The organism is Streptomyces sp. NPDC002730, from assembly GCF_042888805.1.
GTDB lineage: Bacteria > Actinomycetota > Actinomycetes > Streptomycetales > Streptomycetaceae > Streptomyces.
In genome coordinates, this window is record NZ_JBIAQG010000008.1 from 398,792 (window position 1) to 442,409 (window position 43,618).

A 43,618-nucleotide genomic window follows, 5' to 3' on the forward strand; every position below is an offset into this window, starting at 1 on the left:
GAACGAGGCGCCCTGCCGCTGCCATTCGAAGAACGGCGGCCACGTATCACGGTAGAGGTCGATGCCCCGTACTCCGTCTTTTGGTGGCGGCACATCAAACATCACGATGTCGTCGGCGTGATCGACGAGGACACCGTCCAAATCCCCGGCGTGCACAGCCTTCGCCCAGCGCTCGATAAGCGCCCGGATCTGCGTCTCATCATCCATGGCTGCGTCCCTTCAAGGATGCCGCCCTTCGGCGACCTTGTTCGAATGCGTGCGAAATGAGGACCGCCTCGACGACCGTGGCTCATCGGTCTCCGTCAACCAGGCCCTACTCCATTCCACTCCGGTGGAGGCCGTTGAGCGATGGAGCGATAATTCAAGTGATAATCATTTCGGTTTCGCTTCGGTTTGGAGGATGCATATGCAGTCCTCAGCCCGCGGCGGTCGATGTCGTCTCGATCATCAGCGACCCGGCACAGGACGGCGTACGAGCAGTACGTCGGCGTTACGGGGGAAGGAGCCGGACAAGGGTGATCCCGACGTGGAGGCGCAGCACGTTGACGCGGCTGAACACGCAAAGCGCCATCAGGCGACGGTGTAGCCCGGTGCGCGGTGCCGGGCGGGCCGGGATGATCCGTTCCGGCCCCGCTGCCGTCGCTCACGGAAGCGCGGCCAGAACCCTTCAGTTGGCCGTTGAGCGTCTCAGTTGGCCGTGCTGGCGCTCAAAACTCAGGCCCCGCATAGGCTTGCCTCATGGTGCAGAGCAAGGCGACAGATGTCGACGGCTACCTCGCCGAAGTCCCTGAGGAACGAAAGGATGCCCTGGTCAAACTGCGCCAGGTGTGTCGAACGGAGCTCAGGGGTTCGCTGAGGTGATGGCGTACGGCATGCCCGTCTATCAGCGCGACGGCACGGCCGAGATCGCCTTCGCCAGCCAGAAGCAGTACATCTCCTTCTACCTCATGCGCACCGACGTCCGCGAAGCGTTCGAGAACCGACTGATCGGACAGGACATGGGCAAGGGCTGTCTGCGGTTCCGCAAGCCGGAAGCCATCGACTTCAACCTGATACGGGACCTGTTGAGGGCTACTGCGACCCGGCCGGGCAAGAGCTGCTGACGATCCGCAGATCGAGCACCCCCCGGCCAACTGGAACGCTCAACGGCCAACTGAAGCCCTCAGCCACAGCGCGGCATCGACGCCGACACGCAGGCCGACTGTGGCGTACTGCCTCCCGGAGTCGTGAAGTACTGACTTCGGGAGTCGTGGATAGGGCCAGACAGTCGAACAGAACCGGGTGGGAATGGCCAACGGGAGCTGGGAGAAAGGCCGCATGATTCACGAGAAGCACTGCGTGACGACTCCCCGTCTCATGCCGGCCCTGGTATGCCAGGTCGGACACCAGGGGGACAACTAACCGGTCGGAAGCCAGGCCGTCCCTGACGCTGAGCCCCTTAGGGCCAACGGGCCCGACCGGAAGCCCAGTCAGCCCGCATGCGCCACCCGCGCAGAATCAGAAGGCTCGCGACCAACCCAACGGATTGCGGCGGATCTCCTTGATCAGCATGCGGAACAGCGACCTGTCGAACAGAATTCCGTAATAGTCCTCGGACACCTGTGTTCCATTGATCACTGCGGTGGGTGTGCCAGAGGATCGAACACGCACGAGAACTCATCGGTGAGCTGCAGGAGCTGTGCACGGCATCCCTGCAAGGAGCCGGTTCCTGTCCTGTGACAGCGAACCTTGACTGATTGCCGCCGAAGGTTGAGCGGACGGAGTTCTGCATCTCACGCCGTGGACAGGACAGTTAGCGTGGCGCGCTGATGTCGGCCTTGAAGGGGCTGCCGTGGCCGGGCACGATCAGGTCCGCGGCGGCCAGCACGCGGAGCCGGGAGGCGCGCAGTACCTCGCGGTCCGGGGCTACGGGGTCGTCCGCGGGGCCGTCCGAGTGCCACCACAGGTCGCCGGCGAACGCCACCACGCCCGTGTCCGTGCCGGCCAGCAGGGTGATGTCCTCGAGGCTGTGTCCCGGTGTGCGGATCAGCCGCAGCGACGGGGTTAGTTCGTAGCCCTCCGCGTCCCGGTTCCTCCACTGGTCGCCCAGGTACTCCACCTTGTGGTCGTGGACCCTGGCCCGTCCGAACAGGCCCACGTTCATGGTGTTGTCCGGGTGGTGGTGGCTGAGCACCACGTCGGTGATGTCGTCGGGGCCGAGCCCCAACTCCGCGAGCGGGCCGAGGATGTGGTCGCGGCTCGCCACCATGCCCGGGTCGAAGATCACATGCCGGTCGCCGTCGGTGACGTAGGAGACGGTGGCGGCGACGCCGGGCCCGGTGGAGCCGACGTAGCCGGTGGTGAGGATCGTGTACACGGCGCTGCGGCCGAGCGGTGCGTCTGTCATGTCCCCCATCGTTCCGGGCAGGCCGGGCCGCTGACGAGTGGCACTTCTGCCATTCATCGCAGGATTCGTGCCACTCGTGCCACACTGCTTCCGTGCCGCCTTTCGTGACCGTTGCCGCGTACGTTCCCCCCGGTGTCGGCATGCTCGCCGTGGGCATCGTCGCCGAGGTGTTCGGCCCTCACGGGGAGGGGCTGCCCGGCTTCGACTTCGTGCTGTGCACCGACCGGCCCGGGCCGGTCCCTACCGACCTCGGCGTGCCGCTCATGGTCGCGCATGGCCTGGACCGGCTGGCTGCCGCTGATCTGGTGATCGCCTTGCCGTGGGCCGGCTTCCGTACGCCACCCGGTCCCGCTGTGCTTGACGCGCTGTCGGCCGCACACGAGAGCGGCTCACTGGTCGCGGCCCACTGTGTCGGCACGTTCGCGCTCGCCGCCGCCGGTCTGCTCGACGGCCGACGGGCCACCACGCACTGGCGGTTCGCCGAACTGCTGGCCCACCGCCACCCGGACGTCGTTGTGGACCCCGACGCCCTGTACATCGACGAAGGGCGGATCACTACGGGTGCGGGAGCCGCCGCGGGCTTCGATCTGTGCCTGCATCTGCTGAGGCGGGAGTACGGGGCCACGATGGCCAACGCCGTCGCCCGCGACATGGTGCTGCCCTCCCACCGGGACGGCGGTCAGGCCCAGTATCTGACCTCCCCCGTCCCTGAGGACTGCCAGGACGAGCGTCTCGTGGAGGTGCTCGCCTGGGCCCGCGAGCACCTCCACGAACCGCTTCCCGTCGCGGAACTGGCCCGACGCGCAGTAATGAGCAAACGGTCCTTCGCCCGCCGCTTCGCCGCCGCGACCGGCACCACCCCGCACGCCTGGCTCCGGAGCCTGCGACTGAGCAGCGCCGAGGAACTCCTGGAAACCACGGACCTGCCGATCGAGGAGATCGCCCACCGGGTCGGATACGGAAGCGCGGCCGTCCTGCGCGAACAGTTCGTGCGCCGCCGGGGTGTGCCGCCCCGTTCCTACCGCCGCTCCTTCACCAACGCGCCGTAGCGAGCCGGGCGAGCCGACGCCGTTCTGAGCAGGCGGCTCTCCCACACCCACAGTCACCTGGCTGCGAGGTGAGCTGCGGATCCCTGTCCAGTCAATCTTGGCTGGCACGAACTGCCCTGTCGTCGGACTTCGGTGGCAATCGGTCAAGGTTCGCTGTCGCAGGACAGTTCCCCCTGATTTGGCCCACTGCTGAGTGTTCATCAACCGATCGATAGTTGAGCGCCATGAACACGAGCCGTGGGTTCGCTAGCACGCGTGGCGCCTTGGCGGTCATGCTCGTGCGCTTGCGCGGTCTTCGGGGTGCTGGCCCCGGCACTACTGGCCGGCATCTGGCTGATGGGGTCGGAGCCGATAGTGTTCGGGGAGAGTGACACGATGTGTGGCTGAGGTGTTGCCGCCGGAGTGGGGGGTGTGGGCCCGCTGCGGTGAACCCACAGGAGAGCTCCCGCCAGCAACGCGGCGCCTCCTATTAGCCAGGGCAGCGGGCCTGCCGGAAGGACGCCAACGATCAAGCCGGTGAGAGCTCCCGCCAGTTGCAGGGCGAGAGACTGGACGGACAGCGCGGTGGCCCGGCCCGAACTTGCGACACGGCGGTGCAGGAGGTCGTTCTCGCTCGGCCCCGCCGCACCGAGCCCGAGGTAGACCAGGCCGTAGCCGGTGGCCGCGAGGACCACGGAGCCCACTCCTGTGGACGCTGCGGTGGCGCCGAGCAGAAGCAGGCCGCTCGCGCTGGCGCCCAGGCTCACCACGACCGCCCGCTCGCCGCTGCCCGCGAGTCGGGCGGTGAGCGGTGCGAAGTGGCTGCCGATAGCTGAGCAGATGAATCCGGCGCAGGCGAGTGCGGCAAAGAGCACCGCCCCCGACTCCGATGCACCGGTGAGCGCCGCGGCACGACCCGGCGTGAGCAGTTCGATCGCGGCCAGGGCGCTGCCGGCGGCCCCAGCGCTGAGGAGCACCCGGCGGACCAGCGCGTCGCTTCCGCCCAGGCGAAGCCCGCCCGCGACGGTGGCCGGGATGCCTCGGAGTACGTTGCGCAGGGTGGCCGTCGGCCGGGGCGGTTCGGGCAGAGCGGTCAAGACGTACAGCACGAAGGCGATTTCGACCGCTGCGCCCAGCAGCAGCGGGAGGGAAAGGGGCAGCACCAGCTCGGAGGTTGCCTCGCTCAGCCGGGCTCCGAGGTTGGGGCCGAGTCCGAGCAGCCAGGGAAGGGCGCCGCCGAGCAGGGTGCCCGTTGCGAGCGCGGCGGATGTCGCGGACGAGCCACGGGCCAGGCCGGCGCGCAGTTCGGCGCCGGGGCCGGAGTACGCGTGGACGGTGTCGACGTACCAGGCTTCGGCCGGTCCGCTGGACAGCGCACGGCCCGCGCCCATCAGGGCCATGCCGAGCCCGAGCAGCAAGGGAGTGGTGCCCAGGCCCACGAGGGTTAAGGCGGCCAGGTTCAGCAGGCCGGCGGCGGCCAGGACAGCGCGGCGTCCGAGGACATCGGACAATCCTCCGGTAGGCAGTTCCAGCACGGCGGCGGTGAGGGAGTGCGCGGCGAAGAAGCCTGCGATGGCCACCGTGGCCATGCCGCGCTCGGTGAACAGCAGGATCAGGGGAGCGATGCTCAGTCCCAGCGGCAGCCAGAACAGAACGCAGACCGTGGCGTAGCGGCGGCGTGCGGTGCGTATGTCCAGCGGCCCGGTCATGACGCGTCCTCGGCATCCGTCTCCGCAGGGGCAGAGGTGTCCGGCTCAGCGCCGGGGTCGTGCGGAGCCAGGGGCAGCCCAGCGGTGAGGAGCACGACCTGCGCTGCGCGCGGATCTTCGGCATCGCGGGTGGTCAGTTCCTCCAGCTTCCGGTCGAGCACCTCCCAGAGTTCGGTGAGCGACTCGGGGGTCAGGCGGGGCATCAGGTCGCCGATCCCGGACGGCTCAACCCACTCCTGGCCTAGCCGCCCGTCGGCGATGTCGGCCTCGTGACGGACGAGAGAAGCCTCCAAGTGCTCGATCTGGGCCCTGCGCGACAAGCTGACCCAGGCGCGGCTGCCCGGCGAGGCTTCCATTGCCTCGTTGCTCCAGGAGGTCACGGAGTGCACCGCCTGCCAGCGGCGCTCCCGCCCGTCACGGTGCTCGGCCTCGGCAACGAACGCGTACTTCGCCAGCACCCGCAGGTGATAGCTGGTGGAAGCGGATGACTCCCCAGTCCTGACCGCGAGTTCGCTCGCGGTTGCTGGGCCGTCCTGCCGCAGCAGCCCGAGCAGCCGGATGCGCAGGGGGTGCGTGAGGGCCTTTAGGGCTGCTGCGTCCCGCTCGGGATCGAGTACGCGTCTCTGTTCTTCGCTGACCATGACGGGAGGCTAAAACTCTCAGAGGGTTTCCAAAAGTATTTTTGCAGAATTTCTTTTGGGTGGCTGGCACTGGACTGGACAGGCTCACGCGTCCGTACGTTCCTCGGCCAGCTCCTCCCGACCTGCCCTACGGGCGCCGGGCACCGTGGGCGCGGCGAGGTTCAGTCGAGCGGCCATGTCGAGGTTGACCTCGCCATAAGTGCGCACGTAAGTCCAGAACAGAGGGGTCAGGCCGCGGCGATCGGCCGTGGTGAGCAGGTCCGCCCGCTCCGGGTTCCTCCAGGACGTCCTGGAGAATGAGGGTGTTCACGTAGACCAAGGCGGATTGCAGGATCCGCAGGCACAACACGGGCGGACTCTTGTCCTTCGAGGGTGCGGCCGCGGATGTACTCGCGTTCCATGCCGGACATGGCGGCGAGCACGGTGAAGACGATGCCAGAGGGGTCGTGGGAGCCCTTCAGCTCCCCGGTGAGGAACTCCAGGCCGACGTCGCTCGCCTTCAGCTCTTCGGCGAGCATGGCGAGTTCGATGCCGCGGCCGAGGCGCTTGTGCTCGTGGACGACAAGGGTGACGGCGACGCCGGAGGAGCGGATTCCGCCGGCGAGCTTGACGGCGGCCTCCAGCTCGAGCCGCCTGGTGACGCGGGTGGAGATCTTCTCCGCGAAGACGCGGGGCACGTTCGCGTCGGCCAGGGCGTCGAGTTGGGCGTCGAGAGACTGTCGGGCGGTGGAGGCGCGGGCGTATCCGATGCGGACGTGCCCGATCGGCTCGGCGTCGGTGTTCGCCGGTCGCGGCAGCTCGGTCCGGACCGCGCCGGGCCCGCGTACGGCGGGGGTCGGGACGTTGAGGGACTTGGCGAGTTGAGGCACGAGGCGGAAGCCGGCGGTGTGGTACTGGATGGCGACCTTGCCCTTGCCTGTGCGGCAGGGTGAGCCCGCTGGGGCGGCGCAGGTGGATATCGGGCAAACGTGCGCTTCTACGCGCTTGAAGTCGTCGCTCACGACCCCGAACTGACTCATGAAGGCGTTTCAACTGTAGACCCGTTTGCAACAACGCATGAAACAAGAAGCCCGCAGCGCGATCAGTAGCCGGGGTGCTGTTTCACGAGTGGTCGCCTATGAAACAGCAGCAGGGTTTCATTCCGTGCCGGGCATGGCTGGGATGTCAAGAAGGGCGAGGAAGGCGGTCGCCGCGGGCGTGCGGCTGACGCGGCTCCAGATGACGTATTCGACGCGGGCTGGCGCGTCAGTGACCTCGATGGTGGTTACGCCGGTGAGCTGAGGCGCGTAGGCGGAGGGGAGCATGGCGATGCCGAGGCCCTCCCTGACCAGTCGAGCCATGATGAAGTCGACGGTGGTCACTTCGAAGGCGACGTCGCGGCTGAGACCAGCGGCTGAGAAGGCTTGGTCGGATTGGACACGTCCGGCTGTCCCGGCCGGAAGGTCCACGAATACCTCGGAGGAAAGCCTGCGAAGGTTGACCGCTGGTTCGTCGGCGAGTGGATGGTCCGGCGCGACCACGGCGACAAGTCGGTCACGGGCGAGTTCGTGGGCCTCGACACCTTGAGGCCGCGCTGTGGTCGGCAGCCCAAGGAAAGCCACCTCGATGGCTCCTTGCTTGATCTGCTCGACGAGGTCCTCGCTCGCGCCCACCCGCAGGCCGATGCGCACGTGCGGGTACTGCTGGCGGAAGTCACGCAGCGCACCCGGGATATCGACCGCGGCGACGGTAGGGATCAGGCCCACGGCGAGCCGTCCGCGTACCTCTCCGACGGCTGCGGCGACCTCGGCGGATGCGCGCTCGGCGGCGTCCAGACACTGACGGGCGGCGGGGAGGAACGCTGCACCGGCCGGTGTCAGCCGCACCCGGCGGCTGGTGCGCTCGAAGAGTCTCGCGCCAAGTTCCCGTTCCAGACGCGCGATTTGGTGGCTGAGGGCGGACTGGACAACCAGACATCGTTCGGCGGCCCGGGTGAAGCTATTCGTCTCGGCAACGGCGACGACGTAGCGCATCTGCTGGAGGTCCATGGATCTATCTTGTATCGCGATCAATGAGGTGACAAACATGTGTTGGACTCATTGATCGCTGCTGGATGAGACTGCGGGCATGACAAGTCCAGCAGCACAAAGGGCTTCCGGCGGAGCCAGCAACGGTGCTCCCCGTGGAAATCTGCCTCGCGCCGCCCTGACGGCGTTCACTCCCATGGTGTGGGGCACGACATATGTCGTCACCACCGAGTTTCTCCCGCAGGGACATCCTCTGTTTGCGGGACTCCTGCGTGCGTTGCCCGCCGGCCTGATCGCGCTGGCGATCACCCGGACCTTGCCGCGCGGAGCGTGGTGGGGGAAAGCCGCAGCACTCGGCGTGCTGAATATCGGCCTGTGCTTTCCCTTGCTGTTCATAGCGGCCGATCGCCTGCCCGGGGGCGTGGCCGCCACCCTGGCGGCGGCCCAGCCGCTCATCGTCGCCGCTCTGGCCGTGCCCGTCCTGCACGAGCGCCCCTCCGCCTGGCGCATCGCCTGGGGAGTAGCCGGCGTGGTCGGCGTCGGCTTGGTAGTGATCGGGCCGAATGCGGCACTCGACATCGTTGGGATCGCGGCGGGCCTTGCGACCGCGGCCTCGATGGCGCTCGGGGTGACGCTCACCAAGCGCTGGGGACGTCCCGCCGAGGCCAGTCCCACCGCTTTTGCCGGCTGGCAGCTCACCGCAGGAGGCCTATTCCTGGTGCCAGTCACATTTCTTACTGAGGGGCCACCTCCGGCCGTCAACCTCACCGCCGCCCTCGGCTACCTCTGGCTAGGTCTGGTTGGCGGTCTGATCGCCTATGTCCTGTGGTTCCGCGGCATCACCACATTGCCCGTCACCTCTGTCGCGGTTCTCGTCCTGCTCTCGCCACTGGTCGCCGCAGTTCTCGGCGCCATCCTGCTCGGCCAGACACTCGGCCCGATCCAACTCCTGGGGTTCGGGCTCTCACTCGCCGCGATCGTCGCAGGACAGCTCCCCGCACCCGCCCGCTCACACGGCCCGGTTTCAACACCCGCACCGGACAGGACACCTCGATGAAGAACGCCGTCACCGGAGCCACAGGCACAGTCGGCTCACGCATCGTCAGCGAGACCGCAAGCCAGGGACATGACCTCATCATGACCACGGCGAGTCCGGACCTGCTGCGCAGCACGGGCAAGACGTTCGCCGAAGCGGTCATGTCGACCCCCACCGGTCGATCGTCACCGGGCGGTCTGCACGTGGGGGCGTCGCAGAGCGGCCCCTGATCGGCTCACCCGGAGCAAGCACCACCCCCGCCGGCCCCCGCGGAACCGGCTTCACCATGACATCGCCGGAAGGATTCTCACAGCGCCTAACAAGAAGACCGTCCTGGTCGCGGGCGCGACTGGCGGCCAGGGCGGCGCCGTTGCCAGCAGGCTGCTCGACAACGGCTGGCCGGTGCGCACCCTTGTCCGTGACCCGGACAAGCAGGGGGCCAAGGACCTCAAGGCGCTCGGCGCGGAACTGGTCACCGGCGACCTCGACGACCCGGAGTCGCTGTGCGCGGCAGCGCAGGGTGTGCACGGCGTCTTCAGCGTGCAGCCCGCCGACTTGGCCGACCCACACCCCGAAGAGGAGGTGCGGCAAGGCAAGAACGTCGCCGACGCGGCCAAAGCCGCGGATGTCGCGCACCTGATTTACAGCTCCGTTGGCGGCGCCGAGCGCAAGTCCGGCGTCGCGCACTTCGAGACGAAGGCGGAGATCGAGGCGCACATCGATGCCATCAGCGCGCCCGCGACGGTGCTGCGGCCGGTGTTCTTCATGGAGAACTGGCCGTACATGGTGCCGGAGGCGGAGAACGGTGAGCGGGTTGGTTTGATCGCGCTGGAGGCGGACACCTCGCTGCAGATGATCGCGCTGGTCGACATCGGCCGGATCGCCGCGGACGCGTTCGACAAAGCCGGCCGAGTTCATCGGCAAGAAGACCGAGATCGCCGGCGACGAGCTGACCGTGCGGCAGATCGCCGAGGCGTTCACCAAGGTCGACGGCATACCGACTCGCATCGAGCGGCAGTCGATCGAGGAGATCGGGGCGGCGTAACGGGCTCCGGGAGTCCACTGACCAGGCCGAGCTCGCCGAGTGGCTGAGCGCCGAGCTGTGCCCGGTGGAGCTTTCGCGTGAGCGTCTGGTGGCCGCGGTGGCCCGCTGCCGCAACGACGACATGGAACCGCCGGCCCCGGGGAAGGCCGATCGCCTGGTGGGCAAGGAGATCAAGGCGTTCGAGGACCGATTCTGCTGGATTTCACTGGAGGGGCTGTGGCGGGCGCCCCGGGAACCGGCAGCCTCCGCATGCCGGGCGCCTGTGCGGACGGGGGTAGCCGGCGGTGATGGTCCTTCACGAGCGTTCACGAAGGACCATCACCTGCAGAATCGGCGTGGATTGCCGATTGGAGCCGGCGGCGGGTCAGGGAGTGGTCGGGCCGGATCAGTTGACGCATCCGGGTAGCGGTGTGGGGCTGCAGTTGGTGGGGCGGTTGTGTACTACACGGCTGGAGATCAGGATCACCGTGTCCACGCGGTCGTCCCCCCCGTTGAAGATCCCGCCGGGAGCCCGCTGGGAGGAGTTGTTTTCGACCGAACTGTCCCGGAGAGTCATGAGGTTGAACGGTTCGACGAAGATGCCGCCGGCTACGCCGTTGGTGCCGGTGGTGGTATTGCCGTGGACACGGCTCCGGTTGAGCCTCGCTGCACTGCGACCGGTCTGGTAGATGCCGCCGGCCGAGACGGCCGCCGTGTTGTCGCTGACGGTCGTGTCGTTGAGGTCCACGCTGGTGAAGGCGCCCTCGTTTTCGGCTACGGTGATGAGCAAGCCGCCTGCCACAACACCGGCGCGATTCCTGGTGATCTTGGTGTCGTTGACGACCACGCTGGGGCCGCCCACGACGAGGCCGCCGCCCTGGCCATCGGCACTGTTGCCGCTGATGGTGCTGTGCGAGTACGTCGCGATGCCGTCCACGTGCCACACTCCGCCACCATCGTGCGCGTGGTTGCCCCTGATGACACTGTTCCGGATGGTGAGCGAAGAGTCCTCCTGTTTGCTGAACAGGGAATAGTGGTTGATGCCTCCGCCGAAGCCGTCGGTCCTGTTGCCGACAACCTTGCATCCGTCGAGCGTGAGCTTGCTGCCGAACACGCTAATGCCGCCGCCGTTACCCGGGTTATCCGTACTGCTTGATACTGAGCGGCCATTGCGGATCGTGACGTCGTGGAGGCTCAGGTCTCCTTGTCGGGGAAACCCGATCTCATCGAGGGCGCCGACCTGGAAGATGCGGAATGCTGTCGTGGAGCTGCGCCTGATGGTGCTTCCGTTGCCGTAGATAGTGATCTTGCTGGTGATGACCGGCAGAGCGTTGCCCTCGTTGTCCGGTGTCGTGATGGTGTAGGTGCAGCGACGGGCGAGGCTCAGCGTGCCGCCACCGGCGTCATTCGCTTTCTTGATCGCGTCCTTGAGGGCCTGCTCGCTGCAGCGGACCCGATCGCCGTGGTCGGCGTCGTCGGCGTGAGCGGTGGCCGGAACGCCGATGACAGCTGCGACCATCACCGCCGCCCCGGCAAAAGCCCTGAATCTCGACATGCACTCGCCCTTCTGAGGATGGACGGGGCACACCAATCCAAATCGGCTCACCGATGCGCCTCGAACATTTTGTGGTCTTTAGGCGCAATTTAGGCGTTACGCATCGCATTCGTGCTGCGGCGTGCTGCTCACTCCTCCATCTGTGGAGGGGCGTGTGAGGTTCGGGGAGGATGTCACCGAGATGTTCGGCTTTGTATGTCACTGATGGGCAGACATGTATGCGCCGATCAGCAGCCGTTTAGTTAGTCGATCACGGTGTCCGTAAGCCGAACATTGTGGTGACATGAGGCCGTATCGGCCAGTGTCGCCTTCGCCGAACCTTCTTCTGTTCAGCTGTCAGGCCGGTGGTGGGGGAGTGGGGAGTGCCGGCACCTATGACCCGCGGGCGTAGGTGGCTCCGGGTGGCTGCCAAGCAACTGCTGTGGGCAGATCACAGACGCGCCGGCGCAGGCGGCATCCGGTTGGGCCTCGCCGGTGTTGCCGATGTACGTCCGCTGAGGTGTCATCTGCCGAGCCCCCATGAGGTCTGTGATTGTTATTGACTGCCTGTACGGGCGATGTGTGCTGATGGCCGTCCCCGGTGGTGTGCCAGTACCGGCGGATACGGCTTGCCGGTCAGGCAGGTGGGCGCCGTCCGGTGATGCCCTCCCATCGGTCACGGGCGGCCTCGAGCTCGGCAAGCGCCTTGGTGAGTTTCTGGTCGTCGTCCTGGCGCGCGCGGACCGCGGCCAGGTCGCGGCGGGCGGCTTCCTGCGGTCCGGTGTCGGCGCGGGCGGATGCCAGTTCTGCCTCCTTCGTGCGGATCGACGCAGTCTGCTGCGCGCGGAAGTGGTTCTCCGCGACGACTGCGTTGTGGATCGCCAGTTCGAAGTGGCGCACATCGTCCTCGGCGTCCTCGGCGATCGGGTACTTCTCGAAGGCCTTTTAGCCCTCGGGCGAGGTCACGTACAGGTAGTGGTGGGTTGTGCCGGTCTCCTGGTGCACTGCCAGGTTGGCCAGCGGAACGTCCTTGCCCAGGAAGACCAGGACGTGTTCGTACAGCGAGACCTCACCGAGTGGCATCTTCAACTCCCGGCGGCCGACAGGCTCGCGCAGCCGCTGCAGTGCCCGTTCCAGGTCGTCGATGCGGCCCTGGTAGACCCGATCGGCCTGGGTGACACGAGTTTGGGCTTCGTTGAGCTCGTGAAGGGCCTTGCTCCGCAGCGACCGGACGGTGTGCCGAGCGTTGTCCAGGTCCTGTCTGTTGAGGCGGTACTCGCCGGAGAACGCGGGCTTCCGGCCGCCCGGATACCGGTACAGCCACCAGCCCAGCCCCACCCCCACCGCGAGGAACAGCACCGGGACCAGCCAGACCACATCCACACGTCCTCCCCACCCAGCCCTTGTCCGTCGCCTGTGCCCAACGCGGCTTCCCCTCTGGCGCCACGGCGAACTCCTCGAATATCAGCGGTAGTTCATGAAGGCGCAACCGGGCTGGATACGGATGAGACCGGGGGGCTGATGGTCGTGCAGCCACGCCCACTCATTTGCGCCGCAGCGCGCGCCATCCCGGCCACCAGCATGCGCACCGCTCCCTCCTGCGAACACGCCGTCGGCCTTCGCCATCCGCTCCGCCTCAGCCACGGCTTCCTCCACCGGGCCGCACTGTCGTCCCCGCGCCCTACGTGGTGTGCATCCGGATGCTCCTTGCCGGCCGTCCGTGGGCGGGCGACAGCGCCGTTGTGGCGTGGGAGAGGGCCCACGTGGCGGTCGGCGCACACGGGCACCGTCATGAACCGAACCCCGGACCTGTCCCGTGCTCAGGCTTCTCGCTGCTTGAGTTCGGCGGCTGCCCAGGGAAGCCCCCAGACTGCATACTGCTTCAGCACTGCTTCGTCGAGTTCTGCACGCCGCTCGCGGGCCTTGTTCAGCCGTGCCAGCAGCCGAACCTCGATGCCGGCGACCGTTGTCTGCCAGTCGCGCCGCACTGTGTGCCGCCCCTGTTCATCCACCAGCGGCCCGATGTCCTTGAGGTAGCGCCGGGCTGTCTCGATCACCGCCTGCGTTCGCTCATCCCGCGAGCGCCGAGGTGCCCGCGTACGCGGCGGCTCGGCAGGCACCGCGCTCCGCCCGGCCAGGCCTGGCGTTGTTCATCCTGGAGTTCCGCCCAGCGCGCCAGTTGCCCGCATAACCAGGCACCGAGGTCCTCCCCGCCGAAGGGACAGGTGCCCGCCATCAACTCCGTGACGGTGCCGCCGTCGGAGGTACAGATCCGTCAGGACCAGGTGCCGCTGCCACGCCGCATCCCACGTCCCCTCGACCCGCCACGGAACCCCCAGCGCGTCGAACTCCTTCGTGCGAGCTGCCCCAGGCCGCCTGGCCTCGGTCATGAGCCAGCCAACGGCCTCCCACAGGGGACGGGAGCCCGCTGCCCGGGCCCCCAGCAGATGGCGGTCGGGCTTCTGTCGGTGTCGGCCGGGTCAGGCCAGGTGGTTGTAGGACTGCCAGTTGTCGAAGAGGACCGGGCTGGCAGAGCGGGCGCGGAAGGGGGCGCTCGCGTTGCCTGTGCTCTCGTAGTAGTACGACGTCGCGTCGGGGCCGAACGCGTACAGGTCGGGTCGGCCGTCGCGGTTGCCGTCGCCGATGCCCACGACGTGGGTGTACGTGTGCCAGCCACCGCCGATCTTCACCCGGGTGCTGAGGGTACCGTCCCCTCTGCCCTGGTAGAGCCAGAGCACCCCCGACGCGTCGCGGGCCACCAGGTCGCCTGCCGAGCTGCCGGCGATGTTGCCGGTCGCGGTGACCTGGTTGTAGATCTGCCAGCCCGCGCCGATCTTCTTACGGGCGGCGAAGGGCGCGTGTGCATCCCCGGTGCCCTTGTAGAGCCACAGGGCTCCCGCGGTGTCGGTGGCCACCAGGTCGGCTTTTCCGTCGCCTGTGAGGTCACCGCCTCCGGCGAGTTGCCTGTAGATCTGCCAGCCGCCGCCGACCTTGGTGCGGGTGGCGAAGGTTCCGTCGCTCTTGCCCAGGTAGAGCCACAGGGTCCCGGACTTGTCGCGGGCGACGAGGTCTCCCACACTCGCGCCGCCGACGTTGCCGACGGCCTCGATCTGGTTGTAGTTCTGCCAGCCGGTGCCGATCAGCTTGCGCGGCACGCCGCTGAAGGACTTGTTGAGGAGGTCGTAGTGGGTGTCCTCACGCCACAGCCGACCCGAGCTGTCGCGGGCCAGCAGGTCCGGCGAGCCGTTGTCGGAGTAGTCGTGCGGCGCGGCCTTGCGGGTGACCTTGAAGGTGCCGGAGGCGGTCAGGGCCGGGCCGATGCCGTTGTACGGCTGGGCGCTGATCTGCCAGGTGTAGTCGCCGTTGTACGCGGCCAGGCTGCGGCCGTTGTTGTCGAGGAGGCCGTCCCAGGTGAGGTTCGCGCGCTGGGGTCCGTTGGAGTCGCCGTTGTTGGGGACGATGTACCGCTTCGCGGTCTGGCCGGTACGGGTGTGGCGCAGCGTGATGGCCACCTCGACGTTGAGCCGGGACAGCCGCCACTCCAACGGTACCTGGCCGCGGTTGCGGTCGAGGTCGATCACGGCGGGGATGCTGTGGCCGAGGAAGGTGACCTTGGTCGGCTCGCCGGTGCTCGCAATCAGCTCGACGACGGGTGCGCCGTCCGCTCCGGCGGAGATCCGGTAGACGCCCTCGCCCTTGTCCAGCGTGCCGCCCATGGCCAGCAGCGCGCCGTCGGGCGTGGGGGTGAGGGAGGTGACGTGGTCCATGAGCCTGCGGGTGGGGCCGCCGTCGATGGGCATGACGGTGAGCGGTATGAGCTGGTTCGACGCGTCGCCCTGGCTCAGGGGTGTGCTGTCTGCGTACGCCACCCAGTCCCCGACCAGGCCGACGCGCGGGCTGTATGCGCCTTCCAGCGGGAAGCGCCGCAGCTCGGTGGAGCCCCGCTTGGCGATGGAGAGCACTGCCTTGCCCAGGAGGTCGGCGTCGATCCACGCTGCGTGGGTGGGGGAGAGCGCGGCCGCGTCCTCGCCGCCCTTTGTGCCGACGGCGTGCGTGTCGGTGACGGCGGCGGTGGCGAGGTCGACGATGGCCAGGTGCCACTCGGGGTGGTCGAGTGGTCTGGTTTGGTACTGGAGCAGCACGCTGCCGGGGGCGGCGGCGGAGGTGTAGATGCTGCGGGCGTCGGCGGGCAGTCCGGTCACCGTGCGGTCGGAAAGCGATCCGCCGGTCTTGGCGACGAGGTGGACTTCCTGCGTGTTGGGGGTGTTGGCGAAGGTGGCGATGACGGTCGAGCCGACGGTGCCCGCATACCGGTAGCCCGTGCCGAACTGGCGCAGGTCGATCTGTACCGGCGTGGCGCCGGAGGCCATGTCGGTCAGGGTCACCACGCGCGAGGCGGACGTGAAGCTGTCGTCGCCCATCGCCACGGTGTCGGACGCCGCGCCGTGGAGCTCAGTCTGCGTGAACTGGCCAAAGTCGTGGCCCAGCAGGGTGGATGAGCCGTCGGAGTAGCGCGTCCAGCGCACGTCGGCCTTGGCGTCGGTGGACAGGAATCCGGTCGAGCCCGCGCTGACGATCTCCGAGCCCGATGCGATCGGCAGCGCGCTGTCCGCCTGGGCCGCTGCCTCCGGTGCCGCCGTGCCCGCCGCCGGAGCGGCGATGGCCGGCCCGGCCAGCGGGCCCGCGGTGACGGCCAGGCCGACGGCGATCGCTGCCGTGAGCCGTGGCCGGGACATGCGTGACTCGATCAAGATCGGTGCCCTCCCCTGATTCGGCCGCGGGCACGAAGGGTGCGGCGCAGCCTGTACGTACGGGGAGCTGTCGGGGGCTTCCCCCTGCCCGGATCCGAATGGCCCCCCGCGTGTCCGATGCACGCGGAGCCTAACAAGGGGGCGCGGCCTGCCTGTCACGGGCATCGAGAAGGTGTGCGCACTGACCGATTCGACCCGGTACGCCGCTGGCACGTAGTCCAACCGCGCTGGTGTGATGGGGACTTGTGACCGCGACGTCGGCTTGGGGTGAGCCGATACCACCAGGATCAGCGTGCAGCCGCTCCGCCCCTTCGCTTCGAGATAGTGGCGTGTGGCTGGAGGCGGGGCTGATGGTGCCCGTTCATCCGTGCGCCATTGGGCACGTTCATGTGTACAGCGGCAGCAGGGCACGTGAGGGTTCCGTATGGTGCGGGTCCCGCCCGTTCGCTTGGCACGAGCCCTTGCCGGCCCCAATTGCCGTCGCGCTGTGCCAGGGAGCACGCGAGCTGATCGACTCCATCGGGAACGGATCTGCAGGACTGCCGTCCGCACGCACCGAGCCTCGCTCCCGTCTGGAGCTAGTTGGCGGGCCTGTTCGCGGCATCGCGGTCCACAAGCACGATGTGCTCACCGGCCGGCAGCGAGTTGAGCGCATGCGCCGCCCGCCGAGGGGCGGCGTGCAGTGCGTGTGCTGCAGGGCCTGCGCTGACCGGCTCGTCCGCCGCTCAGCAGTAACTGGCTGTCATCGGGCCAGGGGTGGGTTTTCGGCGGGCTGGCCCGGGACGAGCCGTTCGTTGAGCTCCTCGGTCGCTGACGTCTCTCGGGGCACTCGCCTCGGCGGCTGGACGCGAGGCGTGTGCAGGTCTGGGTGGGTGTGCTGGTAGTGGTGTGGGCTTCCTCGTGTTGGTCGGCGGCGCTGGATCGTGCAGGCCTCTGACCTGTGTGCTGCTTGTGGCGCGCAGCGCCCAGTCGGCGGCGCGGAGCCGGCTGGCCCGGCCGGGCGCCCGGTCAGGGTCGATCAACTGGGCAGTGACGGCACCGCCGGCGCACTGCGAGAGGAGGCGAGAAGGCATCGGCCTGCTGGGCCCGATCAATCCCCGCGCTCCTGCGTGCAGTTGTGCATCCCGGGCTGGGATGCGCTGGACACGCGGCACTGGGACGAGGCGGGTCGGCTTCCGCCGGCGGAACTCGCCCGGCTGCTGGGCACCTACGCGTCCCGGGTGATGACGCCGCGCGGCTCCACCGCGGTGACAGGCCTGGAGCTGATGACCGCCCTGCATCCGCCGACCCGCGCGAGCGGACCGGACGAGAGGGGCAAGCGGCACAAGGAGTACAACCCCGGATCCCTCGGTGAGGATCCTGTTCCGTGTGCGCCGTGCGAGGCCCCGGACGGGCACCCGCTGCTCGCCGATCTGCCGCGCTTCCATCAGCGCACCGGGGCCGAGATGCTGGTGGAGGAGGCGTACGACTGGGCACGCCCGCTCACCGACGCGGAGCGCCTCAACCGCTACCTGGTGGGCATCGACGTCAACATGGCCTTCGCCGCCGGCGTGAACGGCTGCATCGTCGGCCTCGGCGCGCCGACACGCGTCAAGAACCCCGTGTTCGACCCGAAGCTGCCCGGCTCCTGGCTCCTCAACCTCTCCCGCATCGAACTCGACGAGCGGCTTCCGTCCCCGTTCACGCCGAAGGGCAATCGGCCCGAGGGCCCGGGCTGGTACGCAACGCCGACCGTCGCGTACGGGGTGGAGCTCGGCTACGACGTCGCCCCGACCGAGGCCTACGTCCGCTACGACAACGGCCGCTTCCTGGACGGCTGGTACAACCGGCTGCGCGATGCGTACGTGGCGACGATGGCCGACCAGGGCGTCACCGCCGGCCTCGCCCCGGAAGACTTCCTCCAGGCGATGGCAGAGCACAAGCAGGTGGATCCGCAGCTGGCGATCGTCCTCGCGGCGATCAAGGCGACGGTGAAGGGAGGTATCGGCAAGCTGCGCGAGCGGCCGCGCGGCGGCGGCTGGCGTCCCGCGAGCCGTGGCCGGCCCTGTCCCGCCCGACCTGGCGCCCCGACATCCGCGCCGCCGTCATCTCCCGGACCCGCGTCAACATGCACCGCAAGATGCTCAAGCACGCCGCCGCCACCGGCCAGTACCCGGTCGCGGTCCTCTCCGACTGCGCCGTGTACGCGGCCGACGGCCCGGGCCCGCTCGACTTCCTGCCCTACTCCGGCGGCAAGCCGCTGCCGGGCGGCTTCCGCCTCGGCGTCACCCGGGAATGGTCAAGCACGAGGGCACCCAGACCACCCTGTGGGCCGAGGGCGTGCGCGAGGAGCACGGCCCCGCGCTCAACCTCGCCCGGTACATCAAGGACGGCAACGTCACCCACGCGGACACAGGGGAGTAGAGCGCGATGACCATGTTCGGGGACGGCCTCGACACGGCGGTGCAGCGCGCGTTCACCCGCCCCATCCCGAAGTCGGCCGGGGCCCAGATGCGCTACCTGGTCAGACAGCTCAAAGGCACCAAGGCCGCGGCCGAGGCGCTCGGCATCTCCCAGCGCACCGTCGAACGGTACGTGAAGGGCCAGTTCAAAAAGCCCCGCAAAGACCTCGCCGACCGCCTGGAGAGCGAGGTCAAAAAGCGGTGGCCGCCCCAGATCAAGGAGAAGGCCAAGCAGCGCGCGGCCACCACCGGCGGCATCGTCATCGACACCCGGGCCCGCTTCGGCTACACTGCCGCCCCCGGCACCACCGACGACGCCCGGCTGCGCCACCTCACCGTCGCGCTCCCGCCCACCTACGCCGCCCGTCTCTTCGAGGCCCGGGATCAGGGCGCATCCGACCAGCAGCTGCAGGAGATCGCCGCCGAAGGACTCCAGGAGGTCTACTTCAAGGACGGAGGCCATCTCCTTCTACCTCGTGCGCACCGACGTCCGCGAAGCGTTCGAGAACCGACTGATCGGACAGGACATGGGCAAGGGCTGTCTGCGGTTCCGTAAGCCGGAAGCCATCGACTTCAACCTGATACGGGACCTGCTGAGGGCTACTGCGACCCGGCCAGGCAAGATCTGCTGACAATCCGCAGATCGAACACACCCCGGCCAACTGGAACGCTCACTGGCCAACTGAAGCCCTCAGTCTCACCGCGTCCGATGGTTCCAGCGGCTTGAGCGCCATGCGGGCATCGACCTGCTCGCCGGTCGGCATGCCGCTCCACCACGGGTGGGTGATGACTGCGGCCGACAGCCGCACCAGTCGGCGGCGCAGCCGCGCGTACTGGTCGATCTGCTCCTTGATCCAGCCGGGCGAGGCGGGGAAGGAGGTGATCCGGTCGCCCATCGGGCTGTACGTCTTCGTGGCGGGGCTCGTAACCTCTCGATGTGTCCGCACCCCGAAACATCGACTCCTGGCAGCAGGTGGAGTCCCGCCAGGACTTCACCGCCTACCTTCAAAAGCTGGCGGCCGACCGCGAGAAGGTGTGCAAAGGGCAGGATCCCCGTTCACCCGCAGCGCAGTGCTGGACCAACCAGACCGTCGACAGCTTCCTGTGGGCTTGGGTCCGGCTTCTGGAGAGCCGACTCGACGGCACCGACCTACTGCACGAAGAGGCTCCCGGCAGGCCCGGGTGGCAGGGGCTTGCCTTCCAGCTGGACGCCGTGCGCACCACTCCGCCCGGATTCAACTCGGCTCCCGCCGACTCCGTCACCGAGTGGGACGAGGTGGACAGCGCACACGAGCTGCGGATGTATGTCGCGGCGCTCGCCACCGACTTCGCCCGCGACCAGCGGGACTACCAGGCGAAGATCAGCCGCGGTGAATGGGCCGGCGACGGAGGCAGCTGGGCGCACGGCCTCCTGTACAACGTGCTCGATGCCTGGGCTGCCTGGCTAGTCAGCTCGACACTCCACGCCCAACTCGAACCAGTCACCTGGCGATCAGTTGCCCTGCAACTCTCAGCAGCGCAGATCTATGAGTAGCCCGCGACGGACCAGATCATCTGAGACGACGAGTGAATCGGACCAGATCATCTGAGACCGGACAGGTCGACTGAGACGGGACAGCTGCGATAGTTGGCGGACTGAGCGCAATACCTGGCGGACCTCGCTACCTGAGGTGCTCAAGGGGGGCTTTGACCGGCATCAGTAGGCCGGTGGCGACTACTTGGTCGAGGACTGGTGCCTTCCTTGGCCGCCTCGAAAAATGCCTGGTGCCGGTGCTGCGTCTCGGGCAGGCTCCACAACGATGAGCGACGAATCAGAGGGTGACCGGGCGTACGCGCCGGTGGACTCGGTCAAAGGGCTTCTGCAACGAGGTCGGGGGCTGGGCGCGCTCCGAGCGATGGACGATCCCGTGACAGCCTGCGAGTTGGTGTACGACGAGGTCCGGCATGACTGGCGCTGGGACTCGGTGGACGACCGCTACCTCTATCTGGCTCGCTTGATCCAAGGACTGGGACTGGCACTGGAACCGGTGATCGCCCTGCTGGCCGGTGACGAGGACGACTGCGAGCGGGCCACCCGCGTGCTGGAGCTGATAGCTGTCTCGGGTTCGGCCGAGGCCCGCGAAGCCCTGCGGGCCTACATCCGGGAAGGCGAGCACTGGGTGGATGTCCTTGAATCGGTGGCGGGCATCTGGCCGACGGAGTGGTGGGACGACCTGGCCGGTATCTCGCGTGACCGGCTGAGCGGAGAGGAACCGCTGCTGTGGCGCTCCGAGCCCTGGCTGCGCTGGGGAACGGCGCACGGGGGGTCCGCACGCACACGCTTGCAGGGGATGCACACCATCGAGCTGGGTCCGAGCCGCCGTCAGCTGCTGTCCGTACTTGCCGGCTCCGACATGGACGACGGTGCCAAGGCCCAGGCCCTGCACACCTTGGCCGGCCGTCCGCCGGAGCCGGACCTGATCCCCCTGGTGCCCGAACTCGGGACGGTGGACGGCAAGTGGCCCCTGCCTTGGCTCGGGCGTGCGGTCGAGCGGCTCGGCGCCCTCGCCGTGGCGGAGGCACGCGCATGGGCGACGGACGAGCGAGATTGGTTGTCCTGGACCGGAATCCTGGTTCTGGCCGAACACGGCGAAGCCCAGGACCTGCCCGTGCTGATCCGGGAACTCGCCGGCCATGAGGAGGCGGGCCAGTGGTGCGGGCCCGAGCGGCTGGCCGCCGGCCTGGCCCGCTTCGGGCCAGCGGCCGCGGAGGCCGCGCCGATACTGCGCCGATTCTGGCTGCGCACCCCGCACTCCTACGAACGGCCGGGCTACCTGAAGGCACTGGCGGCCATCGACCCGGCCGGCCTCGACCGGGCGTACACCGAGTCCCTCTGGGACTGCGAACCGGACGCCCGCCTGCTGGGCGTCGCCTCCGCACCCGATCTGCCGCAGGTCAGGCAGCGGCTCACCCAGCTGCGGGACGACCCGATGGAGAAGCCCGAGGTCAGGACCGCCGCAGGGGACCGCCTGGCAGCGGGCCGGCGTTGATTGCCTAAACCAACGGAATGAAGTCGCGGTCGGCCTCCCGCGGCATGACGGCCAGGCGGGCACAGCGAACCCGCTCCGCGGCTACCACCTCATGAGCGCGCTACTTGGCGAATTCCGCCAACTATCGCGCTAAGCCACAGCTGTGTCCTACAGCTCGGCCACCCCCGCTTGCGGGGCCGGTCCCTTGACATCGCGGCGTCTGTTGTGGCTGGTCAGGGCGGTGAAAGGGCCTTTTTGGCCCTCGGTCATAGTGGGCGCCATGGACTATGACGTAGTGGTGGCCGGAGGCGGCCCGGTCGGACTGATGCTGGCCTGCGAGCTCCGGCTCGGAGGCGCGCGGGTGGCCGTCCTGGAGCGCCTCACCGAAGTGGACCCGACGATCAAGGGCGGGGCGATCACCACGCCCAGCGCCGAGGCGCTCTACCGCCGGGGCATGCTGCCCGCGCTGGCCGAGGTGCAGCGGCAGGCGATGGACCGCTTCCAGGCGTTCATGCGCGAGCGGAACGGCGGGGACGGAGGCGGGGCTGCAGGCCAAGGGCTCGGGTTCGTCGGGCACTTCGCCGGGATCATGCTGCGCGCCGACCTGGTCGACCGTACGGAGCCGGGCTTCGGCGACGCCGGACCCGCCGCCGAGATCGGTCTCGTGGCGCAGCAGGACATCGAGCGGCTGCTCGGCGGGCGGGCGGACGAGCTCGGCGTCGACGTGCGCCGGGGAGTGGAGCTGACCGGCTTCGACGCGGACGACGGGGCCGTTACCGTGCGGACGAGCGGCGGGGCGATACGCGCCGGCTGGCTCGTGGGCTGCGACGGCGGCCGCAGCACGGTCCGCAAGCTCGCGGCTTTCGAATTTCCCGGTACGGACCCGGAGATCACCTGTCACCAGGCGGTCGTGGAGATGACCGGTGCCGAGGACCTGAAGGTCGGCTGGACCGCCACGGACACCGGGGTGTACGCCCACGGGCCGATGCCGGGCCGCGTCGTCACCGTGGAGTTCGACGGCCCGCCGGCCGACCGGGACGCGCCGGTCACCACCGAGGACCTCCAGGCGCGGCTGCGCTGCGTATCCGGCGTGGACGTCACGATCACCGGGGTGCGGACCGCTACCCGCTTCACCGACCACGCCCGCCAGGTCACCGAGTACCGTAAGGGCCGGGTGCTGCTGGCGGGCGACGCGGCGCACGTGCACTCCGCGTTCGGGAGCCAGGGGCTGAGCCTGGGTATCGGGGACGCGATGAACCTCGGCTGGAAGCTCGCCGCGGTGATCGGCGGCCGGGCGCCGGAAGGGCTGCTGGACACGTACACCTCCGAGCGGCACCCGGTCGGCGCGTGGGTCCTGGACTGGACCCGGTCCCAGGTCGCGGCCATGCGTCCGGACCCGCAGTCCCGGGCCCTGCGCGAGATCGTCAGCGACCTGGCGGGGTCCGTCGTGGGCACCACGTACCTCACCGCGCGGCTCAACGGTGCCGGGGTGCGGTACGAGCTGCCGGGCGAGCACCCGCTGACCGGCCGCAGCTCCCCGGACCTCGAACTCACCGACGGCGGCCGCCTCGCGGACCACCTCCACGGCGGCCGGGCGCTCCTGCTCGACCTCACCGACGACCCGGAGCTCCGGGCCCTTGCCGCGGGGTACGCCGGCCGCGTCGACACCCTGACGGCCGGCTGCCCGTCCCGCCCGGAACTGGCGGCGGTCCTCGTGCGTCCGGACGGCTTCACGGCCTGGGCGGCCGACGCGGGGGCGCAGGCGCCGACGTCGACGGCCGGGCTGGCGCAGGCGCTGGAGGAGTGGTTCGGAGTGCCGGAGTGCGCGGTGACGCCGGGCTGATCCGCCGCTCCGGGTGGGGAGGGGGCGTGAACTTTGCCCCCTGCCCGCTGTGTTCGTGGTCTTCCACGATGGCCCGGGAATCAGGCCGCCGGGCATCGTGGGAGCCGCGTCGGGCAGCACCGACAAGGCCCCCGCACCGGCCGTGGTGCGAGTGGCGGACCGGCGCCGCCGATCGTCTTGCCCCGCTTGCGGGCGGACTCGTGGCCTTCGAGGGCGCGGTCGCGGACGTACTCGTGTTTGATCGTCCCCAGGCGAATAGCGCAAGGTCGGAATACTGCCTTTTCACCAGTGCACCCGCAACACCGCCGAGGCGGTCATCGGCGCGGTTACCGGCAGCGTCATCCGACCGGAGACCGTCCTGCTCGGCCGCTGCACCACTGACGGGCACTTCCTGCTGGTCGCCCGCAGCACACCCCTGGCGCCACGGCTTCGGGTCGAGCTCGGTGGCGGCCTGCTCGCCCCCACAGGCGCCGATCACCCCTGGCACGACGTTCACTTCACTTCGCACTGGGGCAGCCGCGAACCGCTCGCCTTCACCCCCGTCGCGCCCCAGCTCGTCGCCGAATTTCACGGTGACACCGCCGTCGATCGCGGCCGCTGGCGCCACCCCGTCACCCTCCACCGGCTCCGTATCGACCTCACCCCCGACGACGTCCCGCTGTATGGCGCGGAACGGCCCTCCGCCGACCCGGCGCGTTGGCACCGCTGCCTCAGGCCGGACACCCGATCGGCAGCGTGGTCGGCGGCGTGGTCGGCGGTCTGCCCGGTGTGGTTGGGTCCGTGGTCGGGGTGCGACCACGGACCCAACCACGGTCGGTCGCAGCGACCCAGGTGGCGTACCAGCCTGGTGGAAGGCATGCGGTATGACGTGGACGCTGCCGGAGCCGATGCTGAGCACGCCCGTGCCCGGGCCCGATCTGCGGCCGGGCTGGGCGGGCGAGCCGAAGTGGGACGGATTCCGGGCCCTGGTCTCCGTCGACGCGGGGCGGGTGACGCTGCGCTCGAGGCGCGGCACTGAGATGGCGCCGACCTTTCCGGAGGTGGTGGCCGGGGCCGCGCAGCTGCCGGACGCGACCGCGATGGACGGCGAGCTGATCGTGTGGGAGGAGAGTCGACTCGCCTTCGAGCGGCTGCAGAACCGGCTGCAGCGGCGGCGCGGCGCTGGGGCGGCCCGGGCTGCTGTCGAGTGGCCGGTCCACTTCGTCGCCTTCGATCTGTTGCGGCTGCCGGCACAGACACTACGGGGTGGCCGTACTGGCGGCGCAGGGCAGCGTTGGAATCGGTGTTCGTCGCCCGGCGGCTGTCGGCGCCGTGGGCGCCGTGCCCGTCGACCACCGACCGGACACCGTGCGCGAGTGGCTGTCGTGGGCGGCGGTCGGCATGGAGGGGGTGGTCTATAAAAGGCTGGACGGCGCCTACGAGCCTTCGGTTTGGGGCTGGTTGAAGTACAAGGTGCGCTAGACGACGGAGGCGGTCGTCGGTTCGGTCACCGGCCCGGTGGCCGCTCCCCGCAGTCTGTTGCTTGGCAGGTACGACGACGATGGGCGCCTTCAGTACGCCGGCCGCACCACCAACCTCGCCCGGACGGCCAGCAGCACGTTCGCCGGCCTACTCACTCCGTCCCGGCGCGGCCATCCCTGGACGGGCTGGTCGTTCTCCGCCGGGTGGGGCATCAAGGAGACGTTGAACGTCACGCTGGTGCGGCCCGAGCTGGTGGTGGAGGTCGGCGTCGACGTCGCCCGCGATGCTTCCGGCCGGTGGCGCCACCCTGCACGCCTGCACCGCGCCCGCCCCGACCTCTCCCCCCGCCGACATCCCCCGCCTGACGTCACCGCCGCACTGACGGCGGCCCGGGCGCCGGCGGCCCTGGCCGACGCGCAACACCGGCCAGCGCGCCCTGAAGCCGTCCGCGCCGCGGTGCCCTGGAAGGTGTTGTCGCTACTGGCTGATGGTTGCCGACGGCGGGGTCCAGCGGGTTTTGGGCGGGATGGTGCTGCTGACTCCGAAGTCGTTCTTGAGCTGTTCGGGGATGGCGTAGTGCATGACGCGGCCTCGGGTGAGGGAGGACAGTTCGAAGACGCTGGTCAGGTGTCCGAGTCGGTCCAGGGCCCAGCCCGCCAGGGGTGAGCGGTCCTCAATGGTTTCCAGCAGCCCCAGCAGGGTGGGGGCGGCCTTGACGACGGTGTCCCAGGTGGTGCGGGGGACTTGCAGCCAGTCGGCGCAGGTGTCGCCGATCAGGTAGCGGATCAGGGCGGAGACGATCGGGTCGAAGAAGGTGCCGGGCACGACTTCTTCGTAGAGGTCGATGAGCTGGCGGGTGAGCTGGGCGCCTTCCTCGCTGGGGCCCATGTGGCGGGTCATGTACAGGTCGGAGAACTCGCGGGCTGCCTGCAGGTCCTTGGGGACATGGTCCTGGTCGATGCCGAGGATGGCGCCGACGACCCGCCAGGCGTAGTAGTAGGACTCGGCGCCTTCGTGGCTCATGTGGATGCCCAGGCGGTGCAGGGCGTCGAGGACCTGGATGGAGAACATCATCTGCCCGCCGATCATGTCCTCCTGACAGATCGGCGTGCCCAGGGCGGCGGTGTCCCAGCGGTCCTCACGCTGGAGGTGGTGGCGGATGGAGGCGTGCAGCAGCCGTACCTTCTGGGCTGCTGGGATGAAACGGCTGCCGGCTTCGAACGCGCCGGGCTGCATGAGGTAGACGGTGAACTGGCCCGTCTCAGCCATCCGTTTGGAGGGGTACTTCAGCGAATGGGTGGACGACAGCAGCTTGGCCACGTGGGGCAGGACGTAGCAGGCGGGCATCGAGGCGAACGAGAGCGCGGTGGAGATGTGCACGTTGTTGTCGATGAAGAACAGCCGTGCCTTCTCCATCTCACCCCAGTCCACCCAGGCCGGCGGCGTGCTGGTCTCGTTCAGGTACTCGCGGGCCACGTCCGGCAGCCCCTCGGGAAGGTCCTGCCCGACGGTGGAGACGTAGCGCATGAGCGTGTTGAACTTGCCGACCTCTCCGCGCTCGAACAGTGTCGCCACAGTCGCGTCGGCGAGTTCGTCCCCTTGGGTGCGCAGGGCGTCCATGGACGCTCGGGTGTAGGTCATGGTGCTCCTCCGGTGGGATGGCGGTCAGTGAGTGCGGGTGGCTGAGACGGTCGCCAGGGCCGACAGTGCGCGGCGGGCCTCGGTGGTCAGATCGGCGTCGGACAGAGCCTCGTGTGCTTCACGCAGCCGGGCTGTGATCATGTCTTCGACGCGGGCGACGGCCCCGGTGCGGTGAGCGATCTCCCGGACCCGTTCCACCTGCTGCTCGCTGAGGTTCGCCTGCCCGAGCAGGCGGTGCAGCTCGCCGTGTTCCGCCTTGGTGGCGGACGTGAGCGCGTGGGCCATCAGCGCGGTGGGCCGATTCCCGGCCAGGTCATCGGCCGGGTCCTTGCCGGTCTGCTCACGATCGCCGAACAGGCCCAGCAGGTCATCGCGCAGCTGGAATGCCTCGCCCAGCGGCACGCCGTAGTCGCTGTACGCCTGCAGCAGCCGCGGTGGGGCACCGGCGAGAAGGCCGCCGATCTGTAAAGGGTGTTCGACGGTGTATTTGGCGGTCTTGTAGCGGATCACCTTCACCGACGCGTCCGGGTCCGGCTCGGCTCCGGTGCGCAATACCTCCAGGCACTCGCCGGCCACCAGTTCGCGTGCCAGAACCGCCCACAGAGGCCGGGCCCTGCCCAGGAAGGCGCCGGGCAGGCCCGAGGTGGTGAACAGCTGCCCGGCCATCGACATCAGCAGATCACCCACCAGCATGGCCAGGGCCCGGGCGCCGGCCTTCGGCCGCACATGATCGGTGAGGACCTTGCGCAGGGCGATGTGCCCGGTGGGCTGGCCGTGCCGGGTGCGGCTGTGGTCGATCAGGTCGTCGTGCACGACGGCGGCCGCATGGACCAGCTCGATCGCGCTGGCGGCGCGCACCAGCGCCTCGCTGTCGGGCTGGCCGGCCCCACGCCAGCCCCAGTAGCAAAACGCCGCCCTGAGGCGCTTACCGTGCCCGGTCGCGGCATGAAGTCGCTCTGCAACCGGCGCCAGACAGGCATCGATGTCAGCCAGCGCCCGTGCTTCCGCGGCAACGAATTCGCCGAGGACTCGGTCGATGCGCTTCTTCAGGAAGGCGTGCTCTTCCCCTTCACTCACTGCCGCGCTCCGCCTGGGTGCGAGCGGTCACGGTGCGGGCGAGGACCTCCAGGTGAGCCGGCGCAGCGGCCGCATGCCGGTCCAGGAGCAGGCGGCCGCGGGCCTTGGTCTCCTCCTGGCCGTCCACCAGAAGGTCCCCGATATCGGCGCGGCGCAGCAGGCCGCTTACGCCGCCCACCGCGCTGCTCAGCCCGCAGACCGCCAGATCGGCAAGGCCGGCCACCAGGGCCACCGTGTCCTCGGTCAGGCCCGGCTTGCGGCCGTCATGGTGTGTCACAGCATGTCCCCCTGAGGCAAGGCCCGCACCGGCTCCGGCCGGTCGGCACAGAGCAGCGCGTAGCGGTGTTCGGCACAACACGATTCGAGTCTGGCCACCGAACACACCCCAGGCAGCCCTTATGCACCATCGAGTGATCTTCTTCAAAGATCCCCCCATGCAGTAAGCGGCACCTGTTACGGGACAAGAACCTGGTCACGGCTGGTGCTTCGGGCGGCCGGCTGAAGCCTGCCGAGGGTCCGCGCCGGAGCTGACGTGCCGCTGTGTCTCTTGGGCGCCGTGCCAGTCCAGGCACATCACGGTGGCATCGTCTTCGAGTCGGCCGCCGGCGGCGTCCCGGACTGCGGACGTCAGCGTCAACGCGGTCTCCCGCGGGTGCAGGTCCCGGGTGCGCTCCAGCAGGGGCGGGCAGGTCGACCTTCTCCCCAGCAGTGGGCCGTATCGCCTCTCCTGTGGTGTCGCTGACCGCGCGCAGGCTGGCGGCGCTGCCCCCAGACCCCAGGCCGCTGCCCTCGGTGACCGCCTACGACCAGCTCCTGCGTCACACCCGGCCTCCGGCCGAGCGCCCCACCAGCTAAGGGAGTCCCGCCATGAGCGCCACCCGTCCCCGTGGTCTGACCGAGCCAGCTGCTGACGCGGCCATCGACGCGGCCTGCCGAAACCTGCGACTGCCCACGATGCGCGGCCAGTTCTCCGAGCTCGCCGACGCCGCGGCCCGCGACCAGATGACCTACCGCGGGTTCCTGGCCGAGCTGCTGATGGCCGAGTGTGACGACGGCAACCGTCGCCGCTCCGAACGAAGGATCAAGGCCGCAGGCTTCCCCCGCGAGAAGGCCCTGCGCACGTTCGACTTCGAGGCGAACCCCGCCATCGACCCAGCAGCCATCCATACCCTGGCCTCGTGCGACTGGGTCCGCAAAGGGCTGCCGCTGTGTCTGATCGGCGACAGCGGCACCGGCAAGTCGCACCTGCTGATCGCGCTGGGCACCGAGGCCGCGATTGCCGGCTTCCGGGTCAAGTACGTCCTGGCCACCAAGCTGGTCAACGAACTGGTCGAAGCCGCCGACGAGAAGCTGCTGACCAAGACCATCGCCCGCTACGGGCGCGTCGATCTTCTCTGCATTGATGAACTCGGCTACATGGAGCTGGACCGGCGCGGCGCCGAGCTGCTGGTGACGGAACGCGAGGAGAAAGAACAGTGTGGCGATCGCCTCCAACGAGTCCTTCTCGTGGACCAAGACATTCACCGACCCCCGGCTCTGCGCGGCCATCGTGGACCGCCTCACCTTCGGCGGCAACATCATCGAGACCGGCAGCGACTCCTACCGCCTCGCCCACACCAAAGCCCGCCGCCAGCGCTTGATCACACCTGCTCCGTTGGGACGCGCATCAGGCGGCTTCCCGGCGTCGCCCTCTACGTGAGACTTGACTCTCACAATACGTGAGAGGAAACTCTCACGTCATGGGTTCAGGTAATCGTCTGGGCGATATCGAAATCACTGATCCGCAGGCGATGCGGGCTCTGGCGCATCCGGTACGGCTGGCGATTCTCGAACGCCTGCAACGGCACGGGCCGGCGACGGCGACGCAACTCGCGCCCGATGTGGGAGCAACCCCGTCAGTGACGAGCTGGCATCTCCGGCATCTGGCGGGCTTCGGTCTGGTCCGCGATGCCGAGCCCGGCCCGGACCGTCGCCAGCGGCGGTGGGAGGCGGTGGCGCGCGGCTTCCGGTTCGAGATGCCGGAAGATCCGGACGATGAGGAGGGCAGGTCGGCTGCGCGGGTCCTGTCCCGGGAGATGTTCGTGCGCTCCGGAAACCTGCCGAACCGGTGGGCTGCCGAGGTCGAGCCCAAGCTCGATCCTGTGTGGCGGCGGCTTGCGGGTCTGGCCAACACTCGCGTCGTCGTCTCCGCCCATGAACTCGCAGCCATCGAGGACGCGATCGAGCGCGTCCTCGCGCCCTACGTGACGCGTGACGAGGCCGCGCGGCCGGCCGACAGCCGTGGCGTCCGGCTGCTGCGGTACGTCCTGCCGGAGGGCGCCGAGGAGCAGACCGGCGGAACGTCATGAGCGCTGCAGACCAGGCCATACCCGTATCGCTGTGGCGTGATCAGCGATTCCGGCGTTTCTGGGCCGGTCAGTCGATCTCGCAGTTCGGCGACCGGATCACCGAACTGGCCCTGCCACTGGTCGCTGTGGGGGCGCTGCACGCTTCGGCCAATCAGGTGGCGTGGCTGACCGCGCTCATCTGGACCCCGAACCTGCTCGCGATCGTCCTCGGTGCCTGGGTCGACCACCGCATCCACAAGCGGCGCCTCATGGTTCTCGCCGACCTGGTGCGCGCCGCAGCACTGCTCTCCCTCCCGGCTGCCTATCTGCTGGGGTCGGTGACGCTGAGTCAGTTGTATGCCGTTGCGTTGCTGACCGGCGCCGCCGGGGTGCTGTTCAACACCGCCTATCCGCCGTTTTTCGCCCACTTGGTGCCCCGGTCGTCCTACGTCGACGCGAACAGCAAGCTCAGTGCCGGCCGGTCAGCGTCATACGTCGCCGGCCCGGCGATCGGTGGTGTTCTGGTCCAGGCGTTGACCGCTCCCGTCGCCGTCGTCGTCGACGCCCTGACGTTCCTGGCGTCTGCGGTTCTGGTCGGTCGGGTTTCGATCGACGAACCGCCAGCCGCCCATGACCAAGCGGCATCCCCGCTGCTGCGGCGTGCCCGGGAGGGACTGGTGTTCGTCGTCCGGCACCCGGTGCTGCGGGCGAGCCTGGGGTGCGCGGCGACCGTCAACTTCTTCACTTTTGTCGCGGGCAGTGGACTGATCGTCCTGTTCGCCAGCCGGAACCTCGGACTGACCGCGGGAGTCATCGGCATGGCGTTCGGGATCGGCGCCACCGGCTCGCTCCTTGGCGCGGTGATCGCCCCGAAAGTCTCGCGAAGGCTCGGCGTGGGCCGCAGCATCGTCGTGGGCGCTGTGTTGTTCCCGGCACCGATCGCTATCGCGGCTGCTGCGGGCGGCCCCCTCTGGGCTCGCGCCGGAGCCTTGGCCGTGGCCGAGTTCCTCTCCGGCGTCGGCGTCATGCTGTTCGACGTCAACCTCAACTCCCTTCAGGCGGCCGTGATCCCCGATGGCATGCGCAGTCGAGTGGCCGGCGCGTACAGCACGATCAATTACGGCTTACGCCCTGTGGGCGCCGTCCTCGGCGGCCTCCTCGCTACCCTCATCGGCCTCCGGGTGACCCTCCTCATCGCTGCCGTCGGCGGAGCGCTGTCGCTGCTGTGGCTGCTGCCCTCGCCGATACCACGCATCCACTCCCTGACTCCCGACAATCCGGTTGCTCCAGACAGCGACACGGACTCGGACGCGCGACCATTGCCTTGCTGACCCGTCGCGGAACCATCCGGGTCCGAGCGGAGACTTTCCGAACCCGACAGCCCAGCACATACATGCACGGGCCGCAGTCGCCCAGTGCGGACAGTGTTCGGGCGCCCCGTGGCATCGCCCTTGTGGATCGGATCCATGATCCGCTGCGAGGGTGGGGCCAGAATACTCGTTGAGATCATGTCCCGAAGATCGCTGTCTGGGGCCAGAGAACCCGTTCCCGTGGGGCCAACAGACTCGTTCGAAGCCACCCCGCCATGCGTGACGGAGTGCCCCCGGCTGAGCGTCTGATGCGCACTGCTGATCGTCCGTCTTGTTCGCCACCACCCGTCGGCCATCACCTGATCACGCACATGGGCGGGGTGGGTCATGCCCCATGCCACCACCTTGCCAAGAAGCTCCACCAGCGATGCCGTACCACGTTCGCGGATCCCGGCTCCCTCGCCGTGGATGTCGGCGCCGGAGCGATCGACGACGACAGGACCGGGTTCGCGTTTCCTTCGCTGCCTCCCGAAGACCGGTCGGCGGGGCTGATCGGCGGGAAGCGGACGGGCAGGGCGGCCAGAGCCCGGTGGAAGGGTCCCTGCCGCCACTCCAACTCCTCGACAGGAGCCGCCAGTTCAATGTCGGGGAGCCGGTCGAGGAGCTTCTCCAAGGCGACCTCGGCGATCAACCGGGCGGGGGTTTTCGCCGGACAGGTGTGCGGGCCCGCGCTCCATGCGAGGTGCGCGCGGTTGCCGGTCCGGCGGTCGCCGGCGAGGCCGGGGGCGGTGTTCGCGGCAGCCAGGCTGATCAGAATGGGCTCACCCTCGCACACGAGGGTTCCGTCGAGCTCCAGGTCGACGAGTGGATAGTGGATGGCGTAGTTCGCCAACGGCGGGTCCGTCCACAGCACCTCGTCGATGGCGTCCTCGACGGGCATGCTGCCGCCCGCGAGATCACCGGCAAACCGGTCGTCGGACAGCAGCAGCCGTAGCCCATTGCAGATCAGGTTCTGCTGTGGCTCGGTGCCGGCGCCCATCAGGAGCACCAGCTGATGCATCATCTCCTCGTCGGTGAGCTGCGCGGGATGAGCCATCAGCCAGGACGTCACGTCCGGCCCCGGGTGTCTGCGCTTGAGCGCGACCAGTTCGGCGACCCCTTCGGTCAGCAACGCGTTCGCCTTCTCAGAGTCGGCGTTGGCGTCGAAGATCCCGGACATGCCCTCCATCAGCTTGTCCCCGGTGTCGGGCGGGCAGCCGAACAGCTGGTTGAAGACCAGCAGGGGGAGGACGGCAGCGTACTCGTTGAGCAGGTCCGCGCGCCCCCTGGGCCCAATCCGGTCGATGAGGGTGTCGGCGCTGTGCTCGACGTAGCCCCTGAGCGCGTTGGGGTCGAGGCGGCCGAGGCTGTTGGTGATAGCCCCGCGCAGCCTGCTGTGCTCCTCCCCGTCGGCCCACAGGGCGTTCGGCCGGTACATCATCATCGGCACGACCGGGCTGTCCGCCGGTACCGTCCCGTCGGCGAGAGCCTGCCATCGGCGTGGGTCCTTGGAGAAGCGCTCCGGGCTGCGCAGCACCTCCAGAGCGGTCTCGTAGCCGGTGACCAGCCAGGCGCGTACACCGGGTGATATCTCCACGGGCGCGACCGAACCGTAGGAGCGCAGCCGGGTGTACGAGGCCATGGGGTCGGCGGCGAACCCTGGGCCGTACAACCGCTCGGCCGTACGCGCCCCGGCGTGCGCGGGGCAGCCGGGAGGAGGTACCGCGTCGCGCGTGGGCCGGGGTGTCGTCATCCTTGCTCCTGAGGGGTGCGGGTCTGGAGGTACTCGATGAGGGAGATCAGCGCACTGGCGGAAGACGTGGCTTCCCGTGCGTCGCAGGTGACCAAGGGGGTTTCCGGGAGCAGGTCGAGAGCCTCGCGGATCTCCTCCTCGGGGAAGACCGGCGCGCCGTCGAACTGGTTGACGGCGACCGCGTACGGCATGCCGTGCTCTTCCAGCAGACCCATGATGTCGAAGGACTGGTCGAGCCTTCGCGTGTCCGTCAGCACCAGTGCGCCGAGCGCTCCGACAAGCATGTCCTTCCACAGCTGGGTGAAGCGCTTCTGGCCGGGGGCACCGAAGAGGTACAGCACCAGGGACTCACTGAGCGTGAGGCGGCCGAAGTCCATGGCCACGGTCGTCGTGGTCTTGTCGGGGATCCCCGCAAGGTCGTCGACGAGTTCACTGGCTTGCGTCATCGATTCTTCGGTGCGCAGCGGCCGGATCTCGGAGAGGGTGCCGACGAATGTGGTCTTGCCTACGGCGAAGTGGCCGACAACGAGAATCTTGACCGCAGTCGTGACCGTGTCCGCGACATAGACCGGGTCAGAAACGGGAGCGGAGCCCATCCAGAACCTCCTGCAGGAGTTGGGCGTCGGGCAGTTGTGCCTTGGGGACGGGAGGCCGGACGGTGATATGGCCGCTGTCGACGAGGTCACTGAGCAGAACCTTGGTGACGCTCATCGCGAGCGAGAGGTGTCCGGCCACTTCGGCGACCGACAGCGCTCCTCCCCGGCACAGTTCCGTGACGCGCCGCTTCTCGGGGCTCAGGCCGTTCACGGGACGGTTGTTCACAGCCGTCACCAGCGTCACCAGGTCCAGTGTGTTGCGCGTCGGATGGGCACGGCCGTCCGTGACGACGTACGGCCGTACGAGTCCTCTGTCACGCCGGGAGCGTGGCAAGGTCATGCCGTACCGGAGTCGTCTGACCTGCGGGGTACGGAGTTCCGCCGCGGCGGACTGGTCAGCTCCTTGCCCAGCCGGTCGACCAGCTTGTGCATGCTGTAGGTGACGGCTTCCATGTCGACGTCCTGGCCGGCGGAGACCGCAAGATAGGCTCCCGCGCCGGCGGCCACCAGAAAGACGTACCCGTCGACGAACTCGACCAGCGTCTGCTGCCACGGCGAGGTCTCCTTTCCGCAGAACTCGGCGGTACTACGGCTGATCGACTGCAGTCCGGACAACGCCGCTGCCTGCCGTTCGGCCTCGTCGCGCTCGATGCCCTGGGAGTGGGCGCGGAGCATGCCGTCCGCGGAGAGCAGGATCGCGTGGCGGGCTTCCGGGACCTTCAGGCCCTCGTCGAGCATCCATCCGAGTTCGTTGGTCATATGGCCGGTCATTCCTGAGTGTTCCCTTCGCTGTCGGGGGAGGCGTCGCGGCCGGAGCGGGTGCCGCGGGCGAACGCGCTCATGCGGGAGGCGGACTCGGCGGCGGGGCGGACGAGCGCGGGATCGGAGAGCGCCGGGGCCGTCGGCTCGCCGACCGCCGTGTGCTGCGGCGTGTGTCGTCGCCGCTTGGGCAGGCCTCCCTCGGTGGACGATGGTGCTGCCACCACTTCGGGCAAGGGGGAGGATCCGGCCGGGGGTTGGGAGTGGTCGGCCGCCCCGGCGGAACCCGGTTGCGCTGCCGCGTCCCCGACGGCTTCGGCCTCGGGTGCACCGCCGGAGGCCGACTCGGCGGCGGGCAGCGGCTGGGGCCCCTGCAAGGGGATCGGCGGGCCCATGAAACGCACCCGGTTGAGGAGCGTGTTGGGGAGAAAGAGCACGGCCCGCACGCCTCCGTACGGGGACTGCGAGTCGACGGAGACGCTGAATCCGTACCGGGCAGCGAGTACGCCGATGACGGCGAAGCCGAACTGCGGCGAGTCACCGAGCCGGTTGATGTCGATGTCCTCCCGGCCGGACAGGCGCCGCGCGGCTTCCTCGGTCTCGCGCGCCTCCATTCCGACGCCTGCGTCGTCGACGACGATGCTGACGCCGTTGTGGGCGGGCCGGATACCCACTTCGACAGTGGTGTTGGGCCGGGAGTGCCGTGCCGCGTTATCCAGCAGCTCGGCAACCGCGAGGACGACCGGCTCGACGGCTCGGCTCACCACGTCCATGTCGACCCGGGAGTGCAACTTGACGCGTCGGTAGTCCCGGATCCTCGACGTCGCACCGCGTACGACGTCGAGCAGCGGTGACGCGGCCCGCTGCCGTCCGGGCCACGAGCCGCAGAGCACGGCGATGGCCTGTGCCCTCCGACCGAACTGCGAGTTGGCGTGGTCGATCTCGAGGAGGTTCTGGAGCACATCCGGGTCGTCGTGCCGGTCCTGCATGTCCGAGATCGACAGCTGCTGCTCGTTGGCCAGGGCTTGCAGGGCGCGCATCGCCGCCTTCAGCGTTGCCTTCGCCGACTTGTCCGCCCGGGACTGCGCGATCTCGGCGGCCCCGGTGAACTGCTCGACGATCTTCTGCAGGCTCTTGCCGTACCGTGTTCCGGCGAGCTCCGCGTCGAGCGGTCCGGGCACCGGTGCGGTACTGCGGGATGCCTCGACCAGAGCAGCGAGCCGAACCTCGGCGAGGTGCCGGGTCTCCTCCTCACGGGCGAGCAGGTCGGCCTCGAGGCTCGTCAGCCGACGGCGCAGGGTGGCGGTGATCCGGTGCTGGCGTACCAGCAGCAACAGTCCGGCGAGAATGACCGCGGCAAGGCACCAGAACACCGCCTCCGGTATGTGTTGTGTCATCAGGTCCTCATAAAGGGGGAGTGCGGCAGGCCCGCAGGAGGCGGGACAGGCAGAAACCGGCTCTGAGGACCCATCGGATTTCGATCGGCCGGGCCGGACGCGGAACCGTGGCCTCGGTGATGCCAGGGATCACCCATGTCCATCCATCAGGGGCGCTGGAGTGCCTGATCATCCTCGGTCCGAGGGGAGGCTTCAAGCGCGTCACGGGAACAAATGGAGTTCAACAAGGTGCTACCCGGTGGTAGCTATCCGTTACGTCTGGTATGACGGCAACTTGGGCGGCTCCGCAGCGAGTCGGAGTGCCGCACCGAAGACACCGCCAGGTGGAGCCGGCCAACTCTCCATCTCCGCGCAGTACCCCGAACCGCATCAGCCCCCCCCGGGCCGCGACCAGCAACAGCCGGTCCTCCAAAGGCAGACCCCATGGCTGTCCCCGACGGACCCTATCGGCTCCCTCGCGCCGCAGGACAGCCTTGAGCTGGCGGAACCGACGCAGGCTCAGCCCGGTGAGCGGGGCTCCAGGGCGGCGAGCTGGTCCTCGTCGTAGTGCTTGGCGGCATTCGCCCAGGCCTCGTCCGTGACACCACCGGCCGCGTCGGCGATGCAGGTGCCCTGCTCCGTCAGCTCCAGAGCAGCGCGCTGGGCATCAGTGAACACCTTGGCCTCTCGCCAGGCCGCGATCAGGTTGAGGCGCGTCGAGGTCTCACCGGCGTGCACGGCGTCTTTGGTGTGCATGCCGGTGCAGAAACCGCAGCCGTTGATCTGACCTTCGCGGATCTTCACCAGTTCCTGCGACGAAGTTCAGGACCGCTGCCGAGACGTCGCCCCCACTCATCACGGTCGCCGACACGCCCCTTCTGGCCCAACTCCGCGCGGGGAGGGTCTGTCCAATGAACGGCCCTGTCTCACATTCGGTGGTGACTGAGGGTGGTGGTGGGTCGTTGCCATGACGTGCGAAATGTCAACGAGCTTGTAGACGTGGTGTTTTCGGGGCTGTCCCCGCTGATCATTGAGGACGTGGCCGACGAGGGCGGGCGGATCCTGGTGCGGGCTCGGACGCCGGATGATCTGGTTCCGTGCCCGGGCTGCGGGGCGTCGTCCGACCGTGTGCATGGCTATCACCTGCGGACCGTGGCTGATGTGCCGGTGGACGGGCGGCGGGCCGTGGTTCGCGTGCGGGTGCGGCGCCTGGTGTGTCCCACGCGTGGCCACGTTCGCGGCGTCAGCCACGACACCCGAGAGCTGACCGAGTCCGCCGCACGGTCCTCTCGCCGCGACACGTCCACAGGGAGTGGGTTGACCTTCCCCCACTTGAAGAGCTTGGTGAACGCTGCCGCTTCCCGATCCCAATTGCTCCCGCTGATCCGGGCCGGATTCTCCGGGGCCGTGCACCTCCAGTGCCGGTAGTCCGCCAGGTCCTGCGGCGACGCCTCCCGCCACGACACCCCGCGCGAGGATAGGAAAGTCAGCAGTGGCCGGTAATCCGTTCCGTAATTCCGCTTCGTATTCATGTCGGAACGAGTGGAATTGGCCCCCCTCGACACCCGAACCGCACCGGCGAGTCCGAGGAGATTCGGACGATGAGCGATCAAACACAGGAGCACCAGGCCGTCATTGACCGGGCGATCGAGCACCTGACCACCGCTGATCCGGCCATCGTGGCCCTTCAGATCACCCAGGCCCTGCTGCCCGACTACGAACAGGATCCTGTCGCCCTGGCCGACACCCTCCGCGACGACAGTCAGGCCACCCCGGACCGCGCGAACGCTGCCTGGAAGTTGGCCCGGTGCCTTCTCGCCGCCGGCATCCCCGAGCCGAAGGCGCTCGAGACCGGGCCGTACGAGGTCAGCTGGAAGGAAGGCAGCCAGGACATTGCCCAGTGCCTGTTCTGGGCGGCCGAAGCGGGCCGTCCGCTGGACGTCACGCTGGCCGATGGCCGCGTCGTGCGCATGCTCCCAGCCAGCAACGTCGACCGTCTGCGGCCCCTGCACCAAACCGGACGCCGAGCTCTGGCGCCCCTGCCCCACCTGCGGACAAGCCGAACGGCTGCACGCCCCGGGTCCGTGTCCTCGCTGCACTCTCAAGCAGCGGCTTCACGAGCTCCTCGCCGATGACACCGGCTCCATAGCCCCGAAACTGCAGCCCTTCCACGACGCCCTGGCCAGCACGGAACGGGCCCGCACCGCGATGGGCTGGCTCTCCAAGGGCATCGTCTCCACCGTCCTGTCCGATCTCGGTTCCGGCCGCCGCCCCCTCACCCACGAGGCCCTGGACGAACTCCCTGAAGGCAAAGTTGTCGAGCACATCCGCAGCGTCCTCGTCGCCACAGGAGTCCTGCCCAAGCGAGACGAGCAGATGGTGCGCCTCGAACGGCACGTGAAGGACCTCGTCACCTCCCACGCGACCGCTGAGGGACGGAAAATCCTGCACCGGTACGCGACTTGGCACCTCCTGCGCCGGCTTCGCCGTCGCAGCCGAGGCAAGGAGATCACTCACTACCAGCTTCAGGTCGCGCGGCAACATCTGCGGGCGGCCGTCAATCTCCTGAACTGGCTCGAGGACCACAACCTGACCCTTGCCACCTGCCGACAGGCCGACCTTGAGCGCTGGATGACCAGCGACGACGTCCGGCTTCGCCAGGAGGCAGGGCACTTCGTACGCTGGGCCCTCGCCCAGAGAATCGTCCGTGATCTCAGCTTCCCGGCCGAGCGGTGGAATGGCCCCTCGCAGCCGATGGACGACGAAGCCCGCTGGGCCACCGCCCGACGCCTACTGCACGACGACACCCTCAAGCACGAAGACCGCCTTGCCGGCCCGTTGTTGCTCCTCTATGCCCAGTGGCCCGCTGTGATCTCCCGGCTCACCGTCGACCACATCGAGGAGACAGGCGGAGCGGTCCACATCCGCCTCGGCGTCGTCCCGGTCGAGCTTCCCGCACCCGTTGCTGAGCTGGTCCTCCAACAGGTCGAGGTTCGCCGCAGCCATGCCGTCCTGGGCCGGACAGACTCGCCCTGGCTCTTCCCTGGAGGCCAGCCCGGCCGCCCGATCAGTGCCTGGGCCATGGGCGAACGGCTCCGCAAACTCGGCATCCGGCTCGCACAGGCCCGCTCGACCGCGCTGTTCCAGCTCGCCACCGAGCTGCCCGCAGCGGTCCTCGCCCGCACCCTCGGCATCGACATCACCGTCGCCGTCAAATGGCAGCGAGCAGCCGCCGGAGACTGGGCCGCCTACGCAGCCGAGGTCAGCCGCAGGACCAGCTCGTCGTGACGCTCGCGGCGGGCCAGTCCAGCACGGCCAGCTCGGGCCATTGCTCTCGCCATCGTGCTGCCTTGGTCTCATAGACCGAGCGAGGAGCGAGCACCGGGTTCGGCCGGACGACGAGGTTGAACACGTCCGAAAGGCCATGCGGCGCATACACGCGCCACCGGCTGTCGGTCTCCGCACGTACTCCCAGGCAACACGTCGTCGCGGCGAAACTGTCGATCGCCGCCTCGATGGACTCATACGGCGGACACGCGACTCCGAACTTGTCCTCATACCAGAGGTGAACTCGTGCCTCGTTGCGGATCTCAACATCTGCTGGCAGGTCAGCGAAGACCTCCCGCCCGGCCTTGATCACCGCGTCCTCGGCCTCCCAGGACAGATCACTGCCGTCGAAGTAGAAGACGTCGTAGTCCTTGATGCCACTGGTTGGCGGCCTGTCCGTGACCACATTCCACACGGTCTGGAACAGGCATCCTGCCGTCACATACCACCCGGGAAGGTCCAGCGTCGCAGTCCGCGCCAGCACCTCCGTCAATACGTCGTTACAGGACAGCACCGCACGCAGGGACTCAGGTTGCTGATCGAGAGGGAGTCGGCTGATCACCAGCTCTGCCTACCACAGGTCCTCCATGGGCGGGCCAGATCCCCCTCGGAGACCCACGGTCCAGAGGCATTCAGCCAGTTCCAATACCCGACTCCACCGTTAGGGGTCTCCAACGACTACCGCAACACGCTGCTGGAAGCATCCATGAAGGATCGACTGGGCGACGACTGGGACGTGATCTCATGATCAAGAAGATGGGCTACCAGTGGCAGCTCCGCCAGCTGATGGCCGAGCGTCAGATGTTCCAGACCTCCGACCTGGTGCCGCTGCTGGCCGAACGCGGCGTCACCTTGTCGCGGGAACAGGTCTACCGGCTGGTGACCCAGCCGCCGCAGCGCATGAGCATGGACACCCTCGTCGCACTCTGCGACATCCTTCAGTGCACCCCCAACGATCTGATCAGGCCCGAGGTCGTCAACGTCCAGCTCCGCAAGACTGCCGAAGGGGACGTCGGCCCGCTGCCGGTCAGGCCCCGCCGCTCCGTGATCCGCCGCCCAGGGCAGTCGTGAAACAAGCAGAGTTACGGCGGCGTGAGCTTGCCCAGGCCCGCGCCCGCCTGATCGCCTATCTCCAGCGGGTGGCAGGACCTGCGCTGACGGCCGAGGAGGCCCAGACGGCCCTGGAGAAGGCCAAGGCATGGGCCCCCGGCCCGGCACGGGCCATGGACGACTACTTCGCCGAGCACCCGAACGCGCTCACCGAGCCCTCACCGCACTGCCCCGTCAAGGTGGTCCGGCTCCTCCAGCACTTCGAAGCCACCGGGCACGGCGACGCCGTCACCCAGCTGGCCTGCGCGCGCTGCCACCGCACCGGCCTTCGCCTTCCCCGGATCACCCCGGAAGGCCGCTGCTGCGGCTGGTGCGTCACGCAGACCGAGCTCCGGCCCTGCGCACGCTGCGGTCAGAACGGCCACATCGTCACTCAACGCGAGGACGGCCCCATCTGCCGACGCTGCTTCCGCAAAGATCCGCTGTTTCGGAAGGACTGCTCCGGGTGCGGCCGCAACCGCGCGCCCAACGTCCGCCGCGAGGACGGCACGTTCCTCTGTTCCGGCTGCAACTCCAGGCCGGAACACGAGTGCATCCATTGCGGGAAGCTGCGACCGGCGCACGCCATCACCGAGGACGGCCCGGTCTGCAAGCGCTGCTACATGTCCCCGCCCCGGCTCTGCGACCTCTGCCAGCAGATCAAGCCGATCAGCATCCGCAAGGCTGAGGGCGAGCCCGCGATCTGCGGCGACTCTCATGACAAGGTTCTTGCCGGGACTGTTGACGACAGTCCCGCCGCAGAACCGTCCCGTATTGGTCCCGTCGCTGAAGAAGAAGGTACCGACGATCGGAATGCCTTCAAATTGCTTGCTGGGCGAGGCGAGCAGACCGCGGGGGACGGGGCCATCCGCGGACTTGCCACCCTCAACCGGTTGCGCGGCACGCATCCGCTCGGGTGTCCAATAGGCGTCCGCGTCGGCAGGCGTAAAGCCGCGTGCGTCATTGTCTCCGGCTGCCGGCACTGGAGTTGGCGGCGGTGTGGATTCCGCTTGCGCTGGCGCCAGCGGCATCACCGTGAGCGCCAGTCCCCCCACAAGGACGGCGAGCTTTCTTCGTATCTTCAAGTTGCTTCTCCATGGTCAAAGGAGAGGCAGATCACCGCGTGTAGCGTGATCCCCCGGATAGGCCGTGATCCTAGGGCGACCTGCAACAGGGGGAGAGATTAATGACCAAGTGTCGGAGTGTCAGCCAATGTGTGGTTGCAACTGGCTTGATTGCTCTGTTTGTCGGCGGGCAAGGCGTGGCGCACGCGGAGAAAGTACCGCTGCCGAACAAGGGATACGCCTCGATCACCGGCCCGGCGGGTCCGGGTCAGAATGTCGGGATTACCGTCAAAGAGGAACCAGGAAATCCGCATCCGACAGGCGTGGAAATGTCCAGTACAGCTCTGGACAAAGGAAACGCCCTGGGGGACACCGACGCTGCCTGGGTCGGTTCGGGACGTATTCTCCCGAATGCCAAACCAGGCACGTACAAAGTGAAGTTCACCCTCACCTACGAGGGTGCCCGGTGCATGAACGAGGCAGACCGGGACAGCGTCTGCGACTACGACCCCACCGTTCTCTGGAGCGAGGTCAAGGTAGAGGCCACTGGTGAACGGCAGGCCGACGGCTAGGGATTGTGGCAAGGAGCCGCACTTGGCGCCGCGGCCGCCACACTGGCTGCCGTGGGTGTCATCAGTGTCCGCCGAGGGGCCGCACGGTCTTCCCGTCCATCCTGACACGCCAACGAGAAGCGGACGCCTGTGATCACACTCGTGCGCCTGGACCTGGCTGGAGCCGCGCGCGCTGCTTTCCCGGGACTGGTCCCAGTCCGACGTATTCCGCCGGGTGTCGCGCGAGGGCATGGAACTTGCGAAGGCGCCAGAGACGTGGCCGTGGCGGGTGGCGGCGACCATGTTCAGGCACGGAGCCGGTCCGACGACGGGCAGGTTGCAGGCGGCGACGTCGTGGGTCTCCCAGGCGAGCACGACCTCGTCCGCGCCCGCCGCCGCCGCGGCGATGTTCGCCAGGGGCTGTCCTGGCTCCGGTCCGGCTGGTGCGGGCGCGCCTGGACCGTTCGGCCGCCCGCCGCCTGGTGGAGCCCGCGACCCGCGTCGACCAGGAACTCGTCCTCGAGGACCTGACCCGGGAGCAGGTCCTGGACTGGCGCACCCGCGCTGCAGCCGACCACCAGCTGGTTTTCGACCACATTGACCGGTACGGCGAGCAGTCGGCGCAGCGCCTGTTCACGAGGGCGTTTCGTCGCGACCGTGCAGCGCTATGCGGGCCTGGGACACCTGAACCTCGGCGTCGCTCCGGGATGGCAGGCATGAGCGACGGAGAGTCGCTCCTGAGGGTGTGGGCAGCATCAGTGCAGGGGAGAAGGCAACAGCGCCTGTCGTGTGAGGAGTTGGGCGGGCGAGGTCAGGGCGAGTGGAGGACGACATGCCGAAGCGCGTGCTTGCACCAACGAAAGCGTGCATATGCCCCGAGTGCGGTACCCGGACGAAGGCGAGCCTGCGCAGCGGCCGCCTCTACGAACACACTGCGCCTCAACGCACAGCCCTTGTCCGAAGTTTACTGGCCCCGAACGGGCACTCAGGACTGTCCAGCGAAGAATTCACGTGGGGCTGTCGAAGCCAGGCCGTCCAAACTCAGCCGCACACGCATACTCCCGGACGGGGACCACACAGTCACATAAGAGATGGCCACCGATCGGCGGCCCACTCGGGCCAACCCGGCCAATCAGGAGGAGGACTGCCAATCTCATCCCCATCGAGTTCCGCGGCGTCCGGCTTCTCGAACAGCGTCCTCCAGCGCAAGAGGTCCGCCTCACTCATCGGGAAGGTCTGATCCGGAGTGATCGACTGACGACGGGCGATCCTGGCGCGCTGGGTCCAAGGTCCACCGGCACATACGCAAGGCGGCAGGACGCCCCCACCGACTCCGCCAACCAGCGGATCGCGGACCTCTCGTCACGAGACCAGCATCCGAAATCCAGGACCACGTTCGTTCCAAGCCTCAACGCCTCCAGAGCAAGCGAGAGCAGCCGTCCTTCCAGGACATCGCGTTTCCCGTCCGCCTCCGGCTCACCGAACAGCGGAATCATCCACTCATCAGGCGTCAGCCGCAGCGCGTTGTGCTCCTTGGCCAGCTGACGAGCCCTTGTGGTCTTCCCGGCCCCCGGCAGGCCGACTGTCAGAAACAACGTGGTCACACCCGAATCGTTCATGGAAACCACGTGGAGGACAACTGCTTTCCTTGCCAAGATCGCCGGGACCGACCCGTGGCGCCCGGCAGCGGGTGACGGTGCGGCATTCCCGCCCTCCGGCCCGGCCGGTTTAGGAACAGGCACTCAGCTTGTTCTTTATCTTCCGGTCTCGAACAACGTCCCGAACGGGGTCACTCACCAGGGAGTTTGCCGGACGTGGGGGCGGCCTTCGTCTGATCCTGT

At 68.5% G+C, this 43,618-nt stretch carries 40 protein-coding genes and 7 pseudogenes (1 of these 47 only partly in view); 20 read left to right on the forward strand and 27 right to left on the reverse strand.

Going from position 1 to position 43,618, the window contains the following annotated elements; all coding sequences use genetic code 11:
* Positions 1-207 carry the 5' portion of a YybH family protein gene (locus ACFYXH_RS22550; RefSeq protein WP_389565673.1) on the reverse strand. 189 nt of this gene lie to the left of the window's left edge, so only the first 207 of its 396 coding nucleotides appear in the window; the start codon lies at positions 205-207; its stop codon lies off the left edge, out of view.
* Between the two features lie 531 nt (positions 208-738).
* Between ACFYXH_RS22550 and ACFYXH_RS22555 the strand changes: the two are divergent.
* Positions 739-1,103, forward strand: a pseudogene (locus tag ACFYXH_RS22555) (iron chaperone).
* 689 nt (positions 1,104-1,792) lie between these two features.
* On the opposite strand, the gene ACFYXH_RS22560 reads toward ACFYXH_RS22555, so the two are convergent.
* Positions 1,793-2,386 carry an MBL fold metallo-hydrolase gene (locus ACFYXH_RS22560; protein ID WP_389565675.1) on the reverse strand — a complete coding sequence of 198 codons (594 nt, stop codon included), beginning with the start codon at positions 2,384-2,386 and terminating at the stop codon, positions 1,793-1,795.
* 140 nt (positions 2,387-2,526) lie between these two features.
* On the opposite strand from ACFYXH_RS22560, the gene ACFYXH_RS22565 reads away from it, so the two are divergent.
* Positions 2,527-3,435, forward strand: a complete 909-nt coding sequence (locus ACFYXH_RS22565) for a GlxA family transcriptional regulator (protein WP_389565822.1) — start codon at positions 2,527-2,529, stop codon at positions 3,433-3,435.
* A 200-nt stretch (positions 3,436-3,635) separates the two neighbouring features.
* Here ACFYXH_RS22565 and ACFYXH_RS22570 read toward each other — a convergent pair whose 3' ends face one another.
* The 5 genes from ACFYXH_RS22570 to ACFYXH_RS22590 form a co-directional block, all read right to left on the reverse strand.
* On the reverse strand, positions 3,636-5,123 hold the full coding sequence (locus tag ACFYXH_RS22570; RefSeq protein ID WP_389565677.1) for an MFS transporter: 1,488 nt from the start codon (positions 5,121-5,123) through the stop codon (positions 3,636-3,638).
* Entirely contained in the window at positions 5,120-5,764 is a 645-nt protein-coding gene (locus ACFYXH_RS22575; protein WP_389565679.1) for a helix-turn-helix domain-containing protein, read from the reverse strand. The genes ACFYXH_RS22570 and ACFYXH_RS22575 overlap by 4 nt, the downstream gene beginning before the upstream one ends.
* Before the next feature lie 84 nt (positions 5,765-5,848).
* The gene (locus ACFYXH_RS22580) at positions 5,849-5,971 is read right to left on the reverse strand and encodes a hypothetical protein (RefSeq protein ID WP_389565681.1); all 123 of its coding nucleotides are present in this window, start codon (positions 5,969-5,971) and stop codon (positions 5,849-5,851) included.
* A 20-nt stretch (positions 5,972-5,991) separates the two neighbouring features.
* Complete coding sequence (locus ACFYXH_RS22585; RefSeq protein ID WP_389565684.1) at positions 5,992-6,783, reverse strand: recombinase family protein; 792 nt, start codon at positions 6,781-6,783, stop codon at positions 5,992-5,994.
* A gap of 117 nt (positions 6,784-6,900) precedes the next feature.
* Positions 6,901-7,791, reverse strand: coding sequence for a LysR family transcriptional regulator (locus ACFYXH_RS22590; RefSeq protein ID WP_389565686.1), 891 nt, complete (start codon positions 7,789-7,791; stop codon positions 6,901-6,903).
* Positions 7,792-7,870: 79 nt separating this feature from the next.
* Between ACFYXH_RS22590 and ACFYXH_RS22595 the strand changes: the two genes are divergently transcribed.
* The 3 genes from ACFYXH_RS22595 to ACFYXH_RS22605 all read left to right on the forward strand — a co-directional run bounded on the left by ACFYXH_RS22595 (position 7,871) and on the right by ACFYXH_RS22605 (position 9,898).
* Positions 7,871-8,827, forward strand: coding sequence for an EamA family transporter (locus ACFYXH_RS22595; protein WP_389565689.1), 957 nt, complete (start codon positions 7,871-7,873; stop codon positions 8,825-8,827).
* Positions 8,824-9,036: a hypothetical protein gene (locus ACFYXH_RS22600; protein WP_389565692.1), complete on the forward strand. Its 213-nt coding sequence runs from the start codon at positions 8,824-8,826 to the stop codon at positions 9,034-9,036. The genes ACFYXH_RS22595 and ACFYXH_RS22600 overlap by 4 nt, the downstream gene beginning before the upstream one ends.
* A gap of 151 nt (positions 9,037-9,187) precedes the next feature.
* Positions 9,188-9,898 (forward strand): NmrA family NAD(P)-binding protein, encoded by a 711-nt coding sequence (locus ACFYXH_RS22605; protein ID WP_389565824.1) that lies wholly within the window; start codon positions 9,188-9,190, stop codon positions 9,896-9,898.
* Between the two features lie 338 nt (positions 9,899-10,236).
* Here ACFYXH_RS22605 and ACFYXH_RS22610 read toward each other — a convergent pair whose 3' ends face one another.
* The 6 genes from ACFYXH_RS22610 to ACFYXH_RS22635 all read right to left on the reverse strand — a co-directional run bounded on the left by ACFYXH_RS22610 (position 10,237) and on the right by ACFYXH_RS22635 (position 16,115).
* Positions 10,237-11,385 carry a hypothetical protein gene (locus tag ACFYXH_RS22610; RefSeq protein ID WP_389565695.1) on the reverse strand — a complete coding sequence of 383 codons (1,149 nt, stop codon included), beginning with the start codon at positions 11,383-11,385 and terminating at the stop codon, positions 10,237-10,239.
* Between the two features lie 615 nt (positions 11,386-12,000).
* On the reverse strand, positions 12,001-12,264 hold the full coding sequence (locus ACFYXH_RS22615; protein WP_389565698.1) for a hypothetical protein: 264 nt from the start codon (positions 12,262-12,264) through the stop codon (positions 12,001-12,003).
* Between the two features lie 45 nt (positions 12,265-12,309).
* Positions 12,310-12,747 carry a hypothetical protein gene (locus ACFYXH_RS22620; protein ID WP_389565700.1) on the reverse strand — a complete coding sequence of 146 codons (438 nt, stop codon included), beginning with the start codon at positions 12,745-12,747 and terminating at the stop codon, positions 12,310-12,312.
* Between the two features lie 81 nt (positions 12,748-12,828).
* Complete coding sequence (locus tag ACFYXH_RS22625) at positions 12,829-13,008, reverse strand: hypothetical protein (RefSeq protein WP_389565702.1); 180 nt, start codon at positions 13,006-13,008, stop codon at positions 12,829-12,831.
* A 176-nt stretch (positions 13,009-13,184) separates the two neighbouring features.
* The gene (locus ACFYXH_RS22630) at positions 13,185-13,421 is read right to left on the reverse strand and encodes a hypothetical protein (RefSeq protein ID WP_389565705.1); all 237 of its coding nucleotides are present in this window, start codon (positions 13,419-13,421) and stop codon (positions 13,185-13,187) included.
* A gap of 423 nt (positions 13,422-13,844) precedes the next feature.
* Entirely contained in the window at positions 13,845-16,115 is a 2,271-nt protein-coding gene (locus ACFYXH_RS22635) for an FG-GAP repeat domain-containing protein (RefSeq protein ID WP_389565708.1), read from the reverse strand.
* Positions 16,116-17,176: 1,061 nt separating this feature from the next.
* Between ACFYXH_RS22635 and tap the strand changes: the two are divergent.
* Positions 17,177-18,518 (forward strand): annotated as a pseudogene (gene tap, locus ACFYXH_RS22640) (telomere-associated protein Tap); the annotation flags it as partial.
* A gap of 6 nt (positions 18,519-18,524) precedes the next feature.
* Positions 18,525-19,112: a telomere-protecting terminal protein Tpg gene (gene tpg, locus ACFYXH_RS22645; RefSeq protein ID WP_389565711.1), complete on the forward strand. Its 588-nt coding sequence runs from the start codon at positions 18,525-18,527 to the stop codon at positions 19,110-19,112.
* A 115-nt stretch (positions 19,113-19,227) separates the two neighbouring features.
* Here tpg and ACFYXH_RS22650 read toward each other — a convergent pair whose 3' ends face one another.
* On the reverse strand, positions 19,228-19,503 hold the full coding sequence (locus ACFYXH_RS22650) for a hypothetical protein (protein ID WP_389565713.1): 276 nt from the start codon (positions 19,501-19,503) through the stop codon (positions 19,228-19,230).
* Between ACFYXH_RS22650 and ACFYXH_RS22655 the strand changes: the two genes are divergently transcribed.
* The 4 genes from ACFYXH_RS22655 to ACFYXH_RS22670 all read left to right on the forward strand — a co-directional run bounded on the left by ACFYXH_RS22655 (position 19,494) and on the right by ACFYXH_RS22670 (position 24,807).
* Positions 19,494-20,090: a hypothetical protein gene (locus ACFYXH_RS22655; RefSeq protein WP_389565716.1), complete on the forward strand. Its 597-nt coding sequence runs from the start codon at positions 19,494-19,496 to the stop codon at positions 20,088-20,090. The genes ACFYXH_RS22650 and ACFYXH_RS22655 overlap by 10 nt on opposite strands.
* Positions 20,091-20,355: 265 nt before the next feature.
* Complete coding sequence (locus tag ACFYXH_RS22660; RefSeq protein WP_389565719.1) at positions 20,356-21,585, forward strand: hypothetical protein; 1,230 nt, start codon at positions 20,356-20,358, stop codon at positions 21,583-21,585.
* A gap of 259 nt (positions 21,586-21,844) precedes the next feature.
* Positions 21,845-23,407 (forward strand): FAD-dependent monooxygenase, encoded by a 1,563-nt coding sequence (locus ACFYXH_RS22665; RefSeq protein WP_389565722.1) that lies wholly within the window; start codon positions 21,845-21,847, stop codon positions 23,405-23,407.
* Between the two features lie 863 nt (positions 23,408-24,270).
* Entirely contained in the window at positions 24,271-24,807 is a 537-nt protein-coding gene (locus ACFYXH_RS22670; protein WP_389565725.1) for a hypothetical protein, read from the forward strand.
* A 538-nt stretch (positions 24,808-25,345) separates the two neighbouring features.
* On the opposite strand, the gene ACFYXH_RS22675 is transcribed toward ACFYXH_RS22670, so the two are convergent.
* The 3 genes from ACFYXH_RS22675 to ACFYXH_RS22685 are packed head-to-tail and all read right to left on the reverse strand — an operon-like array spanning position 25,346 to position 27,863.
* Entirely contained in the window at positions 25,346-26,509 is a 1,164-nt protein-coding gene (locus ACFYXH_RS22675; RefSeq protein ID WP_389565727.1) for an oxygenase MpaB family protein, read from the reverse strand.
* A gap of 24 nt (positions 26,510-26,533) precedes the next feature.
* Positions 26,534-27,586 (reverse strand): polyprenyl synthetase family protein, encoded by a 1,053-nt coding sequence (locus ACFYXH_RS22680; RefSeq protein ID WP_389565729.1) that lies wholly within the window; start codon positions 27,584-27,586, stop codon positions 26,534-26,536.
* Complete coding sequence (locus ACFYXH_RS22685) at positions 27,579-27,863, reverse strand: polyprenyl synthetase (protein ID WP_389565732.1); 285 nt, start codon at positions 27,861-27,863, stop codon at positions 27,579-27,581. The genes ACFYXH_RS22680 and ACFYXH_RS22685 overlap by 8 nt, the downstream gene beginning before the upstream one ends.
* Positions 27,864-28,315: 452 nt before the next feature.
* On the opposite strand from ACFYXH_RS22685, the pseudogene ACFYXH_RS22690 reads away from it, so the two are divergent.
* From ACFYXH_RS22690 to ACFYXH_RS22705, 4 genes and pseudogenes are all read left to right on the forward strand, one after another.
* Positions 28,316-28,441 (forward strand): annotated as a pseudogene (locus tag ACFYXH_RS22690) (hypothetical protein); the annotation flags it as partial.
* Between the two features lie 12 nt (positions 28,442-28,453).
* A pseudogene (gene istB / locus ACFYXH_RS22695) lies at positions 28,454-29,285 on the forward strand (IS21-like element helper ATPase IstB).
* Between the two features lie 40 nt (positions 29,286-29,325).
* Positions 29,326-29,934 carry an ArsR/SmtB family transcription factor gene (locus ACFYXH_RS22700; RefSeq protein ID WP_389565735.1) on the forward strand — a complete coding sequence of 203 codons (609 nt, stop codon included), beginning with the start codon at positions 29,326-29,328 and terminating at the stop codon, positions 29,932-29,934.
* Positions 29,931-31,244, forward strand: a complete 1,314-nt coding sequence (locus ACFYXH_RS22705) for an MFS transporter (RefSeq protein WP_389565738.1) — start codon at positions 29,931-29,933, stop codon at positions 31,242-31,244. Before ACFYXH_RS22700 ends, ACFYXH_RS22705 begins: the two co-directional genes overlap by 4 nt.
* A 364-nt stretch (positions 31,245-31,608) precedes the next feature.
* Here ACFYXH_RS22705 and ACFYXH_RS22710 read toward each other — a convergent pair whose 3' ends face one another.
* The 7 genes and pseudogenes from ACFYXH_RS22710 to ACFYXH_RS22740 all read right to left on the reverse strand — a co-directional run.
* The gene (locus tag ACFYXH_RS22710) at positions 31,609-33,015 is read right to left on the reverse strand and encodes a cytochrome P450 (RefSeq protein WP_389565741.1); all 1,407 of its coding nucleotides are present in this window, start codon (positions 33,013-33,015) and stop codon (positions 31,609-31,611) included.
* Positions 33,012-33,611: an ATP/GTP-binding protein gene (locus ACFYXH_RS22715; RefSeq protein WP_389565743.1), complete on the reverse strand. Its 600-nt coding sequence runs from the start codon at positions 33,609-33,611 to the stop codon at positions 33,012-33,014. The genes ACFYXH_RS22710 and ACFYXH_RS22715 overlap by 4 nt, the downstream gene beginning before the upstream one ends.
* Positions 33,589-33,951 (reverse strand): DUF742 domain-containing protein, encoded by a 363-nt coding sequence (locus tag ACFYXH_RS22720; protein ID WP_389565746.1) that lies wholly within the window; start codon positions 33,949-33,951, stop codon positions 33,589-33,591. Before ACFYXH_RS22720 ends, ACFYXH_RS22715 begins: the two co-directional genes overlap by 23 nt.
* Positions 33,948-34,382: a roadblock/LC7 domain-containing protein gene (locus ACFYXH_RS22725; protein WP_389565749.1), complete on the reverse strand. Its 435-nt coding sequence runs from the start codon at positions 34,380-34,382 to the stop codon at positions 33,948-33,950. Before ACFYXH_RS22725 ends, ACFYXH_RS22720 begins: the two co-directional genes overlap by 4 nt.
* Positions 34,379-35,767: an ATP-binding protein gene (locus tag ACFYXH_RS22730; RefSeq protein WP_389565751.1), complete on the reverse strand. Its 1,389-nt coding sequence runs from the start codon at positions 35,765-35,767 to the stop codon at positions 34,379-34,381. The genes ACFYXH_RS22725 and ACFYXH_RS22730 overlap by 4 nt, the downstream gene beginning before the upstream one ends.
* Before the next feature lie 382 nt (positions 35,768-36,149).
* Positions 36,150-36,335 (reverse strand): annotated as a pseudogene (locus tag ACFYXH_RS22735) (hypothetical protein); the annotation flags it as partial.
* Positions 36,287-36,565, reverse strand: a pseudogene (locus ACFYXH_RS22740) (carboxymuconolactone decarboxylase family protein); the annotation flags it as partial. The pseudogenes ACFYXH_RS22735 and ACFYXH_RS22740, both read right to left, overlap by 49 nt.
* Before the next feature lie 333 nt (positions 36,566-36,898).
* On the opposite strand from ACFYXH_RS22740, the gene ACFYXH_RS22745 reads away from it, so the two are divergent.
* From ACFYXH_RS22745 to ACFYXH_RS22755, 3 genes are all read left to right on the forward strand, one after another.
* The gene (locus tag ACFYXH_RS22745; protein ID WP_389565827.1) at positions 36,899-37,174 is read left to right on the forward strand and encodes a hypothetical protein; all 276 of its coding nucleotides are present in this window, start codon (positions 36,899-36,901) and stop codon (positions 37,172-37,174) included.
* Positions 37,175-37,347: 173 nt separating this feature from the next.
* Complete coding sequence (locus tag ACFYXH_RS22750; protein WP_389565754.1) at positions 37,348-37,881, forward strand: hypothetical protein; 534 nt, start codon at positions 37,348-37,350, stop codon at positions 37,879-37,881.
* Positions 37,882-37,954: 73 nt separating this feature from the next.
* Positions 37,955-39,034 (forward strand): hypothetical protein, encoded by a 1,080-nt coding sequence (locus ACFYXH_RS22755; RefSeq protein ID WP_389565757.1) that lies wholly within the window; start codon positions 37,955-37,957, stop codon positions 39,032-39,034.
* Here ACFYXH_RS22755 and ACFYXH_RS22760 read toward each other — a convergent pair.
* Positions 39,009-39,635, reverse strand: a complete 627-nt coding sequence (locus ACFYXH_RS22760) for a nucleotidyltransferase family protein (RefSeq protein ID WP_389565759.1) — start codon at positions 39,633-39,635, stop codon at positions 39,009-39,011. The two genes, ACFYXH_RS22755 and ACFYXH_RS22760, sit on opposite strands and share 26 nt — an antisense overlap.
* A gap of 182 nt (positions 39,636-39,817) precedes the next feature.
* Here ACFYXH_RS22760 and ACFYXH_RS22765 point away from each other — a divergent pair, with 182 nt between their 5' ends.
* Positions 39,818-40,144, forward strand: a complete 327-nt coding sequence (locus tag ACFYXH_RS22765) for a helix-turn-helix domain-containing protein (RefSeq protein ID WP_389565762.1) — start codon at positions 39,818-39,820, stop codon at positions 40,142-40,144.
* 197 nt (positions 40,145-40,341) lie between these two features.
* Here ACFYXH_RS22765 and ACFYXH_RS22770 read toward each other — a convergent pair whose 3' ends face one another.
* Complete coding sequence (locus tag ACFYXH_RS22770) at positions 40,342-41,247, reverse strand: hypothetical protein (RefSeq protein ID WP_389565765.1); 906 nt, start codon at positions 41,245-41,247, stop codon at positions 40,342-40,344.
* A 146-nt stretch (positions 41,248-41,393) separates the two neighbouring features.
* On the opposite strand from ACFYXH_RS22770, the gene ACFYXH_RS22775 reads away from it, so the two are divergent.
* Positions 41,394-41,798 (forward strand): hypothetical protein, encoded by a 405-nt coding sequence (locus tag ACFYXH_RS22775; protein ID WP_389565768.1) that lies wholly within the window; start codon positions 41,394-41,396, stop codon positions 41,796-41,798.
* A gap of 1,059 nt (positions 41,799-42,857) precedes the next feature.
* Here ACFYXH_RS22775 and ACFYXH_RS22780 read toward each other — a convergent pair.
* Positions 42,858-43,381: pseudogene (locus ACFYXH_RS22780) on the reverse strand (AAA family ATPase).
* Positions 43,382-43,618: the final 237 nt, after the last annotated feature.

Excerpts from the sequence above, each read along its gene's own strand:
- ACFYXH_RS22700 (WP_389565735.1), top strand. The coding sequence starts at position 29,326 with ATGGGTTCAGGTAATCGTCTGGGCGATATCGAAATCACTGATCCGCAG.
- ACFYXH_RS22585 (WP_389565684.1), bottom strand. The coding sequence starts at position 6,783 with ATGAGTCAGTTCGGGGTCGTGAGCGACGACTTCAAGCGCGTAGAAGCG.
- ACFYXH_RS22570 (WP_389565677.1), bottom strand. The coding sequence starts at position 5,123 with ATGACCGGGCCGCTGGACATACGCACCGCACGCCGCCGCTACGCCACG.
- ACFYXH_RS22710 (WP_389565741.1), bottom strand. The coding sequence starts at position 33,015 with ATGACGACACCCCGGCCCACGCGCGACGCGGTACCTCCTCCCGGCTGC.
- ACFYXH_RS22600 (WP_389565692.1), top strand. The coding sequence starts at position 8,824 with ATGAAGAACGCCGTCACCGGAGCCACAGGCACAGTCGGCTCACGCATC.
- tpg (WP_389565711.1), top strand. The coding sequence starts at position 18,525 with ATGACCATGTTCGGGGACGGCCTCGACACGGCGGTGCAGCGCGCGTTC.
- ACFYXH_RS22565 (WP_389565822.1), top strand. The coding sequence starts at position 2,527 with ATGCTCGCCGTGGGCATCGTCGCCGAGGTGTTCGGCCCTCACGGGGAG.
- ACFYXH_RS22720 (WP_389565746.1), bottom strand. The coding sequence starts at position 33,951 with ATGACCTTGCCACGCTCCCGGCGTGACAGAGGACTCGTACGGCCGTAC.
- ACFYXH_RS22560 (WP_389565675.1), bottom strand. The coding sequence starts at position 2,386 with ATGACAGACGCACCGCTCGGCCGCAGCGCCGTGTACACGATCCTCACC.
- ACFYXH_RS22730 (WP_389565751.1), bottom strand. The coding sequence starts at position 35,767 with ATGACACAACACATACCGGAGGCGGTGTTCTGGTGCCTTGCCGCGGTC.
- ACFYXH_RS22750 (WP_389565754.1), top strand. The coding sequence starts at position 37,348 with ATGAGCGATCAAACACAGGAGCACCAGGCCGTCATTGACCGGGCGATC.
- ACFYXH_RS22610 (WP_389565695.1), bottom strand. The coding sequence starts at position 11,385 with ATGTCGAGATTCAGGGCTTTTGCCGGGGCGGCGGTGATGGTCGCAGCT.
- ACFYXH_RS22765 (WP_389565762.1), top strand. The coding sequence starts at position 39,818 with ATGATCAAGAAGATGGGCTACCAGTGGCAGCTCCGCCAGCTGATGGCC.
- ACFYXH_RS22725 (WP_389565749.1), bottom strand. The coding sequence starts at position 34,382 with ATGACCGGCCATATGACCAACGAACTCGGATGGATGCTCGACGAGGGC.
- ACFYXH_RS22575 (WP_389565679.1), bottom strand. The coding sequence starts at position 5,764 with ATGGTCAGCGAAGAACAGAGACGCGTACTCGATCCCGAGCGGGACGCA.
- ACFYXH_RS22670 (WP_389565725.1), top strand. The coding sequence starts at position 24,271 with ATGACGTGGACGCTGCCGGAGCCGATGCTGAGCACGCCCGTGCCCGGG.
- ACFYXH_RS22755 (WP_389565757.1), top strand. The coding sequence starts at position 37,955 with ATGGGCTGGCTCTCCAAGGGCATCGTCTCCACCGTCCTGTCCGATCTC.
- ACFYXH_RS22705 (WP_389565738.1), top strand. The coding sequence starts at position 29,931 with ATGAGCGCTGCAGACCAGGCCATACCCGTATCGCTGTGGCGTGATCAG.
- ACFYXH_RS22675 (WP_389565727.1), bottom strand. The coding sequence starts at position 26,509 with ATGACCTACACCCGAGCGTCCATGGACGCCCTGCGCACCCAAGGGGAC.
- ACFYXH_RS22590 (WP_389565686.1), bottom strand. The coding sequence starts at position 7,791 with ATGGACCTCCAGCAGATGCGCTACGTCGTCGCCGTTGCCGAGACGAAT.
- ACFYXH_RS22715 (WP_389565743.1), bottom strand. The coding sequence starts at position 33,611 with ATGGGCTCCGCTCCCGTTTCTGACCCGGTCTATGTCGCGGACACGGTC.
- ACFYXH_RS22660 (WP_389565719.1), top strand. The coding sequence starts at position 20,356 with ATGAGCGACGAATCAGAGGGTGACCGGGCGTACGCGCCGGTGGACTCG.
- ACFYXH_RS22595 (WP_389565689.1), top strand. The coding sequence starts at position 7,871 with ATGACAAGTCCAGCAGCACAAAGGGCTTCCGGCGGAGCCAGCAACGGT.
- ACFYXH_RS22665 (WP_389565722.1), top strand. The coding sequence starts at position 21,845 with ATGGACTATGACGTAGTGGTGGCCGGAGGCGGCCCGGTCGGACTGATG.